The organism is Marinobacterium nitratireducens (assembly GCF_014645375.1).
Lineage (GTDB): Bacteria > Pseudomonadota > Gammaproteobacteria > Pseudomonadales > Balneatricaceae > Marinobacterium_A > Marinobacterium_A nitratireducens.
Window position 1 is genome coordinate 1 of sequence record NZ_BMLT01000004.1, and the last position, 57671, is coordinate 57671.

Here is a 57671-nt window from a genome sequence, read left to right on the forward strand (position 1 = left end):
TTCATCCAGCACCAGCGCATCCAGCGCAGCCTGGCCGTCCACGCGCGCATCGGGACCGTCGTCCTCGATGCTGAACACGCCGGCGCCGAGGTTGATCTCCGCACTGTCAGTGTCTTGATCCGCATCCCACACCGTCTGCACGAGCTTGAGCAGGTTGGCGCTGGACAATGTCAGCGTCGAAGTGTCGTCATCGCTGCCCGTGTTGGCGTGGAAGATGTTCTCCAGCTGTGTGAATGTCACCTGGCCGGCACTGTCGACGCTGATCGTAAAGTAATCGACACCATCTGCCGATCCGGTAATGACGTTGGTGCTATTCACCGGGCCCCCGATGGGGACAGTGCCGGTCTGGTTTAGCACGATCTCGGTGCCGGCCGCACCACCGACACCCAATGCAAACAGGCCAGACGCCACATTGGTGCCGGTCAGAACCAGGCTGTAGACGACCGGGTCTGGGCTGACGCTCGGTCCGTCCGTACCGTAGTCGATCGTGGTGACGAAATTATCCGAAAAGTCGGCGGTCACGGAATTGCGACCCACCGGATCGCTGTCGCCGTCGGTCTCTTCCCCGACCGGGCTTTCGTCCAGCACCAGCGCATCCAGTGCGGCGTCGGCATTCACGCGCGCATCGGGACCGTCGTCCTCGATGCTGAACACGCCGGCGCCCAGATTGACCTCCGCACTGTCAGTGTCGCCGTCCGCATCCGTGACCGTTTGCACGAGCTTGAGCAGGTTGGCGCTGGACAATGTCAGCGTCGCGGTGTCGTCATCGTTGCCGAAATCGGAGTGGTGGATGTTCTTCAGCTGCGTGAATGTTACCTCGCCCGTACCGCTGTCGACGCTGATGGTAAAGTAATCGGCGCCATCCGCCGAGCCGGTGATGACATTGCCGGACTGGTTCAGCACGATCTCGGTGCCGGCCCCACCAGCAATACCCAGCAATGTATACAGTCCAGTGCCCACATCGGTGCCCGTCAGGACCAGACTGTAGCTGACGCTGCCCGCGCCGTCCGTACCGTAGTCGATCGTGGTGACGAAGTTGTCCGAGAAGTCGGCGGTCACGGTATTGCGACCCACCGGATCGCTGTCGCCGTCGGTCTCTTCTCCGACCGGACTTTCATCCAGCACCAGCGCATCCAGCGCGGCGTCGGCATTCACGCGCGCATCGGGACCATCGTCCGAAATACTGAACACCCCGGCGCCCAGGTTGACGTCCGCGGTGTCGGTGTCGCCGTCGGCGTCGGTGATGGTGGCGCGGATCAGCAGATCCCCCGCCGAGCCGGTGGTCAGGGTCTCGACATCGTCAGCATCGGCGCTGTCGCTGTGCCAGATCGCTTCCAGCTGGTCGAAGCTGACCAGGCCGGTGTCCGGGTTCACCGTAATGGTGAAGTAGTCGGTACCGCCGGCGCTGCCGGTGATGACGTTGCCCGACTGGTTCAGCAGGATCTCGGCGCCCTGGCCATAGCCGTCGCCGTCCAGCGCATCGGTATCGGTGTTGTCGACCGCGTACAGACCCGAGCCGACGTCACTGCCGTTCAGCACCAGGCTGTAAACGAGACTACCGGCGCCGTCCGCGCCGTAGTCGATCGAGGCGGCGAAATTGCCGGCAAAGCTGGCGCTGTCATCGCTTGCCAGGTCGGTCTCGTCGACCTGCAGGAAGCCGCCCTCGTCATTCAGTTCTGCGGAAACCGACGGCACATCATCGCGAATATCGATGAAAATCGTACCGGTACCGGTATTGCCGTTGCTGTCCGTGACCTTGAAGCCGAAGCTGTCGGCATTCAGCTCGACATTGGTGCCATCATCGGCACTCGGCGTGCTGTTGACGGGCGCACTCAGGGTGTACTTATAGGTACCATCGGCATTGATCTGGATGGTGCCGTACGCGCCATTGGCGCTGCCGACCAGCTCGAAGGTGTAGGGCCCGGTACCGCCGGAGACGTTATCCGCCAGGTTGCCGCTGGTGTTGGTTTCTGCGGTGCTGTCCGGGTCGCTGCCGGTGACCGTACCTGCCACCAGGTCCGCGCCATCCTGGTTGAGATCCAGCGCGGCCTCGTCCACCAGCAGTTCGTCGTCGTTGTCGACCTGCAGACCGGTGTTGGCGACGTTGATGGTCAGGGTGGTGGTGGAAGTGTCGCCGTCGGCGTCGAGCAGGGTGTATACGAACACATCCTGGGCATCGGCGCTGATGACGTTCGGGTCCGACACATACGTATAGCTGCCGTCGGCTTTCAGCGTCAGGGTACCGTACTGACCGGCGATTGAGGCGCCGATACCACCGCTAACATCGGTGGTGGTATCGCCGTTGGCCGCACGCACGCCCTGAAGACTGGCGCCATCCGCACCATCGATATCGTTGGTCAGAACGCCGTCGGCTGCGACGTTGAGCGTGTCGCCCTCATCCACATTGCCACTGTCGGCGAGCGCCGTCGCAACATCATCGACAATGCGCACATCGAGGCTGGCGTCGTCGGTGCTGCCGTCCTCGTCGGTAACCTTCACCGCGAAGCTGTCGGTGTAGCCGCTGCCATTGGCACCGGCCTGGCTGTCGTTGTCGACGTTGTCCTTGAGCTCATAGCTGTAGCTCAGGGTGCCGCCGAACTTGTCACCGCTGTAACCGGTCAGGGTCAGGGTGCCGTAGGGGCTGTCGACGCTCTGCGGCGTGCTGCCCAGCGCCTGCAGCGCCGCCAGACTCAGGGTCAGGCCACCGACCTGCAGCGACGCGATGCCGTCATCGCCGCTGAAGCTGAAGGAGCCGGTCTGAGTCAGCGCCGCGGCGTTCGGGCTGCTGCCGTCGGCCAGGTCATTCTCGAACACCGTCTCTTCGGCACCCTCGCCGTCGAGCCCGTTGATGACGACACCGTCATTGGTGCCCCTGATGGTGATGGTCAGGGTCGCGGTATCAGTGTCGCCGTCCGCATCCTTCATGGTGTAAGTGAAGGTTTCGGTCAGCGTCTGGCCGACACTCAAATCCTTGACCGCGTCCAGGCTGCTGTTCAGCGTGTAGCTGTAGGTGCCGTTGCCGGTATCGGTGAAGGTGCCGTAGGTCGCCGCGGTGCTGTCCCAGGCCACGAAGCTGACCGGGGTATCGGCGCCGGTCGGCGCGTCGTTGGTCAGTACATTGCCGGTCACCGGCGCCGGTGCGTCTTCGTTGATGCTGGCGCTGTCGTCGACCGCATTGGTCACGTCATCGACGATGCGCACATCCAGGCTGGCGTTGTCGGTGCTGCCGTCCTCATCGGTGACCTTCACCGCGAAGCTGTCGGTGTAGCCGCTGCCATCGGCACCGGGCTGGCTGTCGTTGTCGACATTGTCCTTGAGCGTGTAGCTGTAGCTCAGGGTGCCGCCGAACTTGTCACCGCTGTAACCGGTCAGGGTCAGGGTGCCGTAGGGGCTGCTCACGCTCTGCGGCGTACCGGCCAGCGCCTGCAGCGCGGACAGGCTCAGCGTGAGGCCACCGACCTGAAGCGAAGCGATGCCGTCGTCGCCGCTGAAGCTGAAGGAACCGGTCTGGGTCAGCGCCGCGGCGTTCGGGCTGCTGCCGTCGGCCAGATCGTTTTCGAACACCCTCTCTTCGGCGCCTTCGCCGTCGAGTCCGGTGATCACGACACCGTCGTCGGTGCCCTCGATGGTGATGGTCAGGGTGGCGGTGTCGGTATCACCGTCCGCATCCTGCATGGTGTAGGTGAAGGTTTCAGTCAGGGTTTCGCCAACGCTCAGGTCCTTGACCGCATCCAGGCTGCTGTTCAGGGCGTAGCTGTAGCCGCCATTACCATTGTCGGTGAAGGTACCGTAGGTCGCCGCAGTGCTATCCCAGGCGACGAAGGACGCGGGCTGATCCGCGTTAGCATCGTCGTTCGTCAGAACGTTGCCGGTAACCGCGCTCGGGCTGTCTTCGGCAATCGGAACCGGGCCGTCGTCCTGCGCGGCCGGGTTGTCATCGATAATCCGTATGACCAGATTACCGCCGGCGCTGCTGCCGCCGATACCGTTGATGACGCCGGCAACGCTGTCATTGAAGAACTCGCCGGTACGGGTTTCGTTGGGGCCCGTCGGCTGGCTGTCGTTGTCGATCGTTTCCGACAGCGTGTAACTGTAGGTCACGACACCCTCGTACTGGTTGCCGGTATAACCGGTGAAGGTCAGAGTGCCTTCGCCGGTATCGATGCTCTGGGTGCCGTCGAATGCCTGCATTTCGGCAAAGGTGAAGGTGCGGCCACCGGCGACGATGTTCAGAATGCCATCGGTAGCGGATACGGCGAAGCCACCGGTGGCGGTTTCGCCATCACCCTCAGCCGCGCTGCCATCCGGAAGACCGGCTTCGAACACGGTTGCGCCGGAGCGCCCGCCCAGAATGGAGGCAGAGTCGCCGGTGCCGGTAATATTGATGGTCAGCGAACTGCTCTGCTCGCCGTTATAGCCATCGGTAATGTTGTAATCGAAAACTTCCGTCAGCGGCTCGCTGTCTTCGTTCAGCGACTGCACCGCCGCACTTCCGTTGGCGGTCAGCTCATAGCTGTAACTGCCGTCAGCATGGATGGTCAGGGTACCGTATTTGCCATCGATCTGGGTTTCACCGCCGGCTGCAACCGCCTTCTCGGTGCCACCGAAACCAATGGAGGTCACCGTCGGCACATCGCCATCGGCATCGGTATCCGCGCGGTCCCCGGACGAGGCACCCGCGCCGCCGATAACGTTACCGGAGGTGGTCAGCTGGACATCCTCCTGCACCGAATTGACATCGGGGTTTGGAACCGGCGTGGTGTCATCGTCGAAAATGGTAACGTTTGCGGTGGCGTTGCCGATGGTGGCGTTGTCGGCGCTGATCAGCACGATCTGGAAGGTTTCATTGCCCTCGTCCAGATGGTCCATGACGATAAACACCGGCACTTCGATAAACTGCTCGCCGGCCGGGATCACGACCGTATTGACCAGACCACCATCGAACCAGTCGGCCGGGTAGCTGGCGCTGCCGGGACGCAGTTCGTAAGTGACGGTGACGTCCTGAGTGGCAACCTCGTCCAGCGTCAGCAGGAACACCACGCTGCGGGCTTCGCCGCCATTGGTCCCCTCCAGCACGGACGCAGAATTGCCCTTGACGATGATGGGCTCCTCCCCGGTCGGCACATCCGGCGGCGGGGTATCGGGGTCGTCGTCCTTGACCGTGACGCTGACCACAGGCCCGCCACCCAGCAGCTGGTCCTCGGTTTGCGGCGTATTGAAGCTCCGGTTCAGGCCGGAGGTCGCATAACCGGCTTCGGGCGTGACTTCACCGCCGGTGCGGTCGATCTTGACGAAGGTCGAGCCGGAATCGCCCGGGCCGCCCGCCGGAGTCGCGGCCGGAGCCTGGCCGCCGGCTGCGGTGGCCTCGGCGACGGCGGTCGGGTCCTCACCGGCAAGAATGGCGGCCTGAATGGCATCGAGCTCGCCGCTCTGCCCCAGCGCCTGCTGCGCGCTGTCGGCGGAGGCGACGGACTCGGACGAGTCGAACTGACCCGCCTCCGTGTAAAATTCCGGCGTGATCAGCGCTTCCTGGCCGGACGCCAGGGTTACGGTGGAGCCCGATGCACTGGTGAGCACCAGGGACCCGCCAATAGCGACCCGGATGGTCTCGCCTTCGAAAACCTGATCGCCGACCGCCAGCACACGCTCGCTGCCGTCAGCGGCGACCGCCACCGCCTCGCCCGACAGGGACGTTACCGTGCCGGCAACCGGCTGAGCATCGCTGGGCAAATCGGAGGTGTCGGCTCCGGCGGTCATGGTCGCTTCCTGCCCGGATACCAGGGCCAGAACCTCGCCTTCGCCGTTGGCGATTTCAACCCGCCCGCCTTCGGCGACCCGAATTACGTCGCCTTCGTAGACAACGTCACCCAGCGCCAGCGTGCGCTCGGTGCCGTCGGGGCTGACTGCCACCACTGTACCAGTGACAAAACTGACGCTTCCTGCAACGTCCCCGATAGCCATGACTCACCTCCTGATGAATGGTCGAACCTTTTTTAGGTTGATTCCAACCATAGAAACAGTTGTCGATGAGCGCTACTGTACCGTGGTACAGGTGGCAAAATACTGTCCTTCGTCAATAGGCGGGATGTTGCCCGGAAGCCGCCCGGGCGCAGCAGCCGCAAGTGAAACTGTGATCAGGCCCGGCCCGGAAGACCGGCGGCCTTGCACTGCTGCAGCCGCCGGTATACGTCCAGCAGCTGCCGGTGCGGCCTCAGACCTTCGAGGTCTTCGCCCAGAGGCGGCAGGTCGGCGAATACATCCTGGCCGTCCAGCATGCCCTGCACCCGCCGCAACAGCGTTTCACCATGAATCTGCTTCAACAGATACTCGAAGTGGGCCGTGTGCCGGTCGGGATCGAGGCGGAACAAAAGCATCTGATTCAGGCAGCGGAACAGTCGCATCCAGGACTCGGAAGCGGAGGGGTTCTGCAGCACCCACTCGCTCCACTCCAGCGCCAGCTGCAGATCTCCGGCCTTCAGCGCCAGCAGGCAACGCAACTCGCCCACGCGCAACCGCCCCCAGGCCGACTCCGGATCGGCGCAGAAACCCGCAAGCTCCGCAACGCTGTAGCCATCGGTAACCCGGACCTCACCCAGCTGCCGCTGCAACTCGACCGCCCCCTCGGCCGTCATCGATCCCAGCGCCATCAGCGCCGGGCGCATCGCGATTGCACGATTGTTGTTGCGATGGATCAGGTAATCGACCGGATACAGATCCGCCATGCCAGGCACCACGATCTGACAGCAGTACAGGCCCAGGTACTCGTGATCCGCGATGTAGATATCCATGTCGACGCGGTGAATCAGATAGCACAGATGCTCGAACTCCGTCTGGCTGTCGCCTTCGATATTCCATTCGGTGAAGTCGTAATCGGGCTCGCGCGACAGCAGATCCCAGGACACCACGCCACTGGAATCGATGAAATGGGCTTCGATATTGGGTTGTTCGGCCACCTTTTTCAGGTCGAAACAGGGCTGCGGAAAGCCGGTCAGCCCATCGAGCTCTCGCTCCTGCAACACACCCGTCAGGGTACGCTGCAGCGCCAGTTCGAATTTCGGATGGGCACCGAAGGCCGCGCAACAGCCGCCGTCTACCGGGTTGATCAGGGTAATATTGACCAGCGGGAACTTGCCCCCGAGCGAGGCGTCCTGCACCACCACCACCAGACCTGCGCGCCGCAGCGCCGCAACCGATTCGCAAAAATTCGGGTAGCGCGCCAGCACCTCGTCGGGGATGAATGGCAGACTGATCCCGGCCGTCAGGATGGTGTTCTTGATATGACGTTCGAAGATCTCGGACAACGCCTGGGTTCTCGCCTCCCAGCGCGAGTTCCCCGCCGCCATGCCGTTGCTGGTATAGAGGTTGTTGAGGATATTGACCGGCAGCCAGACCTGCTCGTCGGTGCGCTGGCGGGTAAAGGGTATCGCGCAGATACCACGCTTGGGGTCACCCGCATTGGTGTCCACCAGCATGCCGGCACGCAACTGGCTGTGCAGATCGAAATGATCGCGGGTCGCCGCATCCATAAGGCCGTCCGGCAGCCCCTGGGGCGTGAGCGGAAACCAGCGCTCACAGGGGTAATGCACGAAGCTGCCCGCAGCGAGAGACTTGCCAAGATAATAGTTGGCGAAAAAGCGGTTGCAGGCGAGGCATTCGTAGAACTCCCCCAGCGCACTGGCAAGCGCGGCCTCGCGACTGAAACCGCGACCGCTGCTGCTGAGCGTGGCGCAGTGCCGATCCCTCAGACGAACCGACCAGACATTCGGCACAGGGTTGAACCAGCGCTCTTCCTCGAGCGAGAAGCCCAGTCGCTGCAGCCCTTCGCTCATTGCCCGGATACTGTCGCCCAGAGGTGCGTCCTTGCCCGTTACTGCGTTATAGCCCTCTGCCATGTGCCCTCTCTTCTTCCAACGCCATTACCCGAAGATCATGACCCCGATTATAACGATTTTCAGGCCCTTTACCTGCCACCGCAAAAAAACAAAAAAACTTTTCACACCAAGGGGTTGACGCACCCCCGACGGCTCACTAATATACGCCGCCACGGTTGAGGTGTTCCTCGATAGCTCAGTTGGTAGAGCAGTAGACTGTTAATCTATTGGTCGCTGGTTCGAGTCCAGCTCGAGGAGCCAACCGCTGGTAGCACTATAGATGTTCCCCGATAGCTCAGTTGGTAGAGCAGTAGACTGTTAATCTATTGGTCGCTGGTTCGAGTCCAGCTCGGGGAGCCACTACCGGCAACACCCAACCTCCTTTTTCGGAGCATAGCGCAGTCTGGTAGCGCATCTGGTTTGGGACCAGAGGGTCGGGGGTTCGAATCCCTCTGCTCCGACCATCGTAATTATCCCTACAATGCTTATATCCACCTGCAAAGATATTATGTACCGCATGGTCTCACGCAGAGGGATGAGAACACCCGCAGGGGGTTCGACCAAAACGCCGGGAGCGTTTTGGGACTGCCGCAGGCAGGGCCCGAAGGGCCGAGGGCAGGATAGCCCGAGCAATCACCACTGCTTCAGCCACTCCGAAAGCCCCACGATAAGCATTTACACCGCGATTTTCCGCCCCCTATCCCGGCAAACACCGCTATGAATCTGCTCGCCATCGGCTACGTCTGGCCGGAACCCGCTTCCAGCGCCGCGGGCTATCGTATGCTCGCCCTGCTCGACTGCTTTCGCCGGCACCACTGGAACGTAACCGTCACCAGCCCCGCCGAGAAAAGCATTCACCGCGCCGACCTTCCCGCTCGCGGCATCCGCGAACAGAGCATCGCGCTGAACTGCTCCAGTTTCGATTCCTTTGTCCGGGAGGCGCAGCCGGATGTCGTGCTGTTCGATCGCTTTATGATGGAGGAGCAGTTCGGTTGGCGGGTCGAGAAACACTGCCCGCTGGCGTTGCGGATTCTGGATACCGAAGACCTGTCCTGCCTGCGCCACGCACGCCATGCCGCAGCCAAACTGAGCGGCGAGGTCACCACCGACGTGGCGCCCGAGCGGCTGTTTTCGGATCACGCCAAGCGGGAAGTCGCCGCCATCCTGCGCAGCGACCTGACGCTGATGATCTCCCGGGCCGAGATCGAGCTGCTGACATCCACCTTCAAGGTCGATCCCAGTCTGCTACATTACACGCCCTTCATGCTGGAGCCGGTCGATACCGAACAGCAGACGCAACTGCCGCAACGGGATCAGCGCAACCACTTTATCGCCATCGGCAATTTCCGCCATGCGCCGAACTGGGACGCCGTCCTCTGGCTGCAGCAGGCCATCTGGCCACTGATACGACGCCAGCTTCCCGAGGCCGAGCTGCATATCTACGGCGCCTACCCGCCGCCCAAGGCAACCGCCATCGATACCCCCAGACAGGGTTTCCGGATCAAAGGCTGGGCCGAGAGTGCGAGCGAGGTAATGAAACAGGCACGGGTGAACCTGGCGCCGCTGCGTTTCGGGGCTGGCCTCAAGGGAAAACTGGTCGACGCCCTGGCCTGCGGCACCCCCTCCGTTACCACAAGCATTGGCGCAGAAGGCATGAACGACGAACACTGCACCTGGCCGGGACCGATAGCCGACACGCCCGAAGCCTTCGCGGACGCCGCCGCAGAGCTGTATCAGGACCCGGAGCTATGGCTGCAATGCCAGCAGCAGGGTTTTCGCCTGCACAACCGCCATTTTGCATTCGAGTCCCACGCCGACGCACTGACGGCGCGAGTGGCAACCCTCAGGCAAACGCTAAGTCAGCACCGCCTGAACAACTTCACCGGCGCCATGCTGCGTCACCACACGATGAAAAGCACGCAGTACATGGCCCAGTGGATCGAGGCGAAGAACAGGCATAAAAACGATTAAGCCGGAACGGGCCGAGCAAACCAGAAGCTACTCACGAATTTCTCAAGACTTGGAAAACGTCCATTCGGAGTAGATGCACTTGCTGCTAGGGAACCTATGAACAAGTCCCAGTTGTCCTCTGCGGGTCCTGAAGCGTGCAGCTGCTAGGCGCAGTACGCAGGCAATGGCCTTAGTCCTTGTCAAGCACTGCAACAACGCAGATGCATGCTTCAGGGCCCGCCCTGCGGGGCTTTCAGCGCGAACCGGACTCATTGTTGCAGCTTCTCGACAGGCCACCAGCATGCCTTCAAAGCTGCGCCTCGATTCCGGCTCGCGCTGAAAGCCAGAGACTCATTGGGACTTATTCATAGGTTCCCTAGCCTTTTCGCGACGAAAACCAAGCGGCCATCAGTGAAAAAGCCAGCGAAATACTCAGCGCCCAGACAGCGACAGACTGGAAATCTTTGTACCCTTGCGGAGTGATTGAACGGCCATCAAAAAAGATCGCAATCAGCAAACTGAGCACTGCGGTACCCAGCAGCTGCCCACACTGGCGCGCCAGATTCAGGGTAGCCGTCGCTATCCCCAACTTCGCCGCTGCAACTGTTCCGATTGCAGTCGAGTTGTTTGGTGTCGAGAACAGGCCGTGCCCCAAACCGATCGCCATCATCGATCCGGCGATGACTACCAGTGGCATCCTATCGTTAACCTGCACCAGTATTCCCAGACCTGTAGCGATAATCAGACAGCCGACAGTGGCAAGAACCCGACTTCCCCAGAGATCGGACAACCGGCCTGCAATCGGTGCACAGATTGTCATCATCACCGCCTGAAGCATCATAATCTGCCCAGCTTCGGTAGGTGTCATCCCCCGGTTGTACTGAAGATAGAGGACCATCAAAACAACGATTCCGTACTGGCTTGAATACATGAACAGCGCTGCCAGAATGGACCTCAAAAAGGTTTTGTTCTGCGTTATCATATCTATTCGGATCAACGGGTATGCCGCTTTCGAACAACGTCTCAAAAACAGATACATAACCCCCACACCAGTGACGGCTAGCAGAAGCCCCGACAATTCAATCAGATGAGTACTGCCAAAGAACAACGCCCCGAGAGCAACTGCCGATAACGATACTCCAATCCAGTCAACCAAATGTCTGTCTGCACTATTCCACTCGCCCCGAATTTTTGTCGATGCGCCTATTACTGCTAAAAGAGAAATTGGAACCGGCGCCCAGAAAACAGCTCGCCAGCCAAACTCATCTACCAGCCATCCCCCTACTAAAGGGCCAGCAGTCATTCCCATATAGATAGATGACGTCATCCACCCCAGAGCAGCACCACGTCCACCTCCCTGATAGATAGAAGACAGAATCGCCATTCCTGAACTGGTTCCAATTGCGCCCCCAATACCCTGTATAACTCGCGAAAAAAGAAGAAATTCGATATTGGGAGCGATAGCACCCAACACGCCGCCGAAAGCAAAAAGTGCAAAGCCAACGACAAAAATCCTTTTACGCCCGTAGAGGTCAGCCAATCTGCCACCCGGGAGCTGGGCTATGAGACTACTTAAAACAAAGGTTGCTGGTATCCAGCTAACCAACACCGCATTAGCGTTAAGTTCATCAGAAATCGCGGGCACGGCGATCAGGGAAGCCGAGATCGCCAAGGGAAGAAGAAAACAACCCAGACTGACAATCAGGAGTGAAATCAAGCGGGCGTTAGCATAACGCTGGTAATAACGAGTCAGGGACGCTTCTGTCAAAAAGGTATCCTCTAACGAAATGGGTGGCCGGGCCCAGGTGATCTTACCTGCGTCTGTGTGTCCGGGAAACTATAGCCACTTCAATTACAAGGCAAGGATAGTTCAGACTTCCAGGTCAAAGACCGCCAGCGCCACAGCCTCCACGAACCAGACATATATACACTCGACGGATAAAAGCCGCGACCTCACCGTACTGCTGCGCATGCTCTTCGGAGCACCGATGATCGGCCTCTGCGCCTTCGTCTTGGTCCTGACTGCCAAACCTGCAATTTAGTTGACACAGTCAATCTTTAGGCTTAAGGTTGACACTATCAACTTACAGACAGGCCACGCCATGCAAAACGACATCCCCATTGGCGAAGCCCTCCACCGGCTGCTGCATGCGTACCGGCGGGCAATGCGCCAGTCCTATCGGGCCGCCGGCATTGAGCTTGCCGTTTCGCATATCCGCTCCCTCAAGGTGATCCGTCACCACCAGCAGCGACTGCTGCAACCCTGCACCGCCCAGGCCATCGCCGCCGATATCGAACGCGACAAGGCCCAGATCGCACGGGTGGTCAGAGATCTGCTGGAAAAAGCGCTGATCGAAAAGCGCCCGAACCCCGAAGACGGGCGCAGCCAGATTCTGCAGCTGACGAGCGCTGGAGAGGCGATGCTCGAACGTATCGGCAACGCCGAGCACCAGGCGAGCCTGCGTATGGCACAGGGCCTGAGCCCGGATGAATTGACCGCTTTCATTCGACTGGCCAGCGCCATGACCGACAACCTCAGCCCCGCAACCTGACAACCCACGACTTTGAAGGAGACGCCATGTCCCGTCCAGCCCCACGCGAGCTGACGGTGCTGCGCAGGCACCAGCTCACCACCAACATGCTGCGACTGACGCTTGGCGGCCCGGGCATGGAAAGCTTTCCGGCCGACCAGGCCAGCGCCTACATCAAGCTCATGCTCCCGGCACAGGGGCAATCACGCCCTGTCGTGCGCACCTATACCGTACGCGCACAGCGAGACCAGGAGATCGACGTCGATTTCGTCACTCACGCAGATGCAGGTCCCGCCTCGTCCTGGGCAATGCAAGCCCGTGTCGGCGACCGCATTCTGGTAGGTGGACCGGGCCCGAAGAAGATGATCGATCACTCGGCCGACTGGTTTCTACTGGTCGGCGACATGACCGCCCTGCCCGCCATCAGCGCCAATCTGGAGCAGCTCCCCCAGGATGCCAGCGGGCATGCGATTATCGAGGTTATCGACCGGACCGACATCCAGGAACTGAGTGCCCCCGATAATCTCAAGATCCACTGGCTGCTCAACCCGCACCCGGGATGCGCACCCGAATTGCTGCTGAACCGGGTGCGGGAGCTGGACTGGCCGGGCCGACGCCCCGCGGTCTGGTGCGCCTGCGAATTCAGCGCCATGCGCAACCTGCGCGATCATTTTCGCAGCAGGCAGGATCTGGACAGAAGCAACCTGTACATTTCCAGCTACTGGAAGCTCGGCGCGATCGAAGAAGAGCACAAGGCACTGAAAGCCGCCGTTGCCTGAGCGGTCACCTTGGAGCGAGCGCACTCAAAACCCCGACGGGCGTGCCGCCACATCTCCCTGAGCTCCTCAGCGCTCACCCAGCAAATACGCCACCGCCTGAGCGACAAACTCCGAGATTTCGGGCCCGGACATCGCCGGGCTCAGCCCCAGTATTTGCTGGCGCTGCTGACCCACGATGATCAGGCGCAGCAACCGCACCAGCACCGCAGGATCTTTGCCCGGCGCCAGGCGACCGGCCAGTAATGCTCCCGCATGCTCATCGAAGGCGTCGGTGACGCGACGCGAGTTGCGATGATAGACCGCAGCCAGATCCGGGAAACGCCCCTGCTCGGCCAGCAGGATTTTCGCCGTTATGCAGGCCTCGTGACTCAACACCAGCTGCGCAAAAGCGCAGGCCAGCCTGCGCAGCTGGTGCTCGACGGATTCCGGGCCGGACGACCGCTGACCGAAGTCCGACACGATTGCGGCAATACGTCGCTCGACGGCCTCACGGAACAACTCTTCCTTTCCCGAGGCCAGCTTGTACAGCGTCCTGGTCGAAACCCCGGCCCGCCTGGCAATCCGTGCCATACTGGCCTGAGCGAAGCCGACCTCAGCGAACTCGCCGGCGGCGGCATCGATCAACAACTGCCGGGTCTCCTCCGGCGCCCGCTGGACCGGCCGCCCGACCGCGCGCTTCACCGGCACCGTCTCCTTTTGTGCCGGTTCCGGATGCCGGGCCGATGCCGGAAATTCGATTTCCATTTCTCTGCTCACCCGATTAATATTTAGGAAAATTTATATTTTACATATTAGCACAGACGCTACCACGCCCAGAACGGCAGAAGGTTTCCCAGCATGTCTACACGCACGCTTTTCGGCGCCCTGGTCATAACAGCGGCCGCCGCCGGTGGCTATGCCCTCTGGGCGATCTCCAACCCCGCATCGCTGGTTGTACAGGGCGAAGTCGAGGCGACCCGTATCGATCTGGCGGCGCGGGTCTCGGGACGCGTCACCGAGGTACCGGTGGATTTTGGCGACCGCGTAACGAAGGGGCAGCTCGTCGTCGTGCTGGAAAGCCCGCAGCTGGATGCCGGACTCGTAACGGCCCGTGCCGCGCTCGCCGTTGCCGAAGCCAATCGCGACCTGACCTTTGCCACGCGCCCGGAAACCATCGCTGCACGCCAGGCGGAACTGGAAAAAGCCCGGGCGGATGTCGTCCTGGCCCGCAAAATCCATGACCGCATCGCACGCCTGCGCGGAACGGCGATCACCTCGGCACAGAGCCTCGACGAGGCGTCCAATTCGCTCGACTCCGCACTGCGCGCCCAGGAGGCTGCCGAGGCCAACCTGCTGCTGGCCAGCAATGGCAGCAGCCCCGAGGAAAAATCCGTCGCCCAGGCACAGGTCGAGGAAGCCAGAGCCCAGGTCCTGCAAAAGGAAACCGATATCGCCGAACTGAAGGTACGGGCGCCCATTGACGGACAGGTGACCGCCCGCATGGCCGAACCCGGCAAAAATTTTTCGGAAGGATCGCCACTGCTCTCGCTGGTCGATATCGACAATGCCTGGTTTACCTTCCACCTGCGCGAAGACCTGTTAAGCGGACTGGGCATCGGCGACGAGCTGAGCATCCGGGTTCCCGCGCTGGACGACAAAACCGTCACGGCCAGGGTGACGGCAATCAATGCCCAGGGCAACTACGCCAATTGGCGGGCTACCAAGGCAACGGGGGACTTTGATCTGCGCACCTTTGCGATCCGCGCCACGCCGGTACAGCGCGACCCCCAGCTGCGCCCCGGCATGAGCGCGCTCATCGACTTCGGGCAGCGCTGACCGATGCCCGGACACCCGTCCGCCGGGGTTCGGCGCCTGTTTCGCCGTGAACTGCGCCGCATCCTGGCACGCCCGGCGCTGGCCCTGATGCTGGCATCCTATCCGCTGCTGCTGTTCGTGCTGATGAGCTCGATCTTCTACCGCAGTCTGCCGACCGGGCTGCCCGTCGCCCTGGTCGACCTGGACGGCAGCCCGGTTTCGCGGCAGATCGCCCGCATGGTGGACCAGACGCCGGAACTCGACATCAGCACCCGACTTCCAAGCCTGAACGAGGCCAAGCAGGCGCTGCTGACCGGCCATGTCTACGGCATTATTCTGATTCCCGAGAATAGCGAACGTGACCTGCTGTCCGGTGCCAGGCCCGAGATCGTCACCTTCTACAACAACCAGATGCTGACGGTCGGCAGCATCGTTGAGCGCGCCGCCGGCAGAGCCATCCGTACCTATTCGGCCGGCGTCTCGGTGAAAGTGCGGGAAAACCTGGGGCAACCGGCCGACCAGGCCCTGGCTGCCGTCAACCCGATTCCGATCCAGCAAAGCCCACTGTTCAACCCGGCGCTGGACTATACCCAGTTTCTGCTGGCTGCCGTCATGCCCGCCGTGCTGCAAATCTTTATCTGCGCCGGCGCGGTGATCGCCCTCTCGCGCGAACGCCACGGCAGTGCAAGCATCGCGCGCCTGGTCCGACTCGGCGGCTCGCCGCTTAGCACCCTGACCGGTAAGCTGGCGCCCTACGGTATCATCTGCCTGACGTCACTCTGGCTGGCGGACGCGATCATATTCGGCTATTTCGACGCCCCCTTTCGCGGCAACCCCACCCTGCACCTGGTGTACAGCGCGCTGTTCGTTCTCACCTGCCTCGCACTGGGGGCTTTCATTGCAATGACAGCCAGGGACACCGTTGCCGCTCTCGGCATCGCCGGCCTGCTGACCGCACCGGCATTCGGGTTCGCGGGCATCAGCTTTCCGCGCATGATGATGAACGATTTTTCGCTCGTCTGGGGGTCCATGCTGCCGCTGACGCCCTATCTCCAGCTGCGCAACGATCAGGCCGTGCGCGGCGCCGATATCGCCCTGTCGATGGCGCCCCTGGCCTGGCTGGCGCTGCTGCTGCTCATCTTCGCAGCGCTGGCGCTGCTGCAAACGAACCGGCAGGCACGGGCGGGCGGCAGAATGCAGGCGGAGGATGGCGCATGAGGGAGCTGTTCCGCGCCATGCAAGCGGCACTTGGCAGACTGTTCTCGGACCCCGCGTCCCGGGCGACAATGGTGATGTCCATCATCATCTACGCGATCATCTACCCCCAGCCCTACTCCGCCGAGGTCATTCGCGATGTACCGGTCGCCGTGGTGGATCAGGACGGTTCGAACGCCAGCCGCGAGCTTATCAGGCGTATCGACGCCGCGGAAGGCGCGCGCGTGCTGGCCACCGTCGACGGACTGCCACAGGCGGAATCGCTGTTCTACGCACGCAGGATCACCGGACTGGTCATCGTGCCGGCCAACTTCGAACGGGATCTGCTCAACGGCGACCCCGCACCGATTGCAGCCTACGGGGACGCGGGCTACTTCCTGATCTACAACGCCATGATGGGCGCGGTTAACAACGCCGCGCAAAGCCTCGGCCATGAAATTCGCTACGGCCGCCTGACCGGCGCCGGTATCGCCCCCGACACCGCACAGGCGCTGATCGCTCCTCTGAGCGTCACCTCGGTCGCGCTCTTCAACCCCCAGGGGGGATACGCCAGCTACGTGGTGCCGGCGGCGTTCGTGCTCATCGTACAGCAAACCCTGCTGATGGGGATCGGCATACTGCACGCCGGTCGAAAGCCGACGCAGGGAGTCAGGATGGCCGCCGCCCCGCTGGTCTACGTGCTGTTCTACTGCCTGTGGATCGCGGTCACCCAGCTGCTGCTGCCGGAGGTCTACGGCATTCCGCGACTGGGTACCTGGTGGCACCTTTACGTCGTCGCGATCCCGTTCCTGATGGCCGTTTGCGCCCTGGGCTTCGTGCTCGCGCAGCTGATCCGCTCGCGCGAGGGGGTCATCTTCGTGCTGGTCGTGATGGGTATTCCGCTGTTTTTCCTGTCGGGCGTATCCTGGCCCATCCAGAGCGTACCGGCGCCGATTCAAACCCTTGCCCTGCTGATCCCCTCCACCACCGCCCTCACGGCTTTCGTGCAGGTCGACCAGATGGGCGCAGACCTCGGCGCGGTGGCGGACAAGGTAATCTGGGAACTGACACTTGCCGCGGCCTACACGCTGATCGCGCTGCTGCTGAACTTCTACCATACAAGGCGCCAGCCCGCGGAACAGGCAAGGCCTCCCGCCTCCTGAGCGCCGCGACGCCGCCGCGACAGGACATCGCGCCGAACCCGGGCGTAGCATCACCCGACCGGGCACGGCGTGCGCCTACCCCAGCGACTCCAGCAGCCCCGCAATCTCGTTGCATACAAACTCCTCCGGCAGACAGTGCTCGACACGGGCGCAGGCGAACTGCAGGAAGCCGCGCGCCGCATGCGGCAGACGACGGTCACGGCGCACAATGAAGTGCCAGTGGCTGTCGATGGGAAATTCCCGCACCGGCAGCACCACCAGCCCGGAATGGACGGCCGGCAGCACGTGCTGCGACAGAACGGCCAGCCCCATCCCGGATGCCACACCCACGCGTATCGCTTCGTTGCTGGCCATCTGCAAGGCACCGGAGAGCTGCATGCCCTGCCCCTGCAGCCAGCTTTCGAACAGCATCCGGGTCGCCGATCCGGGTTCACGCAGCAGGAATCGTTCGGCGGACAGATCGGCGCTGCGAACCTCATCGAGTGACGCCAGCGCATGGGACTCGGGCGCGATCATTACCAGCGGGTTGCGCAAAAAGCGCGCCGCCAGCGCATGCTCCAAGGAAGGCGGGTGGCTGAAGACATAGATATCGTCCAGCTGGCGTTCGAAACGACTCAACAATTGCTGTCGGTTACCGATTTGTACCGTCACGTCGACGTCGGGAAAATCCCGGCTGTAGGGTCCGAGCAGACACGGCAGCACGTATTGAGCGGTATTCACCAGGGCGATGCTGAAGCGCCCGCGCTGACCGCCGCGCAGTTCCGCCAGATAGTCCTGAAAATCATCGAAGCGCCCGGTCACGTCCAGGGCGGCGCGGTAGAGTTCACTTCCGGCCTCGGTCGGCTCGAGGCCGGCTACCCCCGGCTGCAACAGCGGCTCCCCCACCGCCTCCGCCAGCCGCTTGAGCTGCTGCGACACCGTCGGCTGCGTCAGATGCAACTGACGCGCTGCCGCCGTGACCGATCCGGTACGAACCGTCGCCACAAAAACCTCGAGCAGACGAAAGGTGAGATGACGGAGGTTCATGGGCCTGCCTGCATAGATATTTATCTATGCATATAAGCCAAATAATTAATTAGATGCAATGCCAATTTGTCGGCAAAATCCGCGCCAACTCATCGAATGGAGACCGGATGATGCCGGATATTGTCGTTATGTTTTTCCTGCTCGGGCTGGTTGCGGGCCTGCTGAGATCGGACCTCAACATACCCAAGGCCGCCTATGACACCCTGAGTCTGCTGCTGATGCTGACGATCGGCCTCAAGGGCGGAATGGGACTTCACGGCCAGCTCAGCCTCGCACTGGTCCCCGAGTTGCTGACCATCACCTTGCTCGGCGCCCTGATACCGCTGCTGGTATTTCCGCTTCTGCGGACCATCGTCAGGCTGTCGCTGGCCGACAGCGCCAGCATCAGCGCGCATTACGGCTCGGTCAGCGCCGGTACCTTCGCGGTAGCCCTGGCCTACGTCGAAAGCCAGAATCTGGTCACGGGCCCGCAGGCAACGCTCTACCTGGTGCTGCTGGAGTTGCCCGCGATCATGGTGGGACTGGCCCTCTTTCGGCGCTTCAACAGCGACGATTCCGGCAAACACTCCAAAACCAGCCTGCTGCATGAAACCCTGACCAACCGGGGCGTGGTTTTGCTGACAGGCGGCGTACTGATCGGTTACCTCTACGGCCCGCTCGAGGGTGCCGCGGTCACCGATCTCTTTACCGGCGCCTTCAAGGCCGTGCTGGCGATATTTCTGCTGGAGATGGGACTCGTCGCCGCCGAAACGCTGCGCCCACTCCCGCTGGCCCGGTGGCGACTGCTGATCTTCGCGTTGGTGGCGCCGACCGCACTTTCGCTGTTCGGACTGGGCGCCGCACTGCTGCTGGCCCTGCCGGTCGGCACGGCGCTGATACTGGCCAGCCTCACTGCCAGCGCCTCCTATATCGCCGCCCCCGCAGCGATCCGCGCCGCCATCCCGAGCGCCGATATTGGCATGGCCATGCTGGCGTCGCTCGGGATCACCTTCCCGTTCAACGTCATCATCGGCATCCCGCTGTATCATCAGCTGATCACGCACCTCGCCTGAACGCGGGGTGCGACAGGCGACATTGGCGCAGAGCCGGCGAAGGCCAGCCGGCTATACGGCTGCGAGGCCACCAGCCAATCAATGAACTCAGCTTTACAAACCCACCCTGACACAAAAGCCGGCCAATTGCCGGCTCCACGCTGCATTACCACAGCTCACGGGCAATCCAGGGCATGGGTAATTAGTGAATATAATTCATCGAAACACTGAAAAAGCCTCGTTTGAACGGAGCCCTTGCAGCCGGTACTCTTGCGTCCAACTTAAAATGTATACAACCCAGGCGATCTGCGAAGACATGATCGCCGAGGAGGACACCATGGACTTCAATTACCTGCCATTCGATTTTGCTACCCGCACCAATCCGAACCGTCGCGAAACCGAGCGCGAATACTTCATGCGCCTGCTGCGCGAGCAGCAGGCCGAGCGCGCACTGGCCCGACGCCAGGAAAGAACCCGTAAAATCAAGTCCTTCGTGAGCAAGACCTTCGTCATGAAGCGTACCGAAACCCTCGAGACGCTGTTCAGCCGCTAAGCGCACGAGCGGCGGCGCAAGGGCTCCCCTCCGTCCCGAAGCGCCGCCCCTGCAGCCGGGGCCTGCTTGTCAGCCCCGGCGCTCCGACCCGACCGACCCTCCCCCGCCCTTCACCCAACGACTGGCGCCAGGCCCATACCGGCCTGCGGTGAAGCATGAAGCATCCCTGCTTCAGGCATCAACCCTCCTGATCCATCCCCAGCTCAGGCTCGGCGAAGAAGCGCTGCAACACCCGCGTCAGATCCCACGCATCCCGGGTACCGGCCATTTCCCTGATCGAATGCATGGCAAACTGGGGCACACCGATATCCAGCGTCCGCACCCCGATTTCCGCCGCGGTGATGGGGCCGATGGTGCTTCCGCACGCCATATCGCTGCGCACCACGAATGCCTGCACCGGAACCTCTTCCTGCGCCGCCAGATGCCGGTAGATGGCGCTGGTTTCGCTGCTCGTGGCGTAGCGCTGGTTGGCATTGATCTTGATAACCGGACCGCCATTGATGGAAGGTCCGTGGTTGGCGTCGTGGCGATCGGCAAAGTTCGGGTGCACGGCATGGGCGTTATCGGCCGAAATCAGCATCGACCGGGCGATCATCCGGTGACGCGCCTGCGGCTCGGGCAACAGCCGCTCAAGCAACTGCTGCAGCATGGGCCCCTGGGCGCCCACCGCGCTCATGCTGCCGACTTCCTCGTGGTCGTTGCAGACCAGCAGCGCCCCTTCGTCGGCCCCGGCACCGATCAGCGCCTGCAGGCCGATAAAGCAGCTGAGCAGGTTGTCGAGGCGCGCTGACAGCAGAAACTCCCCGTCAAGCCCGACCAGTGCCGGCGCCTGGGTATCGTAGAGCGACAGATCGAAGTCCAGCACTTCGGCAACGTTTGCCACCCCCTGCTGCGCCAGCTGCTGGCATAGCAGTTCACGAAAATCCCCCGTCTTGTCGGCCTGACCGATAATCGCCGGCAGAAAGGTCTGGGCATTGATGGCACGCCCGTTGTTCTGCTCGCGGTCCAGGTGGATGGCCAGATTCGGGATCACCGCGACCGGCCGCTCGAAATCGATCAGCGACTGCCCCAGGCTGCCGTCGTCACGCCTGTAGTTGACCCTTCCCGCTATCGACAGGTCGCGATCGAACCAGGGATTGAGCAGTACGCCGCCATATACCTCCAGCCCGAGCTGCAGATAGCCCTGACGGTGCAGCGAGGGATTGGGCTTGACCTTCAGGCACGGCGAGTCGGTGTGGGCGCCAACCATCCGCAACCCGGACTCGGCCAGCGAGCGCGCCGCCGGCATGCGCCAGGCGATGATCGACGAACCGTTACGGGTGGAGTAGTAACGCCCTCCCGGCTGCAGCGACCAGTCGTCGGCCTCGCGCAGTCGCTCGAAGCCCTGCGCCTCCAGACGGCGCGCCATTTCGGCTACGGCATGGTACGGCGTCGGCGACGCCGCGAGATATGCCATCAGCTCCTGATTGAATTGTTGCATCTTAAAGCTCCCGATTACTGCGTCATGACGTCCAGCAGTTCAACCTTGAAAACCAGAGTGGAGTTCGCCGGAATATCGGGCGATGGACTGGTGGCCCCGTATGCCAGCTCCGGCGGAACGTACAGCATCCATTCGCCGCCTTCCCGCATCAGCGACATCCCTTCCCGCCAGCCGGGAATCACCTGGCGCAGCGAAAGCTCGACGGGCTCGCCGTCGCTGTACGAACTCTCGAAAACGGTGCCGTCGACAAGGCGCCCCTCGTAGTGAACGCGCACCTTGCCGCCCGCTTCAGGGCTGCGGCCCACCCCTTCGCGCAAAACCCGGTATTGCAGGCCGGACGGCAGCGTTACCACACCCTCGACGGCGGCGTTCTGCGTCATGAAAGCGTCGCCGGCACGCCGGTTGTCGTCGTTGAGCGCCTTGTCTTTCAACGACTGCCGAAAGGCCGCCTCCTCGGGATCTTCACCGCAACCGGCCAGCACCGCAACCGACAGCGCAAGCGCCATCGCCAACCCGCCCGACTTCATCACATTCCTCCAAAACTCCGGCATAAACGCTTGATTTTACATCAGGTCGAGCGATGGCTACACTCAGAGACTGCTCTGGTTGAACTTGCCGGCTTTCTCGCCTGTCTCAAGTTTCACCCACCCTGGCCAAACTGGGACGCACCGAACTGATGCTCAACCGAATCCAATCCCTGCTCAGCCCCCTGATTCTGACCCTGTCGCTGCAGACCGCATTCGCCGCGAGCACCGCGCCTGCCGCACTGGAACCGGAGCCCATTCACCAGCAGACGATGACGGAAATCCTGGACTCGCTTGACCGCGAGCACTACAAGGACATCAGCATCGACGACCGCTTCTCGGGCTGGCTGCTCGACCAGTACCTCGAGGACCTGGACCCCAGCAGAAGCTACTTCTACGCCAGCGACATCGCCGAGTTCGAACCGCTGCGGACGACGCTCGACGACAGCCTCAGGAGCGGCGACCTGGAAGACGCCTACCGTATCTTCAATCGCTATCAGGAAAGAGTGTACGAGCGCCTGAACTTTATGATCGGGCAGCTCGAGGACGGCGTCGACGACCTGCGCTTCGACGTCGACGAAGCGCTGGACAGCGACCGCTCGGAAGCCCCCTGGATCAGCAGCCGCGAACAGATGGACCAGCTCTGGCTCAAGCGTCTGAAAAGCGCCGCACTGAGTCTGAAACTGGCCGACCAGACACCGGAACAGATCAGCGAAACCCTGCTCAAGCGCTATCGCTACCAGCTGCACCGCAGCGAACAGCTGAAAAGCGAGGACGTGTTCCAGACCTACGCCAACGCGCTGTCGAAGGGCTACGACCCGCACACCCAGTACTTTTCGCCGCGCAATTCGGAGAACTTCCAGATCAACATGAGCCTGTCGCTCGAAGGCATCGGGGCGGTGCTGCAGAACGACGACGAATACACCAAGATCGTGCGCCTGGTCCCCGCAGGCCCCGCCGAAAAGACCGGCCAGCTCAAGCCGGCCGACAAAATCGTTGCGGTCGCCCAGGGAGATGACGGCGAGATGGTCGACATCATCGGCTGGCGCCTCGACGACGTCGTCGACAAGATCCGCGGCCCGGCCGATACCGTGGTACGCCTTCAGGTGATTCCAGCCGACAGCAAGGACCGGCAGAAGCGCAAGGAAGTCCGCATCGTGCGCAGCAAGGTCAAGCTGGAAGAACAGGCCGCGCACAAGCGCGTACTGGATCTCGACTACAACGGCCAGAACTATCGCCTGGGCGTGATCCAGATTCCGGCCTTCTACATCGATTTCGCCGCACTGCAGAGCGGCGACCCCAATTACAAGAGCACCACCCGCGACGTGGAGCGTCTGATCCAGGAACTGCTCAAGGAAGACATCCAGGGACTGGTTATCGACCTTCGGGACAATGGGGGCGGTTCGCTGCGCGAAGCCAACGAGCTGATCGGCCTGTTTATCAGCCGCGGCCCCACCGTGCAGATTCGCGACCCCAACGGCCGCATCGACATTCTTGGCGACTTCGACGCCGACGTTGCCTACAGCGGCCCGCTCGCGGTGCTGGTCAACCGCCTGAGTGCGTCCGCCTCGGAGATCTTCGCCGGCGCCATCCAGGATTACCGTCGCGGCGTCGTCGTCGGCAGCCAGACCTTCGGCAAAGGCACCGTTCAGTCGCTGCACGGGCTGCGTCACGGCCAGCTGAAAATGACCCATGCCAAGTTCTACCGCATCTCCGGCGACAGCACCCAGAACAAGGGCGTGGTGCCGGACATTCTGCTGCCAAGCCTCTACAACGAGCTGGATATCGGCGAAAGCGCGCTTGAAGGCGCCCTGCCCTGGGACCAGGTGCGCGCAGTCCGCCACGGCAAGTTCCTGGGGGTCGAGAATTTCCTCGACAAGCTCACCGCACGACACCAGGCGCGGGTCGCGACGGACCCGGACTTCATGTTCATGCGCGAGCAGGTGGAGCACCTCAAGGAGGCCGGCGAGGACGCCCTCATTCCCCTCAACGAAGCGGCTCTGCGCAAGGAACGCGACGAGGCCGACCAGTGGCAGCTCGACGCCCAGAACCGCAGGCGCGCACTGAAACAGGAACCGCCCCTGTCGTCGCTGTCAGAGCTCGACGACGAACTGGAAAAGGACGAACTGGGACGCCCCATCAGCCCGGAATCCGAGGCGCAGCTGGCCGAAACAGGCCGCATCCTTCTCGACATGGTCGACCTGACCTTCAGCTTCTCCGCGACCGCCAAGCAGTAAGGGAGCCTCGATGCCCTCGAGCAAGAAAAACCTGAAACTGCTCGGCGCCGCGATTCTGGCCGCAGCCCTCGGCACCGGGGGCTACATCGCCTACAGCAGCATGCAGACGCAACACCGGGACAACCTCGAAGATCTCGAGCAGTTCGGCTTCGGCATGTCATCGCACTCCCCGTACAGCGAGTCGGTCGGAGAGCTGGGGGCGCTGCAACTGCCGGCGACCTTTGCCGATGACGAACTGACGCCGACGCAAAGGGTGATCTACGGCCTGATGCAGGACAAGGATCGGCTGATAGAAGAGAACCGCGCGCTGAAAGAGGATCTGGAAAAGCTGCGGCAACAGGTCGCCGAGCTCCAGGAGTACCGCCAGACCAACGAGCGCTTCGCACCGGAAACCTTCGACGAGGAAGTCCGGCGGGTCGAGACCGACCTCAGGACCTACCTCGGCCGCCTGCCCGAAGCCGAACGCTTTTCCAACCTGCGGATAGAGATCATGGCGGCCGCATCGGCGGAAGAATACCGTCGATTCGTGCGACAGCACCGACTGATGGTGGATAGCGTCGATCGCGACGTCATCGTCAACAGACAGCTACCCGGGTTCGCGTTCTGTGTCGGCGACGCAGCCGAAATCGCCACCAATTCGGCTAGCGAAGAGCGGATGGTTGCGCAATACCTGCGCGCGGGCGACAGCAGTCTGCTGACCGCACCACTGCGACGCGACCTTGAAACCGTACTGGAACCCTGCCAGCTGGCGCTGCGCAAGGCCCTGGAGTCAACGCTCTAGCATATCCGCCTGGCTGACGGCCGCGCACAGCGCCGTTCGGCCGGCCCTCAGCCGGGCTTTTTCGCAGCCAGACGCGCCAGCGCTTCGGCCTTCCTGGCTTCGGCACGGGCTTTCTTGGCAGCGGCCTTGGCTTCACGCTTGCGCGCCAGCTCGGCCTTCTGCTCTTCCTGGATACGGTTGATTTCTTCCTGACGCTGCTGTTCACGCTCCTGTTTCAGGCGTGCTTTCTCACGCAGATCAGATACGAATTCTTCGGACTTGCGGTCGCGTTCGGCTGCGAGTTCTTCGATTCGCTCACGCTTGCTGGCTTCGATATTGGCTTCAAGTTGCTGCAGCTTGGCTATCTGAGCCTCGAGATCGGTGTTGGTCATCTACTTCGGGTACACACTCTGCTTTGTTGATTCAGGTGCCAATTATAACGACATCTGACCTCGGAACGCTATCTTCACCTTGTCATTAGCTGTATAATACGCCTCCCTTATTGCGATGACCGGCCGCCCGTCAGCCATGGTTGCCAGCATCGCCAAAGTGTTAAACCTGACCCTATACAGCTGACGGTATAGAAAGCTCGAGCAGCCCCGATCAATGAAAGGGCCGCCGACTTACCATAGGACGATTTCATGAGCGAAAGCTTTGCTGAACTATTTGAAGAATCCCTGCAGAACGTAGACATGACCCCCGGCACCCTGGTCATGGGTGAAGTTGTCGACATCGACAGCGACTGGGTCACCGTGAATGCAGGCCTCAAATCCGAAGCCATCATCCCCCGCGCGCAGTTCCTGAACGACGCCAACGAACTGGAAATCCAGGTCGGCGATACCGTCAAGGTTGCCCTGGAAGCGGTCGAGGACGGTTTCGGCGAAACCCGCCTGTCCCGCGAAAAGGCCAAGCGCGCCGAAGCCTGGGAAGTACTGCAGACCAAATTCGAAGCCGAAGAGACCGTCAAGGGTTACATCAGCGGCAAGGTCAAGGGCGGCTTCACCGTCAGCATCAACAACATCCAGGGCTTCCTGCCGGGCTCCCTGGTTGACGTGCGCCCGGTTCGCGACGTCGACCACCTGGAAGGCAAGGAACTGGAATTCAAACTGATCAAGCTGGATCCGAAGCGCAACAACATCGTTGTGTCGCGCCGCGCGGTTCTGCAGGAAGCCAACAGCGCTCAGCGTGAAGAGCTGCTGGCTACTCTGGAAGAAGGCCAGGTCGCCAAGGGTTACGTCAAGAACCTGACCAACTACGGCGCCTTCATCGACCTGGGTGGCGTCGACGGCCTGCTGCACATCACCGACATGGCCTGGAAGCGCATCTCCCACCCGAGCGAAATGCTGACCCCGGGCGACGAGATCTCCGTCAAGATCATCAAGTTCGACAAGGAAACCGGCCGCATCTCCCTGGGCCTGAAGCAGCTGAGCGAAGATCCGTGGGAAGCGATCAAGTCCCGCTACCCGGCTGGCAGCAAGGTACCGGCTCGCGTCACCAACCTGACCGACTACGGCTGCTTCGCTTCCATCGAAGACGGTGTCGAAGGTCTGGTTCACGTGTCCGAAATGTCCTGGACCAACAAGAACATCCATCCGTCGAAGGTCGTTCAGATCGGCGACGAGATCGAAGTGATGATCCTGGACGTCGACGAAGAGCGTCGCCGCATCTCCCTGGGCATCAAGCAGTGCACCGAAAACCCGTGGATCTCCTTCGCTGAGCAGTACGCTGCTGGCGATCGCGTTTCCGGCACCATCAAGACCATCACCGATTTCGGTATCTTCGTGGGCCTGGACAACGATCTCGACGGCCTGGTGCACATGTCCGACATCACCTGGGAAGCCGACGCCGAAGGCGCTCTGCGTCAGTTCAAGAAGGGCGAGGAAGTCGACGCTGTCATCCTGTCCATCGACGCCGAGAAAGAACGCATCTCCCTGGGCATCAAGCAGCTCGAGAGCGATCCGTTCAGCGAGTACGTCCTGGCGAACGACAAGGGCACCATCGTTACCGGTACCGTCAAGTCCGTCGAGCCGAAAGCTGCCATCATCGAACTGGCTGAAGGCATCGAAGGCACTCTGAAGGCTTCCGAGCTGGCCGCCGAGCGCATCGACGACGCCACCACCTTCCTGAAGGTCGGTGAAACCGTCGAAGCCAAGATCACCAACGTTGATCGTCGCAACCGCAACATCAACCTGTCGATCCGCGCCAAAGATCAGGCTGAAGAGAAAGAAGCTCTGAAAGCCGTTCGCAACCAGGAAGTCGAGACCGCAGGTCCGACCACCATCGGCGAACTGATCAAGCAGCAGATGCTGAAAAACAACTAAGAACCCCTGCCTTCCGGGCAGAGACTCTTGGTCACAAAAAGGAGCGCTTCGGCGCTCCTTTTTTGTGCCGTCATTCCGGCGCAAGCGGGGAAGCAGTCGCTCCCGGGTGTATGGATTCCCGCGTTCGCGGGAATGACGGCGCTCAGGCGGGAATGACGGTGCTTACGTGGGAATGACGATGTGTTTGCGGGAATGACGATGAGTGTGCGGGAATGACGATGCGTTCGTGGGTATGCCGATGAATGATGGCAAGCAGACCGGCAATTCCCGGGTCACCACCAGCCTTTCGGCTCGCTGTAGGTTGGGGTCTAGCGCCGAAGGCGCGTAACCCAACACCGAGGGGGCCGGGAACGTACCTCGCCAACCGACGCCAATCGATCTCTACCGCGACCAACTTGACGGGTTACGCTCTTGTAGGTTGGGTCTAGCGCCGAAGGCGCGTAACCCAACACCGATCGATCTGTACTGCTATCGACTTGACGGGTTACGCGATGCCCACGAACAGCGCCAAAGGTTCAGACAGACGCCCTTGCACTGCCGGCGCCCATCCTCCGATCGCGGATCCGGTCAAGCACAGATAAAACCTAACGACTCAGGACTTACCCACTTCCCGGTCGTCCAGGATCACGTAATCGATCAGGTCTTCGTCGGTGATTTCGTTGTCACGGACCTCGTACCAGTCCTGCACCGACGCGTGCGCCTCGCGCACGCTTTCCGCACGACCACTGATCAGCGGATGCCACTCGGGCAGATCCTTGCCCTCATACACCAGACGGTAGGCGCAGGTGCGCGGCAGCCAGTGAAACTCGGCGACATCCTCGGGCCGCAGTTTGACGCAGGATGGCACCAGCGTGCAGCGGTTCTCGTACTCGGTGCAGCGGCAATTGTCGAGATCGAGCAGGTGACAGACCGCCGTGGTGTAGAACACCTCCGAGGTGTCTTCATCTTCCACCTTGTGCAGACAGCAGAGTGCACAGCCGTCGCAGAGCGACTCCCACTCCTGCGCCGACATTTCTTCCAGCGCCTTGCTGCGCCAGAACACCTCCTGCGCCACCTTCAACGCACCCCGGTTACGGGGCGATCCCGGAACAGGTCCAGCAGATACTCCTCCTTGGGGGGCGGCATCTGCAGGTAATACCCCTTCTCGTCGATCCCCGCCAGCACCTTTTCGACGTCGACACGCGCCAGCTTGCGCGAAGCGGTAACCGGCATATCCATCACATGCTCGGCACGGCCGAACATCTCGAGCAACGCCTCGGGCACCCGCTTCAGCTGATCGCGCTTGTCGACGTAAAGGTACATTTCATCCTTGCGCGAACTTTTGAAAATACTGCAAATCTTCATCGTTAATTACCGCTACTCACCCGCCCTGCGGGTGTCGTGACACGATGTCTTTCCATTGCCAAAGACCCGTGCCGGATTACCTGGCGTTAATGCATCCCATGCATCACACCCTAACAAACTCCTCAGGGCAGCGTAGGCACCCATGATGGGTTGCGCCGCGATACCATCACTGCACAACGGTAGCAGGTACCAGCGCGGCTCCACCCACCCTACTGTTCGAACTGACGCAACTGCGCCAGCAGGCGCTCAGCCACCACCTCGCGGCGCCAGCCCTGCAAACCCTCCGGCAGGTGGTAGTCGCCAGCTTCGTCCCGCGAACGCACCAGCGCCTCCAGGTCGCGCTTGCGCAGCAGCACTTCCGGCGCCATATCGAGCTGCTGCGCGCATTCGCGCGCAATCGCCTTGAGCCGCTTGAGGCGCTTGTTCCAGATCACGTGCAAGGGCTTCGGGATCGGTTCGACCGGCCGCTGCCCCTGCTCCAGCACGGCGCGCTGCAGCACTTCGAGAATGGCCTGACCGTCCTCGCGCACCACCCGCCGCTTGAGTTCGGGCACCCGGGTCAGCTCATCCAGATTGCGCGGCCAGCGATTGATGATCTCGAGCAACTGCTGGTTGCGCAACACCCGGTTGCGCGGCACATCCCGCTCCCGGCAGACCTGCTCACGCCAGGCTGCCAGGTCGCGCAGCGCCGCCATTTTGTGCGGCGGCACTGCGGCCATCTGACTGAAACGCAGATAATAGCGCCAGCCTTCCGGATCCCGGTCGACAGCGTTGTCGAGCAGCGCCTCCATCTCCTCGGCCAGCCAGGCGGTCATACCCCGGCGTTCCAGCTCCTGCCGCTGCTGCAGGCAGACCGCCGGAAGATAGGCCACATCCAGCGCCGCATAGCGCTCCTGCTCCTGCGTCAACGGTCGCTGCAACCAGTCGGAGGTCGTCTCCGCCTTGCCCATCTGCACCCCCAGCGCGTGCTCCAGCATGCGCTGCAGCCCCATGGTAAAGCCCCAGCCGACATAGGCTCCGGCCACCTGGGTGTCGAACAGCGGCCGCGGCAGTACACCAAGGCTGTGCAGAAAGAGCTCGAGGTCCTCGGAACTCGCATGCAGCACTTTCAACACCGACTCGTCGGTGAAAAGCGCCGCCAGCGGCGCGAAATCCCCGATCGAAAGCGGATCGATCAGGTAGCAGCGCTTGTCGTCCGCCAGCTGAATCAGCCCCGGAATCGGGTAGAAAGTATCGACCCGCTGAAACTCCGTATCCAGCGCCACCATCGGCAGCGTGCGCCAGTACTGGCAGAGCCGCGCCAGGTCGCCATCGGTATCGACCCGCACCGGTTGCTGTGCGGCCCGCTCCAGAAGCTGCCAGTCGTATCCATTCGTTTCGGTCATGCCTACCTCAGATCAGGCTGCGCCGTCCGGCCAGCGCGTGGGCCAGGGTACCGCCGTCGATAAACTCGAGCTCACCACCCACCGGCACGCCATGGGCAATCCGACTGACACGGATACCCATCTCCCGCACCTGCTCGGCGATATAGTGCGCCGTGGCCTCCCCTTCGACGGTGGGATTGGTCGCCAGGATCACCTCCTTGACCTCGCCGACGTCGAGACGGTCGAGCAGCCGGTCGATGCCCAGATCTTCCGGACCGACACCATCGATCGGCGAGAGATGCCCCTTGAGCACGAAGTAATAGCCGCCAAAGCCTCCGGTCTGCTCGATGGCCAGCATGTCGACAGGCGACTCCAGCACGCACAGCAGCGAAGGGTCGCGGCTTTTAGATGCACAGACGGCGCACAGCGGATCCTCCGACAGGGTGCGGCAGCGTTCGCATTCGCCGACTTTTTCGACCGCCTCGCGCAGCGCGCCGGCGAGCTCCAGCGCCGCCTCGCGATCGTGCTCCAGCAGATGCAGCGCCATGCGCTGCGCCGACTTGGGCCCGACACCGGGCAGACAGCGCAGCGCCTTGATCAACTGCTGAATCAGGGGACTGAAGGACATGGCGTCAGAACGGCATGTTGAAACCCGGCGGCAATTGCATGCCGGAGGTTACCTTGGCCATCTTTTCCTTGGTGCTGGTTTCGACCTTGCGCACCGCATCGTTGACGGCGGCTGCCACCAGGTCCTCGAGAATTTCCTTGTCCTCTCCCATCAGGCTGTCGTCGAGGGAGATGCGCTTGACGTCGTGACGACCGTTCATCACCACCTGCACGAGACCGGCGCCGGACTCGCCGGTCACTTCGGCACGCGCAATCTCTTCCTGCACCCGCTGCATATCTTCCTGCATTTTCTGGGCCTGCTTCATCAGGTTGCCCATGCCTTTCATCATTTCACTTTCCTCTCACTATTGATCTGCTTCGACCGGGATAACGCTTTCCAGGTCGATACTGGCGTCGAACTGAGACAGCACCGCCTGCACCAACGGGTCCTGCTCGATAGCGCGAACCGCCTGCGCCTGACGTTCCTGACGCTTGCGCAGCTGGTACTGGTGCGGCGTTTCGAAGCGCTGGACGCCAACCTCGAATTCTACCTCAACTGAGGGATCAAAATAATCGCGCAGCGCCTGACGGATACGATCCCGCTGCGTTTCGCTCAGCAGCGCTTCCTGCTGCGCCGTATAGTGGAAGCGCAACACCCCGCCCTGCACCGAGTCGAGCGAAAGGTTCGCCACCAGGCTTGCGGTCATGCCGCTAAGGCCCAGGCCGTGACATAGCGCGACCCAATCCTCGGCACGCAGCCGCTCCAGCACCAGCCGCTCCGACTGCGGCGCAGGATCAGGGGCGTCGACAGCAGGCCCCGCGGGCGCCGGCGCAGTCTCGACTTGCGCCGGTGGCGCTGCGGCGGCAGGCACCCCGGGCACCGCATCAGGCCGGCGCGCCTCGGTTACAGGCGCAGACGGAGGCGGTTCAGGCTTTTTTCCGCCAGCCACTCCCGGGGCTTCGCCCTCATCATAAGCCGGGATATCAGCTTCGTCATACTCAGGTGGCGCCGGCGGCAGATCAGGAACAGATTGCGCCCCTGGGCCGCTATCCAGCTCCCAGGGCGGCGGATCGGAATCCGGGATTGCGGGCGCCGGCACTTCAGGCGCCGCTTCAGCCCTGCCTTCGGACGCAGGCTGACGGGGCGGATGCATCGGTACAGGCTTCGATAGACCGACGTCCGGCGCAGGCTGCTGCGCCGCGGGCGCCGGCTTCGATAGACCGGCAGCGGGCGCAGACGCCTGCGCGACAGGGGCAGGCTTCGCCTCCGGCGTCACGGACGCCGACAGCGCAGGCGCGCCCCCGGGCTCTGCGTCCGCGGGACGAAACGCCAGCATGCGCAGCAGCACCATTTCCAGCCCCTCGCGACCATCCGGCACGAAAGGCAGATCACGCCGCCCCATCAGCGCGATCTGGTAATAAAGCTGCACATCCTCGGCCGTCAGCGACTGCGCCAGCGCCAGTACCTGCTCAAGATCCCCAAGGCTGTTGTCAGCCGCGTCGGGAAGCACCTGGGCAATGGCAATGCGGTGCAGCAGACTGATCAGATCGCCGAGCACGCTGGCGTAATCCGGTGAGAAGCGAGCCAGTTCCTCGACCGCCGCCAGCAGCGTCTTCGGGTCCTGGGCCGCCAGGCTTTCCACCAGCCGGTACACCAGCCGCTGATCGATGGTACCCAGCATCGCCTGAACATCGGCGGCGGTGACCTGCCCTGCGCCGAACGCGATCGCCTGATCGGTCAGGCTCATGGCGTCGCGCATCGAACCGTCCGCCGAGCGCGCCAGCTGCCACAGCGCCGGCTCCTCGTAGGCAATATTCTCCTGCCCGAGGACAAACTGCAGATGCTCGACGATCCGCTCGGGAATAAGGTTCTTGAGGTTGAACTGCAGACAGCGGGACAGGATCGTCACCGGCAGCTTCTGCGGGTCGGTGGTCGCCAACAGGAACTTGACGTGCGGCGGCGGCTCCTCCAGCGTCTTCAGCAGCGCATTGAAGGAATGCGTGGACAGCATGTGCACCTCGTCTATCAGGTACACCTTGTAGCGGCCATGGGTCGGCGCGTACTGGACATTTTCCAGCAGCTCCCGCGTATCCTCCACCTTGGTGCGGGATGCGGCGTCCACCTCGATCAGATCGACGAAGCGCCCCTCGGCAATTTCACGGCAGGCGCTACACTGGCCGCAGGGGTCTGACGACACGCCGGTTTCGCAGTTGAGCGATTTGGCGAACAGCCGGGCAATGGACGTCTTGCCCACGCCACGCGTGCCGGTAAAGAGATAGGCATGATGCAGGCGGTCGTCGTCCAGCGCGTTCACCAGCGCCTTCAGCACGTGCTCCTGCCCCACCATCTCCTGGAATCGTTTCGGGCGCCATTTCCGCGCCAGAACCTGATAGCTCATCGTAGCCCTGATACCGACTTCTGTAGATTGGCGCCTATGCTACCGGCTGGGACGCCGCCATGCCAGCGAATAACGGCGCCGCAGGCGCGTATAGCCCGCCGCGGGGTTGAGATTTAGCAAGCCAAACATATAATAAGCATAGCTTACTAAATTTCACGGACCCGACATGCCTCCAAAGAACCCGGCCAGCAGCAACCTGGGCTTCCTGCTTGCCGACACCACCCGACTTATGCGCCGGCGTTTTCAGGAATGCGACAGCAAGAGCGGGCTGACCTATGCCCAGGCCCGGGCGCTGGTTTACATCGCCCGTTTCGAGGGGCGTCGCCAGGTCGAGCTGGCGGAAGGCCTGGAGATCCAGCCCATGACACTGGCCCGGCTGGTCGATCAGCTGCAGGCGCAGTCTCTGGTCGAACGCCGGCCCGACCCCCAGGACAGACGCGCCCACCGCCTCTATATCACAGAGGCGGCGCAGGAACCTTTGAGAGAAATACGCAAGCTAGGACAGCAGGTCTACGACCGGATGCTGGCGGGGCTGGACCAGGCGCAGCAGGACGCACTGCTATCGGCGCTGGAGCTGATGCGCAGCAACCTTATCAACGACTGAAACGACAGACACGAACAGGGAGCCGATCCCGTGAGCGATATCCAAGAATCAATCCCCACCTCCGACCCGGAAGCCGTGGACCGCAAACGGTTTCGCGGTCGCATCGCGCTGATGCTGGCGATTCCGCTGTTGGTAGTGAGTGTGGCAGTGGCGTTCTACCTGTCAGGCGGGCGCTTCGTCGAGACCGACAACGCCTACCTGAAAGCCAACAAGGCGCCGATCAGCAGTGAAGTCAGCGGCCGCGTCCAGGAAGTGCTGGTCAGGGACAACGACAGTGTCGAGCGCGGCGATGTGCTGTTTCGCATCGACCCCGCCGCTTTCGAAACCGCCCTGCAGCGCGCCGATGCCCGTCTTGCCGGCGTGCGCACGGAACTCGAGGCGCTGCAGGAAAGCTATCGCCAGAAACAGGCCGAGATCGGCGAGGCCGATACCGACCTCGGTTTCTGGCAGCGCGAAGCCGGACGCCAGGAGCAGCTGGCGCGCAAGGGCGCGGTATCCCAGTCGCAGCTGGATGAATCCCGCCACAATGCCGATATGGCGCGACAGAAGAAGGCCACGCTGGAACTCGAACTCAGACGCCTGGCCGCAGAACTCGCCGGCGGCCCGGGCCGGCCGCTGGAGCAGCACCCGGATTACCGTGTTGCCAGCGCCGAACTGGAGCAGGCACGCCTGGACCTTGCGCGTACCGAAGTGCGGGCGCCGTTCAGCGGCCATGTCAGCCAGCTGCCCGAGCCCGGCGAGTACATCACCCAGGGCAAAGCCGCCGCGGTCCTGATCGGTGACGACATCTGGGTCGAAGCGAACTTCATCGAAGCCGACCTCACCCACGTCAGCGAAGGCCAGCCGGTCAACATTCGCCTGGACATCTTTCCCGACCATCACTGGGCCGGAACCGTCGAGAGTCTGAGCCCGGCCACCGGCGCCGAATTCGCGGTAATCCCAGCCCAGAACGCCACCGGCAACTGGGTCAAGATTCCGCAGCGCGTCACGGTGCGCATCCGCCTGGACAAGGAGTCGGCCGGACCACAGCTGCGCGCCGGTCTCAGCGCGCTGGTCGAAGTCGACACCGGCGCACGCTGCCGGCTGCCCAGCCTGTGCTCGTGATGACGGAGCGTAAACGCCTGCTGATCACCGTCACGGTGATGCTCTCCACCATCATGCAGGCGCTGGATACCACCATCGCCAACGTCGCCCTGCCCAACATGCAGGGCAGCCTGTCGGCCACTCAGGACCAGATCTCCTGGGTGCTGACCTCCTATATCGTCGGCGCGGCCATCTTCATGCCGCTGACCGGTTTCCTCGCCGCCCGCTTCGGCCGCAAGCGCCTGTTCCTGGTTTCGGTCATCGGCTTTACCGTCACGTCGATGCTCTGCGGCGCCGCCCAGTCACTGGAGCAGATGGTGCTGTTTCGCCTGCTGCAGGGCGTGTTCGGCGCCGCACTGGTGCCGCTGTCCCAGGCCGTGCTGCTGGACAGCAATCCGCCGGAAAAGCACGGCTCGGCGATGGCGCTCTGGGGCGTCGGCGTGATGGTCGGCCCCATTCTGGGCCCGACGCTCGGCGGCTACCTGACGGAATACTACAATTGGCGCTGGGTCTTCTATATCAATCTGCCGTTCGGCATTCTCGCCTGGCTCGGGCTCTGGCTGTTCGTCGACGAAACGCCCATCGACCGCGAACGCCGCTTCGACCTGCTCGGCTTCGGCTTCCTGGCACTGGCGATCGGCTCGCTGCAGATGGCGCTGGACCGCGGCGAACTGCTGGGCTGGCTGGACTCGACCGAGGTCATCGTGGAGCTGTCTCTGGCAGCGCTGTGCGCCTATCTTTTCCTGGCGCACAGCCTCACGCACAAGCACCCTTTCATCAATCCGGCCATTTTTCGCGATCGCAACTTCAGCCTCGGGCTGGTAACGATTTTCGCCGTCGGCATCATACTGCTGGCGACCATGGCCCTGATGCCGCCCTACCTGCAGCACCTGGCCAACTATCCGGTGATGGCCACCGGCCTGGTGCTCGCCCCGCGCGGCATCGGCACCATGGTGGCCATGATGATCGCCGGGCGCCTGGGGCAGCGGGTCGACAGCCGCTACATCATCGGCACGGGCCTGCTAATGGTGGCGTTTTCGCTGTGGGAAATGACCTTTTTCACGCCGGATGTGAGCCAGGCGGCGCTGGTGCGCACGGGCCTGGTGCAGGGATTCGGCCTGGGACTGGTGTTCGTGCCGCTGAGCACCCTGGCGTTCGTCACCCTGGCAAGGGAGTATCGCAACGAGGGCACCGCGCTGTTCAGCCTGATGCGCAATATCGGCAGCAGCATCGGCATCGCCTGGATGATATCGCTGCTGTCGCACAACACCCAGGCCAACCATGCTGCATTCGCAACCTACATCACCGACTTCAGCCTGCCGCTTCGCCAGGCCGTCGAAGCCGGCGTCTGGGACCTGGGAAGCGCCGCAGGCCTGACGGCACTGAACGAGGAAGTCACGCGCCAGGCACAGTCGCTGGCCTATCTGCAGGATTTTCGCCTGATGATCTGGGTGACGCTCTCGGGCCTCCTGCTACTGCCGCTGATGCAGTCGCAGAAGCGCGCTGTGCGTGAGGCGTGAAGCGTGAAGCGTTTGTAGGGTGCCGGTGAGCGAAGCGAACCGCACCATCAGGGTGATGGCGCGATAAGCGTAGAAAGGTGCTTAGCCATCGCCAAGCAGCGCGCGCAGACGCTCCAGGTCTTCCGGCGTGTCGACGCCGGGCGGCGGCAGCTCCAGCGCCTCGGCGACGTGGATGCGGGCCCCGTTCCAGAGCGCACGCAGCTGTTCCAGACACTCGGTGGACTCGATCGCTGCCGGCGGCCACTGCACGAAATCATTCAGCAGCTGCACACGGTAGCCGTAGATGCCGATATGACGCTGCCAGGCGAAGCCTTCCGGCAGCTGATCGCGCGCCTGACCCGCGGCAAAGGCGTCCCGCGGCCAGGGGATGGTCGCGCGACTGAAATACAGCGCCATGCCGAAGCGGTCCGTCACCACCTTGACGATATTCGGGTTCAGCATGCCCTCCACGTCCTCGATCGGCTCCGACAGCGTGGCGATACCGGCCTGAGGATTGGCGGCGAGGTTGGCCGCCACCTGATTGATGATCGACGGCGGTACCAGCGGCTCGTCGCCCTGTACGTTGACGACGATCTCATCGCTGGCAAATCCCAGCCGGCTCACCACTTCCTGCAGACGGTCGGTGCCGGACGGATGATCGGCCGAGGTCATGCACACCTCGGCGCCGAAGCCGCGCGCAGCCTCCGCGATACGGTCGTCGTCGGTCGCCACCAGCACCCGGCCGGCATCGCTCTGGCAGGCACGCTCGTAGACGTGCTGCACCATGGGTTTGCCGGCGATCTCCGCCAGCGGCTTGCCGGGAAAACGGCTGGACCCGTAACGGGCCGGAATAATGACGCTGAAACTCATTTTCGGGCCTGCTTTCTCAGGTATTCACGCTCGTCTTCGGTCAGCTTGCGCGCCTCGGTCTCCAGCATCACCGGGATATCGTCCCGGATCGGATAGGCAAGACCGCTGGCGCTGCAGAACAGCTCGTTCGTTTCCCGGTGATAGTGCAGCGGCGCCTTGGACACCGGGCACACCAGTATATCGAGCAGTTTCTTGTCCATGTTCAACTCTCAGTTGGTACAAATATCAGTATTTAACTTCGATGCCAGCGCCGATTCAAATTCCGGCGTCAGCTTCGCTTCGACCGGCAGGTACCAGCTGTCCGGCGGCGCCAGGTGACGACACTTCACCGCGTCCTTCTCGGTCATGATCAGCGGCAGCCGCTCGTCGAACACCAGATCCTGCTCGCCGAAGGCGTGGTGATCGGCAAAGCTGTGCGGCACCGGATCGAATCCCAGTTGACGCAGGGTTTCGAAAAAACGTTGCGGATTGCCGATTCCGGCCACGGCGTGCACGCGACGCCCGCCCGTCCAGTCGACAGCCGCGCAGCGCTTGCCGTCCCGCAGCGAGACCAGTTCCGATGGCGTCAGCTGCATCCGGTGCGCGCCGTCGGGGCAGAATTCGCCACCGCCGTTCACCACCACCAGATCGACCTCGCCGATGCGCTGCGGCGGCTCCCGCAACGGCCCCTCCGGCAGGCAGCGGCCATTGCCCAGCCCTCTCTCGCTGTCGAGCACCAGGATCTCGACGTCGCGGCCAAGCGCGTAGTGCTGCAGGCCGTCGTCGCTTATGATCAGATCGCAGTCGAAATGCTCGAGCAGAAAGCGCGCCGCCGCGGCACGGTCCGGATCGATCACCAGCGGACAGTTGCTGCGTCCGGCAATCAGCAGCGGCTCATCGCCGCACTCGCCGGCATCGCCGTCCGGGCGCACGACAAAGGGACGGGTCGGCGGCCTCGCGCCGTAACCGCGACTGACCACGCCGGGCCGCAGGCCGCGGCGCCTTGCCCAGTCGACGAGATACAGCACCAGTGGCGTTTTGCCGGTACCGCCAACGGTGATATTGCCGACCACGATCAGCGGCACCGGCGGCTGCCAGACGCGCTCCGGATGCTGTTCGAAGCCGCGGCGCCGGCGCCTGGCAAGCGCACGAAACAGCCACTCCAGCGGCCTCAGCAGGCGCAGCCAGGCGCTGCCCCGGTACCAGGCCCTGACCAGCACTAGTCGGCCGGCTCCTGGGTTGTGATGCTGAGATGAACGAAGCCCAGCTGACCGGCCACATCCATGACGGTGACCACCGACTGGTGCGGCGTGGCGCCATCGGCGGTGATCAGCAGCGGCTGATCGCGATCGCTGCCGGCCTCCTGCTGCAGCGCCTTGCGCAGCGTATCCGGTTCGCTGTTGACCAGCGGCTTGCCGTTGATGCTGTACTGCCCCTGCGCATTCACCAGCACCTCGAGCAGATCACGCGATGCCTCGCCGGGCTCGGCACTGGCCTCCGGCAGATCGACCTCGAGATGGGTCTCGCGGGTGAAGGTGGTCGAGACCATGAAGAAGATCAGCAGCAGGAATACGACGTCGATCAGCGGCGTCAGATTGACGCTGACCTCTTCCTGTCGGCGGCGTTCGAACTTCACAGCACGAGGCCTGCAGCGTAATCAGACATAATCGACCTCGCGCTCGCCGTGAACGACCTCGACCAGCTTGACCGCCTCCTGCTCCATTTCCTTGACCAGCGAATCGACATGACGCTGGAAGTAACGATGGAAGATCAGCGTCGGGATAGCCACGGCAAGACCCGCGGCGGTGGTCAGCAGCGCCTCGGAGATACCACCGGCCAGCACCGATGCATTGCCGGTACCCTGCGCCATGATCTCGGTGAACACCTTGATCATGCCGATAACGGTACCCAGCAGCCCCAGCAGCGGCGTGATCGCGGCAATGGTGCCCAGGGCATTGAGAAAACGCTCGAGCTCGTGGATCACCTGGCTGGCGGCCTCGAGAATGCTTTCCTTCATCACCTCGCGACCGTGACGGGCATTGTTGAGCCCCGCCACCATGATGCGCCCAAGCGGGCTCTGATCGCGGATCTCGCGCATTTCCGCTGCGGTGAGCGCCTTGCCCTGCATGCGCGACCAGATGTCGGCCAGCAGCCCGCGGGGCGCAACGCGCGAGGTGCGCAGCACCCAGAAGCGTTCAAGGCAGATCGCCAGTGACAGTACAGAGCAGGCTGCAATGGGGACCATCAGCCAGCCGCCGGCTTTGAGAAGTTCGAACACCCTAAATCCTCTTCAACTTGACCGACAATGGCGCATGCCCGGTCATCCCTGGTGCCGGGTACTCTACCACAGGGAAGCCGGGAGACTGAATATGGGCGTGAGGCGCGACCATTTCATGCTGGGCACAGCTCCCACACAGCGGACGTAGGAGCCCACTCTGTGGGCGAACAGCCTTGCAGCATGCTGCCAATCTTCGGTTCGCTCGCGGAGCGAGCTCCTACATGTCTGTCGGACGACGCCCCTTACGCCTAACGCCTCACCACTAACCACTAACCACTCACCATCCTGACCAATACCGCTTCCTCGCCTGCCTCCAGGTCCGCGCGCGACACTCGCCGTCTTCAACGGTCAGCTCGATGGCGCCGGTGTGTGCGGTTGTCAGTAGCCGGCTGCCCTCCCGTTCGAAGCGCCTGACCACCTCCGGCGCCGGATGGCCGTAGGGATTGAGATAGCCGGCGCTGAACAGCACCGCCTCTGGCCGGGTTGCCGCCACGAAGGTCTCGGTCGACGAGCTGCGGCTGCCGTGATGGGAGGCGAGCAGCCAGGTGACGGTCGGCAGGCCCGCCGCCACCAGGCCCCGCTCGACGCCGGCGCCGATATCGCCGGTCAGCAGCAGGCGGCAGCCTTCGGACTCGATCAGCAGCACGCAGGAGCTGTCGTTTTCATCGCCGCCACCGCCACCGTGCAGATAGTGAAACTGCGTATCGCCCCAGCGCCAGCGCTCCCCTGCCCGGCAGGCGTCATAGCCTTCCCGGGCCTGCAGTCTGGCGCTGCCGGACTGGCGCCGAACCACATTCAGCCGACGCAACAGGTACCGGCGCCCGCCGGCATGATCGTTGTCGGCATGGCTGACCACCAGCCGCTCCAGGCGGCGCACGCCGTCGCGGCGCAGCAGCGGGAGCACCGAGCGCTCGAGCGCGGTGGACCCACTGAGATAACCGGGCCCGGTGTCGTATAGCAGCCGACGGCCATCACTTTCCACCAGCACCGCGGTCCCCTGACCGACGTCGAACACCCATGCCCGCAGACCGCCCCGCTCGCCCTTAACCGGCGGCACCGCAAACAGCGCCAGCCCCCAGATCGAAAGCGTCAGCAGCCTGACCGGATAGGACAACGGCAGCGTCAGAACGGCCGCCGCCAGCAGCGCCAGCGCCAGCAGCAGCCCGTGCGGCATCGCCAGCGACAGCGCCGCACCCGGCCATGAGGCCAGCGCCCCGAGCCCACTCCAGAGCCAGCCCACCAGCCACTCGTATCCGATCACCGGCCAGGCGATGCCCGCCCATAAAGCCAGCAGCAGCGGCCCCAACGCCAGAATCAGCAGCGGCAACAGCGGAATCGCCACCAGATTGATGACAGGCCCGATCAGCGACAGCTCACCGAAAACCCCCAGCAGCAGCGGCGCCATCAGGCAGAAGATCGCCAGCTGGGCGCGCAGCAGTCGACGCCAGAGCGGCTGTCTGCCACGCTCCCCTGCCAGCAGCAACAGCACCGCCACCGCACCGAAAGACAGCCAGAGACCGGCGTCGAGCACCGCCAGCGGCTGCAGCGTCAGCACCAGGGCAAGCGCCAGCCACCAGCGCCTCCAGGCCGACAGCGGCCACAACCAGAACGCCGATAGCAACAGCGCAGCCGCCATGATCCAGGCTCGCTGCGTCGCCAGCCCCGCGCCGGCCAGCAGCACGTAGCCGCCGCTGAACAGCAATGCCAGCACCACCGGCAACAGGCGCGAACCCAGGCCGCCGAGCCAGCGGTTGGGACAAAGCCAGCAAAGCCCACGTCCGAGCAGCCAGCCGACGCCCAGGATGATGCCGATATGCAGGCCGCTGACCACCAGCAGGTGGACGGTGCCGGTGCGCCGCAGCCGGCGCCAGTCCGGCTCTTCGAGTCCGCGCCGGTCGCCCAGCAACAGCGCCCGCGCAAGCGCCGCGACTGCGGCGTCGGCGAACCCGGCGTCGAGTCTCGCGGCAAGCGCAGCACGCAGGCGGTCGACGCCTGGCGCGGCGTTCAGACGCACCAACTCGCCGCGAACGTAACCGGTGGCGTCGATGCCCCGCGCCAGCGCCCAGCGCTCGTAGTCGAACGCCGCCGGATTCCAGAGCCCCCGGGGCGGCTTGAGACGCGCCCTAAGCCGCACCCGGTCGCCCGGGCGCAGCCTGTCGGTACCGTCATACCAGCCCAGGCGCACGCGACGTACGCGGCTGCCACCGGCATCCAGCACCTTCAGCTCGAAACGCTGCACGCCACCGGTCTCGGTCGGCAGCCCCGAGACGATACCGGTCAGGTGATGATCGCGTCCCTGGGTTTGCGGATCGAGCCGGTGCCAAAGCTGCCAGTGACCGTAACTGATGGCCAGCAGCAACCCGAGCCAGAATGCGGTGCCCTGGCGATGCCAGGGCCCGAAGAGAAGCAGCGGCGCAGCCGCGAGCCAGAGCCAGCCCTGCGGCAGCTCGGGCAAAAAGGCGCCGGCCAGAATGCCGGCGGTGTAGAAGATCATCCCTGACCTCCTGTGATTCCATTCCGGGAGATCCCGACAGCGGCGAGAGCCAATCCCGGCTCCGACGGGCCTGCCACGCTGCCAGAGCGCCGCTCAGCAAAACGCATCCGCTCCCGGATGCGCGGCAAAGCACCGCCACGGGGAGGGGCAATCGCAGGTTCCCTTCATCGCTGCCTCTGGCATAATATAGCGCGTCTAGCGCGTCGAGCTCCGGCTCCCTGCGCGTCACTCCAGTCCAGCAAGCCGAATTCATGCCCCGAAAGCTGATCAAGAAGTACATGCCAGACGCGCACCGGGTGCGTTCACATCGGCACCTGAGCTGGCTCGGTGATCATCTCCACGACCCCAATCTGTTTCACCTCACCCGTAAATCGGTTTCCCGGGCGGCCCTGGTCGGCATCTTCTGCGCCTTCCTGCCGATACCGCTGCAGATGCTGGTAGCCGCGATCATCGCGGTCGCGGCGCGCTCGAACCTGCCGATTTCGGTCGGCCTGGTGTGGCTGACCAATCCGCTGACCATGCCACCGATCTTCTACTTCACCTATTCCCTGGGCACCTTCCTGCTCGGCGCACCCGTCGAGCACGTCGAGTTCGAGCTCTCGCTGTCGACAGTCGGCGCGGAAATCGCCGCGGTCTGGTGGCCGCTGCTGCTGGGTTCGGTCATCTGCGGGATCTTTTTCGCGGCGCTCGGCTACGCCACGGTGCAGCTGTTCTGGATCTGGCACGTCAACCGCAGCTGGAAACGGCGCGCGGAAGCCAGGAAGAAGAAAGACGAAAGGTAGTTAACAGCCGCGTAGGGTGCTGCTGAGCGAAGCGATGCGCACCGATCGATACCGGCCGATACCGACTTAATGGTGCGGTGCGCTCCGCTTACCGACACCCTACGCGGTGATGGGAAAGAGCTTGCCGTCGCGCAGTTCGAGCTGGCGATCCATCCGCGCCGCAAGGTCGGTATCGTGGGTGACGACGATAAAGGACACGCCGGTGCGTGTATTGAGATCGTCCATCAGCGCCTGCACTTCTGCGGCGGTGTGCCGATCGAGATTACCGGTGGGTTCATCCATCAGCACGCAGGCAGGCTCCGTCACCAGCGCACGCGCAATCGCCACACGCTGACGCTCACCACCGCTGAGCTGCGGCGGCTTGTGCCTGATGCGCGCGCCAAGCCCAACCGCCTCGAGCATACCGGCCGCCAGGGCCCGCGCCTCGGCGACCCGGGTGCCACGTATCAGCAGCGGCATGGCAACGTTCTCCAGCGCGGTGAACTCCGGTAGCAGATGGTGAAACTGATACACGAAGCCGAGCACCCGGTTGCGAATCTCGCAGCGCTTGCGCTCGGAAACGGCATACAGGTCTTCGCCGCCGACCTTAACCTGCCCGGTGGAAGGCTTGTCCAGCCCGCCCAGGATGTTCATCAGGGTGCTCTTGCCGGAGCCGGAACTGCCGATAATCGCCACCCGCTCGCCGGGCGCCACCTCGAACCGGACCTGATCGAGCACCTGCAGCTGACTGCCGCCCTCGCGATAGACCTTGTCGACGCCCTGCGCCAGCATTACGAGATCACTCATATCGCAGCGCCTCCGCCGGCTGGGTACGCGACGCCCGCCACGCCGGATACAGGGTTGCAAGGAAACTGATCGACAGCGCCGCACCGCAGATAAGATAGACATCCGGCCACTGCAGCTGCGACGGCAGATAACTGATGAAATAGACGTCCGCCGACAGGAACTGAATTCCCAGCGCCCGCTCGAGCCAGGCCACGGCATCGGTTACCGTCAGCGCCAGCAACACCCCGAGACCGGTACCGAGCAGCGTGCCGACGACGCCGATCAGCGAGCCCTGAACCATGAAGACGCGCATGATGCGTCCCGGCGTCGCGCCAAGGGTACGCAGAATGGCGATGTCGGCCTTCTTGTCCGTCACCACCATCACCAGCGTCGACACGATATTGAAGGCCGCGACGAAAACGATCAGGAACAGCAGCAGACCGATCATCCGCTTCTCCATCTGGATCGCCTGGAACAGGTTGCCATGACTGCGCGTCCAGTCGTTCACCAGGTAGCTGCCGCCAAGATCGGCGGCGATGTGCCGGACTTCCCCCGGGGCCTCGAACAGGTCGGCAAAGCGCAGCCGGATACCGTCCACGGCGTCGCCCTGGCGCTTGATCACGGCGGCGTCGTGAATATTGATATAGGCGAGTCCCGCATCGAGTTCGGCACCCACCTCGAACACGCCGACGACGCTGAAGCGCTTGAGCCGCGGCACCACGCCGGCGACGCTCACCGAGGCCTCCGGCAGCACCAGTGTCACCTTGTCGCCGACAGAAACGCCCAGCGAGCGTGCCAGCAAAGCGCCAAGGACGATGCCGAAGCGCTCCTCACCGAGCGCAGCCAGGCTGCCCTGGCGCATATGCTGGCCGATAATCGAGACGTTGGGCTCGCGCGCCGGGTCGATACCGTAGACCAGCACGCCGTGCACCCGCCCGCCCTGGGTCAGCATCGCCTGGGCCTGAATGTACGGCGCAGTTCCCAGCACCTTGGGGTTCTTGCCGATGCGAAACGCCAGCTCGTGCCAGTTCTGCAGCGGTTCGCCGTAACCGGAAATGGTGGCGTGCGGGACCATGCCCAGGATGCGTTCCTTGAGCTCGCGATCGAAGCCGTTCATCACCGACAGCACGACGATCAGCGCCGCCACGCCGAGCATAAGCCCGAGCATCGACACCAGGGAGATGAACGAGATGAAGTGGTTGCTGCGCTTGGCACCGGTGTAGCGCAACCCCACGTACAGGGAAAGTGGTCTGAACATTCGCCGGATTAAACCACAGGCGCCGGGATAACTCTAACGAAATCAGGCAAATAATTCGTTATACTCAGCAGGAATCGGGCCCCTTCGAGAGCATGCAGATGAGCCAGGACCGTCGTCAGTTCTACCGAATCGATCACAAGGTCGCGCTGGAGTATCGGGTGGTACCCGAATCCGACGTCATGACCAGCGCACGCCCCTATCACTTCGACGTTTCGCCCCACTTCCTGCTGCTTGGCGAGCTGCAGGCGCTGGACAGCGAAACCAGCCACCTGCTGCGCAAGATCGGCGAGTCTCAGCCGGACATCGCCGGCTACCTCAAGCTGATCAACACCAAGATCGACATGATCGCCAACAGCCTGGTGTCGCAGGAGCTGACCGACACCTCGGGCCTGCGCCTCAAGTCCATCAACCTCAGTGAGGGCGGACTGTCGTTCGACAGCAACCAGGCGCTGCGCCAGGGCGACTATCTGGCGCTGAAACTGGTGTTCCCGGAAAGCCACCTCGGCATGCTGCTGTACGCCCGCGTTCAGCGCTGCGCCCCGATCCAGGACGGCTTCCATATCGCCATCGAGTTCTTCAAGCTCACCGAAAGCTGCCGCACCCTGATCGCGCGCTACATTCTCGAAGCCCAGGCGCGGGAGCGACAGCGCCAGCTCGGCCGGCATGACCGATAACCACCCGGCGCTCGCCAGCGAACTGCTGGAGGCCTTCGATGCCCTGAGCCAGGCACTCGCCCGCTTCAGCGCCCTGCTGCGCGACAGCGACCGGCCCCTGTGGCTGCCGCTGCACGACAGCGAAGCCGGCCTGGGCGAAAAAGCCACGGCCATTTCGCTGATTGCCGACATCTGGTATCGCGATGGCCAGGACGGGCGACGCACCCGCAGCCGCCACGGCCTGATCGGCGCCGGCCCCGAGCTGCTCGAGGCCACCCTGGCGCTGAACGCCCGCAAGGCCGATTTCCAGCAGGCCGCCACCAGCCTCAACGCCGACCATCTGCGCCAGCTACCGGAACGTCTGGCACATCGCGCAGGACAGCTGGCCGAACTGCTGAACCTGCACGGCCTTGGCCGCATCCATCTTAAACAGTGCTACCGCCAGGTACCCGTACTGGACCGGACACCGACCCGGGTCGGTTTCAACTGGTACAGCAGCGGGCGCAGCATTCGCCGCCTCAGCGCCGCCGAAGCCCTGAAGATGCTGCTGCGGCTCGACCAGAGCCAGCCCCACGTGCAGGTGCAACTGGCGAAGCTCTCGCCGCTGCCGGAACACACGCCGCTGGCCCAACTGCAGACTCAGGTGCCGGTGATGCGCGCCAATATCGGCTGGAAAACCGACGCCGGATGGGAGCGCCAGGCGCGCAACTGTCCGCTGCCGCTGGTATTTCCGCTGGCCCAGGGCCAGGCCCTTCCGGAGCACAACAGGCCCGAGCTGATACCGCCAACCGGACGCCAGCGCGCCGAGCGCTCCGACGCCCGTATCGACCCCGAACCCTTTTTGCCGAGCCTTCGCATCCACCGATATATGAACTGATGACAAACACCAAACTGCTGCACCATATCGCCACCGCCGTCGGGCTGCTCTTTCTCGGCGCCTGGTTTCTGCTGTTCAAAACGCTTGGCGTGCTGGACTGGATTACCGCGCTGGTGCCCGAAAGCCATGCCGGCGCCGGCCTGATGCTCGCCATTGCCCTGGTGATGCTGCCGGCGTTCTTTATCTGGAAACTCTACAACCGCTGGGTCGAGCGCCGCCTCGATATCCGCGGCATCTACTACGAAGATCACTACTACGGCAGGGATGGCACTACCGAGGACGGCAAGAAGGACGACCGCGACGCGCCGTAGGTTGGGTGGAGGCCGGAACGGCCGTAACCCAACAGCCGCCCTGCCACCTGAGACCAATCGATCTGCACTACGATCGATATGACGGGTTACGGCGCTGTTTTGATCCGCGGCAAGCGGAAAGACTTGCCGCGGATCGCGCCTTCACCCATCCTCCGATCCGCGCCTTCGATCCAGCTCCTGTCCCGCCTTACCTGAACAGCTTTTTGAACGGCCCCAGCTCGAGGAAGGAGGTCTCGCCGGACCAGTCGTCGACACCGTCGTTGTCGGTAACGACGAATGCCTTGCCGTTTTCGGTGATGGCGACGCCCTCCGGCTTGTCACTGATCCAGCCGCGGCTTTCCTGCATCGCCGGCAGCAGATTGTAGACCTGCTTTTCGTCCGCCGTGACGATACCGTCCTCCAGCGCCGAAGGCTCCACCCGTACCAGCGTCTTCAGCTGCGCAAAGTCGCCGGTGCGGTTGTCACGCTCGATCACCACCAGCGAGCCGTCCGGCGCGCGGGTGACTTCCGACAGCCCGACCCAGGATGCGTTCTCCGGCAGCGCGGCCAGTTCCCAGGCGATATGTCCCCAGTCGCCGGACTGCGGGTCATAGGTCCACAGGCGGGTACGGTTCGGCTGACCGTTCGCGTTCAGGCCACCGGCGTCATCGTCCAGAGCATCGCATGCGGCAGTGGTGTAGTCCCAGCCGCGCTGCTGCGCCACCAGCAGGCTGTAGTCACCGTCGTTGCCGGGTACCACGGCGACGCCCTCGAAGCCCGAGCCCAGGGTACCGGTTTCGCCGGAGGCGGCGCGGCAGTCCAGAATCTCCTGCGGCAGACCGATCTCGCTCAGCACCGCGCCATTTTCATCCAGGTGCAGCAGGCGGTTCGGGCGCGAATCGCTGGCATTGCCTTCGCTTGCGACCCAGCGGCTGCCGTCGGGCGCGATGGCGATGCCTTCGGGATCATAATTGCCGGTGCCGCCACTGATCGTGGTTGCGCCGGTGATCAGCGCCGGCTGCGCCGAGGTATCGATGCTGAAGATCCGGCTCTCGGAGTAGTAGGAATCCCAGACCGCCAGCAGGCTGTTCTTCTCGCCCGGCACCGCGGTCATGCCGGACAGCGCCGACCAGCCGATCGGCTTGCCGTCGACATCGGCGGAAACAATCTGCGAATAGGCCGGCGCGCCCTTTTTCAGCTCGTAAACCATGATGCTCGAGCGCACGCCGAAGCTGGGATCGTCTTCCTCGCCCGAGGCGATCAGCAGATTGCGCTGCGGAATGGCCAGCACGCCCTCCGGTCCGAACGGTGCCGGCAGCAGTTGTGAAAACTCGGGCTCGCCAGCCTCCATCCGGTAAACGGCGACGAAGCTGCCGCGCTCGGATCCGACGAAGAGGTAGTCATCGTCGCCGAAGGTGCCCTGCTCGATGGCTTCGGGTTCCGAGCCCTTGTTCTCGGAACGGCTTTCCGGGTAGTGGCCGTGACGAACCGCGATTTCCTCGAAGCTGCTGCCACTGTCGAACAGCAGGTCACCATTCTGGGTGAAGATCGAGAAGCCGCGGCTGCCGCCGAACAGATCCCCCTCGTTGGCGGTGGCGATCACCCACTCGCCCTGCTTGCCCTTCAGCCAGGCGATGGCGTCGGGCTCGCGGGGAACGGCTGCGAGGTCGTCGCCAAGGGAGATGATGTCATCCTCATGGGCGTCGACGCCCTCGAGATCCACCGTTCCCAGGTCGAAGTGACTGCGCACCTCGCCGCTTTTCAGGTCGACGATCGCCAGATGGTTGTTCTCCTGCAGCGATACGGCGGCCAGGTTGTCGCGGTTGACGTCGACGAATTCCGGCTCCGGATCGTCGCCACCGTAGGCCGCGAGGCCGCTCAGATCCACGTCCCGGCGGCTCCAGTCAGCCGGAGAGTCGCCGACGATATCGACGATCGCGAGATACCCGGCCGGAAACTGCGGCAGTCCGCCTTCGATATCGTTGACCTCGATATCCTCGTCACGCTCGTTTTCGATGGCAATGGCGACGTAACGGCCATCGGGGCTGACCTTGATGGAGTCGGGCTGACCGCCCAGATCCAGCGTCGCGGCCACCGCCTGGCTGGCGATGTCGACAACCACCAGTTCGCCGCTGACGTTGACGTAGTCGGCGCTGGTATTGACGGCCACCAGGGCATACTCCTTCTTATCGCGGCCCTGACCCACGGTGACCACGTCCACCGAGGTGGGCTCGCCATTGAGCGCCAGGGTCCCGGCCGGTTGCGGCATGGCAGGATCGGTGATATCGACGAAGCCGATCTGCTCGAGCGGGCTGTCGGTATAAACCACTGTCATGCCGTCGCGGGTTGCCGCGACGATTTCCGACACCGTCTCCTGATCGATCGCCTCGCCGTTGTTGAGGTAATTCGCCAGCGTCGAGACGCGCTGGAAGCTCATGTCGCCGTGGTCCTTGGCCACCGCAAGCCCCGCGCCCCCGGCACCGGTTGTCAGCAGCAGTCCGGCAATGATCGTGCTTAGCTTGTTTCTGGTCATGCGCAACTCTCCAGATCCTTTTTCAGACAGCGCAACCGGCAACTCGCACTGCGTGCGACCGGCGACGAATCAATGGCGGCGACTGCTTTCCCTCGAACCGCTTCGGGACATCCGCCGAGCCGGAAAATTCTAGAAGCCCTTGATGAAGCTCCGATGACGGCGCTGTGTCAGGCGGTCTTTCCTGCGTGGAACCGGCTGCGCCGCGCGTCCCTCGCACGGCCTGCTAAACTTTTCGGGTGCAGTTTTCCGGGCTGGAGTGTTTCTCAGTTCGCCAGGGAGCTCAGGGATGAAGAACAAGGTACCGATATTCGAGCGACGCGGCAGCTCCCGGGAGCTGGTGGTACTGCTCCATGCCTATACCCAGTCGAGGCAGCACCTGCGCACGCTACGGGACCGGGTCGCGGCGGCGAAACCCAATGCCGACATCCTGGTTCCCGACCTGCCGCTCGGGCTCTTCTCCTTCGCCGACTGCAACGACGTCGTCGCCGACCTGCTGCGCCGGATCGACCATTGCTGGGCCGAGCAGGGCCCCTACAGCTCCGTGGTGCTAATCGGCCACAGCATGGGCGCGCTGCTGGCGCGCAAGCTTTACGTCTGCGCCTGCGGGGAGAACCCCGAGGCACCGTTCGACCCGCGCCTCGGCGCCGGCGAACCCAGGGCCTGGGCCGGCCACGTCAAACGCGTCATCCTGCTGGCGGGCATGAACCGGGGCTGGGCGATCAACCATCACCTGTCGCTGCTCAACGCCGTGCTATGGACCCTCGGTATCCTGATCGGACGCGCGCTGTCGCTGTTCCGACCCGGTCGCCAGCCGATCATCCTGTCGATTCAGCGCGGAGCGGTGTTCATCGCCGAGCTGCGCCTGCAATGGCTGCTGATGCGACAGCGCGCCAACGATCAGCCCCCCGACCAAGAGCGCCCCGGCGATGCGCTCACCATCCAGCTGCTCGGCTCGATCGACGACATGGTGTCACCGGGCGACAATATCGACCTTATTTCCGGCCGCGATTTCGTCTACCTCGACGTCCCCCACTCCGGCCACGCCAACGTCATCGAAATGGACGACTCCGCCAAAGGACGCGAGCGCGCTGCCGTTTTCACCAGGGCCCTGACGGCGCCGCGCGAAACCCTGGAAGCGGAGCAGACGCTGCCGGCGGACAGCGCCTTCGGCGAGCCGCGTCCCGAGGTCACCGACGTCATTTTCGTGATACACGGCATCCGCGACGCCGGCTACTGGACCCACAAGGTAGCGCGACGGGTGCGGGAAAAAGGCAAGCGGCTGGGCCGTATCGTCGCCACCGAAACCTCCAGCTACGGCTATTTTCCGATGCTGCGATTTATCCTGCCGGGCGAGCGCCGGACCAAGACGCAGTGGTTTATGGACCAGTATGTCGAGGCCTGCGCGCTTTATCCCAGGGCGCGCTTCTCGTTCATCGGCCACAGCAACGGCACCTACCTGCTGGCCAGCGCGCTGCGCGACTACCGCTGCTGCCGCTTCGACCGCGTGGTGTTCGCCGGCAGCGTGGTACGCCGCCAGTACGACTGGGACCGCTACATCGCCAGCGGCCAGGTCCGTCGCGTCGCCAACTACGTCGCCAGCGCCGACTGGGTGGTGGCCTTCTTCCCCAAGGCCATGCAGACGCTGCGGTGGCAGGATCTCGGCAGCGCCGGCCACGACGGCTTTGTCTCGCCGTCCGTAAGCCAGGTGACCTACGTGCGCGGCGCCCACAGCGCCGCGCTCAACGAGGACAACTGGAACGCCATCGCCGACTTCATCCTGGGCGAGGAAGGCAACGAGGCCCACGCCAGCCCGCAGCTGATCCGCAGGCACCGCAACCTGCTGGTCTGGCTGCCGGGGTTGCTGGCCCCGCTGATCTGGGTCCTGATCGCCACGCTGCTGATCGCCATCGGCTACGCCATCCTCCGAACCCACACCAACCTTGGCTGGGCGCAGTGGCAGACGACCGTGCTTATGGTGGGCTACGTGATGGCGGTCTGGACGGTTTTGACGAAGCTGTAAAAGGAGACATCGATGAAGTCGATCACCCGGCAAAATCCGTCAGCCGTTTGGCTGATGCTGTTGCTATTCGCAGTCACGGGTTGTTCCACGCTTATAGGCAGCTACGACAAAACGGCTTATCAAAACGCCACTTCCATCAAAGTGGATTCACTGGCGCTGATGGACAAGGCAACCAGCCCTTACGCCGATCACCGGGAGGCGGCCGAACAGCTCAGGATAGAACTCGACAAGGCCTATGAGTACGCCCATGGCCGCCCGAAAAACGAGATCGTCACGAAGCAGTGGGCAATCATGAAGGATCCCTCCAGGCACCTTCTGGGTGGCTTCCTGGTCCGCTGGAAAGAAAAAGGCTTCTTAACGCAGGTTTTTGTGACCGAAGCGAAGAAAAACGTAGCCATGGGGTTTGACCAGATAATCGGGCTTGAAAGCGGAAAAATAAAACCGCGGGACATTCAGTAAAGGGTCATTTCTATGGCAAATTTCGATGATTTCACGCAAGCGGTTGAAGACGGCGTCAAAGAGCTGGCGAAGCGAACGCTAAAAGGCTTCAGAGACGAAGCGCTCAAGGACGCCGACAGCTTTTTGCAAACCTCCCGAGACGACCTGCAACGCTGGACCCGGCTGCTCGCCGGCGGCGAACTGTCACAGGACGACTTCGAATGGCTGGTGATGGGGAAAAAAGATGTCGCAGAACTGCATTCTTTGAAGCAGTCGGGGCTTGCCCTTATCAGGCTGGATCGCTTCAGGAACGCTTTGATCGACCTGGTTATCGATACGGCGTTCGACGTCTTTCTATAACACACAGAGCGGACCCTGTACCCAGCTCCGGAATATGGCCCCCACCGGGGTTCGCCCGTGGGAGTGGCGCCTCGCCGCGAATGGCGGGAACGGCATACCGGACTGCGAGAGCTCCCTGAATAACGGCGCGCTTCGCTCAGCAGCCCCCAGGTCCTCGTTTCTGACTCAATGGCTTGGGTCCAGTGCCGCAAGGGACCGGCTCTGGCATACTGGGTTTTCCCGAGAACTGAACGGATCGACTGGGCGTGGCCACGACCGAATTCCAACTGGTACTGCCGCTGTTCCAGCAGATGAGCGTCTATCTGCTGATCGCCTATCTGTTTTCGAAGACCCCGCTGTTTCGCCCCCTCGCCAACCTGTCGAGCTGGCCCGCCCACAAACTGATGGTGTACGCGATTTTTTCCGGCTTCTGCATCATGGGCACCTATTTCGGCCAGCAGACGCAGGATGCGATCGCCAACACCCGCGCCATCGGCGCCATCCTCGGCGGCCTGCTCGGCGGGCCCCTGGTCGGTACCGCGGTGGGCCTGACCGGCGGCCTGCACCGCTATTCGCTGGGCGGCTTCACCGATGTCGCCTGCGCCATCTCCACCACCTGGGAGGGTCTGATGGCGGGCCTGGTGCACGCCTTCTGGCAGCGCCGCGGCCAGACCGAACGCATTTTCAACCCGCTGCAGGCGCTGCTGCTCGGCATCCTTGCCGAAGGCTTCCAGATGGCGATCATCCTGATGGTGGCGCGCCCGTTCGAGCAGGCGGTAACCCTGGTGCAGGCCATTGCCCTGCCGATGATGCTGGCCAACGCCTTCGGCGCGGCGCTGTTCATGGGCTTTATCCGCGACGCCAAGTTTCGCGCCGACGAGCTGTCCGCGCGCATTTCCGACCGCGCGCTGCGCATCGCCCGCCGCTGCGTCGGGCTGCTGGACGACGGCTTCAATACCCGCTCGGCGCAGGCCATCGCCGACGTGGTGAAGGATGAAACCGGGGTCGCCGCCGTTGCCATCACCGATCGCGACTGCATCCTGGGGTTCACGGGCATGGGCGCCGACCATCATCAGGTCGGGCGCCCCATTTCCTCCGCCATTACCCTGGAAGCGATACGCGACAACCGCGTGGTGTTCGCCGACGGCCTGACCACGCCCTATCAGTGTTCGATCGCCCCCAACTGCGGTCTCGGCTCCTCCCTGGTAGTGCCGCTGATGGGCGAAAAGGAAGTCATCGGCACCATCAAACTGTACGAACCCAAGCACAAGCTGTTCCGCAACCTCAACCGCAGCCTGGGCGTCGGTATCGCGGGCGTCCTGTCCAACCAGCTCCTGCACAGCCAGCTGCAGGCCAGCCGCGCACTGCTGGCCGAAGCGGAGCTGCGGGCACTGGAAGCCAAGGTCAATCCACACTTTCTGTTCAACAGCCTCAACACCGTTGCCGCGGTGCTGCGCCGCTCTCCGCAGGATGCGCGGGCGCTGATCGTGCATCTGGCCACCTTCCTGCGCGGCAACCTCGGCCGTACCAGCGTCACGGTATCGCTGGCGCAGGAGTTCGCCCATGTCGGCCACTACCTGGCGATCGAAAAGGCGCGTTTCGGCGAACGTCTGTGCTTCGCCGAAGAGCTGGACGAGGCGCTGAGGGACGAAAAGGTCCCGGCACTGGCGATCCAGACACTGGTCGAGAACGCCGTCAAGCACGGTATCAGCCGTGCCGAGGCCGGCGGCGCGGTGCGCCTTCACGCCTGGGCCGATGGCGACAGTGTCCGCATTCGGGTCGAGGACAGCGCCGCCCAGGCGCCGCAGCAGACCGACGGTCTGGGTCTTACGCTTGTGCGCGAGCGCTTTGCCGCCCTTGGCGTCTGCTGTACACTCGAGCTCCACCATCAGCCCGGACAGTACACCCGGGCCGAACTGAGCTGGCCCCGAGGCACCCTGCCATGATCCGCGCCCTGATCGTCGACGACGAACCCCTCGCCCGCGAAGAGCTGGCGGCGCTGCTGGACGAAGCCGGCACTGTCGAGGTGGTCGGCGAAGCCGGCAACGGCAAGGAAGCGCTGCTGCAGGCCCGCGACCTGCGGCCCGACGTGATCTTTCTCGATATCGACATGCCGGGACTCTCCGGTGTCGATGTCAGCAGCCTGCTGCCCGAGCCGCGCCCGCTGCTGGTGTTCGTGACCGCACACCAGCAATACGCGCTGGACGCCTTCGACGAGGCCGCGCTGGATTACCTGCTAAAACCGGTCGACCCCGAACGCCTGGCCCGCACCCTGTCGCGTATCGAGGCCCTTAGCCCCGGCGAGGCGGAGCCGCCCCTGGAACGCCTGGCCTGCTACCAGGGTAACCGGGTACGGCTGGTATCCCCGGCGGATATCGACTGCGCCTATGTCGACCTGACCGGCACCCAGGTACGAGCGCTCGGCGAAGAGCTGCACTGCCAGTTTCCGCTCAAGACACTGGAAGCGCGTCTGCCATTGTTGCGTGTGCACCGCCAGTATCTGGTCAATCCCGACGCCATCAAGGCCATTTCCCCGAAAGACGGCGGCGCCGAGATCGAAACCCGCCATGGCGCCCTCGTGCCGGTGTCCCGCCGGTATCTCAAGCAACTGCGCGAACGCTACCAGCTGCCGTTCTGAGATGATCGGAGTTTCATCGCGCAAAAGCAGGAAAAAGGATCGATTCGCAGGATGGGTGAAACGGCGCATACTCGCGTGAGATCAGCCCCTCAGAGAATCTGGGCGTCGTGTATCCCATCATTGAGATCCTCGGATGGGTGAAGCCGCAATGGCATTCTGTTGTTAATTCCCAGACCTGTAGGATGGGTCTAGCCGCCATCGACAGGATACCAATGTTTTGCACAGTCCCTGACGGCGGCGTAACCCATCGGTGCCTTTGGGTTCTCCGGCGCTTAACTGTTACTCATCGATGGGTTACACGACGCCCTACCCGCCTAAGTGGCGGATAACGCCTGGCCATGCGTCGCTCCACCCATCCTACTGAACGCGCTGTGCCGATTTTGTCCTGCCGCTTCCTGCAGGCTCGCTGACCGCTCAGCCATCGAATACGACCGCTCAGGCATTTAGCGGATGCCGCTCAGCGGCCGCACCCCTATGCTCGCCCCCGTACCAACCACTAAAAACACAACAAGGGGGTAAGCGATGCTGTGGTTCCTGCTCGGAGTGACGCTGCTGATCGGCGGCTACTTCATCTACGGCAAGCTCATCGAACGCATCTTCGGCATCCGGCCGGAGCGCCAGACACCTGCCATTGCCAACAACGACGGCGTTGACTACGTGCCCATGTCCACCAAGAAGGTGTACCTGGTGCAGCTGCTCAACATCGCCGGCCTCGGCCCCATCTTCGGCCCGATTCTCGGCGCCCTGTACGGCCCCACCGCCCTGCTCTGGATCGTCTTCGGCTCGATCTTCGCCGGCGCCGTGCACGACTACTTCTCCGGCATGCTGTCGGTTCGCGCAGGTGGCGCGTCGGTGCCGACCGTGGTCGGCCGCGAGCTCGGCGGCATCGCCAAGCAGTTCATGAACGGCTTTGCCGTGCTGCTGCTGCTGCTGGTCGGCGTGGTCTTCACCCTGGGCCCGGCCAAGCTGCTGGGCAACCTCTCCGGCACCTCGGTTCCGGTCTGGGTGGCGATCATCTTCGGCTACTACATGGTCGCCACCATCGTACCGATCGACAAGATCATCGGCCGCTTCTATCCGTTCTTCGGCGCGCTGCTGGTCTTCATGTCCGTCGGCCTGCTGATCGGCCTGGCCTTCAGCGACAAGCCGTTCTACGCCGCCGGCGTCACCCTGGACAACCTGCACCCGCAGGATCTGCCGCTGTGGCCGCTGCTGTTCATCACCATCGCCTGCGGTGCCCTGTCCGGCTTCCATGCCACCCAGTCACCGTTGATGGCGCGCTGCATGGAAAACGAGCGCAACGGCCGCTTCGTGTTCTACGGCGCCATGATCGGCGAAGGCGTGATCGCGCTGATCTGGGCCACCCTGGGCATGTCCTTCTACGACAGCCCGGAAGCCCTCAACGCCACCCTGGCGCAGGGCGGACCGGCCGCCGTGGTCAACGATGTCGCGACTTCGCTGCTCGGCGCCGTCGGCGGACTGCTGGCGATCCTCGGCGTGGTGGTGCTGCCGATCACCTCCGGCGACACCTCCTTCCGCGCCGCGCGACTGATTCTGTCGGACTTCCTCAGGTTCGACCAGAAGCCGGTCGCCAAGCGACTGATGGTGGCACTGCCGCTGTTCGCCGTCGGCTTCCTGATCAGCCAGATGGACTTCAACGTGATCTAGCGCTACTTCGGCTGGGCCAACCAGATGACCGCGGTGATCATGCTCTGGGCCGCCGCCGCCTGGCTCAAGCGCCACGACAAGTTCCACTGGGTCTGCACCGTGCCGGCGACCTTTATGACCGGTGTCGTCAACGCCTACCTGCTGTCGGCGGAAATCGGCTTCGGCCTGTCGCTCGATATCGCGGGCCCGGTCGGCATTGCCTCCTCCGTCCTCGTACTGGGCTGGCTGCTGCTGCGTGGCCGCCGCGAGCAGGACCAGGACGACGCCTCGTCGGCACTGGCCATCGAGCGGACCTGACCTGAGCGGGCACCGAAAGGGCCCGCCGGACAAAGCACCGGTACGCCGCCTGGAACCCAGTTCCAGGCGGCGTTTTTTTGGGTTCATCGCAGATAAGCGGGAAAGTGATGAGTGACTGGCCGGTCTGCTTGCCACCATTCGATGACTACATTACCTCAGTGCCACCGCCCTTCCCGCGAACTCACCGTCATTCCCGCGAACTCAACGTCATTCCCGCGAACGCGGGAATCCATAAACTCCGGGAACTGCTGGCTCCCCGCTTACGCGGGAATGACGGCCCCAAGAAAGATTTTGCCGGCACCTGGGCCTGCAATTCGAGCCAATAGCACCGATAATGGAGCAGCCTTTACAGAGCCAGGGAGATTGGGCGTGAGATTTAAGGTATGCCGGACAGAAGCCACCGCCTGCAACGGAGTGGCAGCCGCATGAAACCGATCAAGATCGCCTTTGCCGCGACGCTGTTGCTCGTCACCGCCCTATGGCTGCTGGCGGACGGCCCCCTGCCCGAGCAACTGAACTATTTTTCCTTCCGTCATCTCTATGTCCAGTTCACCGGTATTCTCGCCATTGCCCTGATGAGCGTCGCCATGCTGCTGGCGCTGCGCCTGCCACGGCTCGAGCAGGCACTGAAGGGGCTCGACAAGGTTTACCGCCTGCATAAGTGGCTCGGTATCGCGGCGCTGGGGCTGGCCGTGGTGCACTGGTGGCTGGCGCAGGGCACCAAATGGATGGTCGGCTGGGGCTGGCTGAGCCGGCCGCAGAGGGGCGGCGGGCATCAGGGTCCCGAGCTTTCCGGCGTCGAACAATGGATTCGCGGACAGCGGGGGCTCGCGGAGTCGCTAGGCGAATGGGCCTTTTACGCAACGGCAATTTTGATCACGCTGGCGCTGGTCAAGGCCTTTCCGTACCGCTGGTTTCGCAAGACCCATACCTGGCTGGCGCCGGCCTACCTGGTGCTGGTCTACCACAGCCTGATATTGACCGAAACCGACTACTGGTCGCAGCCGGTCGGATGGCTGCTGGCCGCGTTGCTGCTCGGCGGGACCCTAGCGGGCCTGCTGGTACTGAGCGGGCGTGTCGGGCGCCGGCGCCAGGTGGCGGGCGCCATGCGCTCGGTCAAATGGTATCCGGGTGTGCGGGTCGTGGAGGGCTGTATCGATCTGGAGCCCGGCTGGCCAGGTCACAGGCCAGGCCAGTTCGCCTTCGTCACCTCGAAAAGCTCCGAGGGCGCGCACCCCTATACCATCGCCTCTGCCTGGAACGACGAGGACCCGAGCCTGACCTTTATCGTCAAGTCCCTGGGCGACTGGACCGGCCAGCTCAACGACTGGCTCAAGCCCGGCCTGCCGGTCACCGTCGAGGGCCCCTATGGCAGCTTC

General features: G+C 63.2%; 49 protein-coding genes and 3 tRNA genes (1 of these 52 running past the window's edge). 29 read left to right on the forward strand and 23 right to left on the reverse strand.

Features of this window, described 5'->3' with window-relative positions:
- A partial coding sequence (locus IEX85_RS08265) for a retention module-containing protein (protein WP_188860123.1) occupies window positions 1-5961 on the reverse strand: 5961 nt, incomplete at its 3' end.
- A gap of 173 nt (window positions 5962-6134) precedes the next feature.
- Window positions 6135-7892, reverse strand: a complete 1758-nt coding sequence (gene ycaO, locus IEX85_RS08270) for a 30S ribosomal protein S12 methylthiotransferase accessory factor YcaO (RefSeq protein WP_188860124.1) — start codon at window positions 7890-7892, stop codon at window positions 6135-6137.
- Window positions 7893-8056: 164 nt separating this feature from the next.
- Between ycaO and IEX85_RS08275 the strand changes: the two genes are divergently transcribed.
- From IEX85_RS08275 to IEX85_RS08290, 4 genes are all read left to right on the forward strand, one after another.
- Window positions 8057-8132, forward strand: a tRNA-Asn gene (locus IEX85_RS08275).
- A gap of 23 nt (window positions 8133-8155) precedes the next feature.
- Window positions 8156-8231: transfer RNA gene (locus IEX85_RS08280), tRNA-Asn, on the forward strand.
- Window positions 8232-8258: 27 nt separating this feature from the next.
- Window positions 8259-8335, forward strand: a tRNA-Pro gene (locus IEX85_RS08285).
- A gap of 253 nt (window positions 8336-8588) precedes the next feature.
- The gene (locus tag IEX85_RS08290; protein WP_188860125.1) at window positions 8589-9842 is read left to right on the forward strand and encodes a glycosyltransferase; all 1254 of its coding nucleotides are present in this window, start codon (window positions 8589-8591) and stop codon (window positions 9840-9842) included.
- A 355-nt stretch (window positions 9843-10197) separates the two neighbouring features.
- Here IEX85_RS08290 and IEX85_RS08295 read toward each other — a convergent pair whose 3' ends face one another.
- Window positions 10198-11589, reverse strand: a complete 1392-nt coding sequence (locus tag IEX85_RS08295; RefSeq protein WP_188860126.1) for an MFS transporter — start codon at window positions 11587-11589, stop codon at window positions 10198-10200.
- A 334-nt stretch (window positions 11590-11923) separates the two neighbouring features.
- Here IEX85_RS08295 and IEX85_RS08300 point away from each other — a divergent pair, with 334 nt between their 5' ends.
- The gene (locus IEX85_RS08300) at window positions 11924-12373 is read left to right on the forward strand and encodes a MarR family winged helix-turn-helix transcriptional regulator (protein WP_188860127.1); all 450 of its coding nucleotides are present in this window, start codon (window positions 11924-11926) and stop codon (window positions 12371-12373) included.
- Window positions 12374-12399: 26 nt separating this feature from the next.
- The gene (locus tag IEX85_RS08305) at window positions 12400-13131 is read left to right on the forward strand and encodes a siderophore-interacting protein (protein WP_188860128.1); all 732 of its coding nucleotides are present in this window, start codon (window positions 12400-12402) and stop codon (window positions 13129-13131) included.
- 66 nt (window positions 13132-13197) lie between these two features.
- On the opposite strand, the gene IEX85_RS08310 is transcribed toward IEX85_RS08305, so the two are convergent.
- Window positions 13198-13875, reverse strand: coding sequence for a TetR/AcrR family transcriptional regulator (locus IEX85_RS08310; RefSeq protein WP_188860129.1), 678 nt, complete (start codon window positions 13873-13875; stop codon window positions 13198-13200).
- Between the two features lie 93 nt (window positions 13876-13968).
- Between IEX85_RS08310 and IEX85_RS08315 the strand changes: the two genes are divergently transcribed.
- From IEX85_RS08315 to IEX85_RS08325, 3 genes are read left to right on the forward strand one after another with little or no spacing between them, the layout of a single operon-like run.
- A complete protein-coding gene (locus tag IEX85_RS08315; protein ID WP_188860130.1) occupies window positions 13969-14946 on the forward strand; it encodes an HlyD family secretion protein in 978 nt (325 codons plus the stop codon).
- 3 nt (window positions 14947-14949) lie between these two features.
- Entirely contained in the window at window positions 14950-16143 is a 1194-nt protein-coding gene (locus IEX85_RS08320; protein WP_188860131.1) for an ABC transporter permease, read from the forward strand.
- Entirely contained in the window at window positions 16140-17282 is a 1143-nt protein-coding gene (locus IEX85_RS08325; RefSeq protein ID WP_188860132.1) for an ABC transporter permease, read from the forward strand. Before IEX85_RS08320 ends, IEX85_RS08325 begins: the two co-directional genes overlap by 4 nt.
- A 75-nt stretch (window positions 17283-17357) precedes the next feature.
- Here IEX85_RS08325 and IEX85_RS08330 read toward each other — a convergent pair whose 3' ends face one another.
- Window positions 17358-18308, reverse strand: coding sequence for a LysR family transcriptional regulator (locus tag IEX85_RS08330; protein WP_188860133.1), 951 nt, complete (start codon window positions 18306-18308; stop codon window positions 17358-17360).
- A 110-nt stretch (window positions 18309-18418) separates the two neighbouring features.
- Between IEX85_RS08330 and IEX85_RS08335 the strand changes: the two genes are divergently transcribed.
- Window positions 18419-19360 carry a sodium-dependent bicarbonate transport family permease gene (locus tag IEX85_RS08335; RefSeq protein ID WP_188860521.1) on the forward strand — a complete coding sequence of 314 codons (942 nt, stop codon included), beginning with the start codon at window positions 18419-18421 and terminating at the stop codon, window positions 19358-19360.
- A gap of 265 nt (window positions 19361-19625) precedes the next feature.
- On the forward strand, window positions 19626-19892 hold the full coding sequence (locus tag IEX85_RS08340; RefSeq protein ID WP_188860134.1) for a hypothetical protein: 267 nt from the start codon (window positions 19626-19628) through the stop codon (window positions 19890-19892).
- A 178-nt stretch (window positions 19893-20070) separates the two neighbouring features.
- Here the strand turns inward: IEX85_RS08340 and IEX85_RS08345 are convergent, their stop codons facing one another.
- Both IEX85_RS08345 and IEX85_RS08350 read right to left on the reverse strand, forming a co-directional pair.
- The gene (locus IEX85_RS08345) at window positions 20071-21372 is read right to left on the reverse strand and encodes a M18 family aminopeptidase (protein WP_188860135.1); all 1302 of its coding nucleotides are present in this window, start codon (window positions 21370-21372) and stop codon (window positions 20071-20073) included.
- Window positions 21373-21386: 14 nt separating this feature from the next.
- On the reverse strand, window positions 21387-21899 hold the full coding sequence (locus IEX85_RS08350; RefSeq protein ID WP_229721844.1) for an FKBP-type peptidyl-prolyl cis-trans isomerase: 513 nt from the start codon (window positions 21897-21899) through the stop codon (window positions 21387-21389).
- 149 nt (window positions 21900-22048) lie between these two features.
- On the opposite strand from IEX85_RS08350, the gene IEX85_RS08355 reads away from it, so the two are divergent.
- Together IEX85_RS08355 and IEX85_RS08360 are read left to right on the forward strand one after the other, a co-directional pair.
- Complete coding sequence (locus IEX85_RS08355) at window positions 22049-24133, forward strand: carboxy terminal-processing peptidase (RefSeq protein WP_188860136.1); 2085 nt, start codon at window positions 22049-22051, stop codon at window positions 24131-24133.
- A 10-nt stretch (window positions 24134-24143) separates the two neighbouring features.
- Window positions 24144-24914 carry a hypothetical protein gene (locus IEX85_RS08360; RefSeq protein WP_188860137.1) on the forward strand — a complete coding sequence of 257 codons (771 nt, stop codon included), beginning with the start codon at window positions 24144-24146 and terminating at the stop codon, window positions 24912-24914.
- A gap of 47 nt (window positions 24915-24961) precedes the next feature.
- On the opposite strand, the gene IEX85_RS08365 is transcribed toward IEX85_RS08360, so the two are convergent.
- Entirely contained in the window at window positions 24962-25285 is a 324-nt protein-coding gene (locus tag IEX85_RS08365) for a hypothetical protein (protein WP_188860138.1), read from the reverse strand.
- 249 nt (window positions 25286-25534) lie between these two features.
- On the opposite strand from IEX85_RS08365, the gene rpsA reads away from it, so the two are divergent.
- The gene (rpsA, locus tag IEX85_RS08370) at window positions 25535-27214 is read left to right on the forward strand and encodes a 30S ribosomal protein S1 (RefSeq protein WP_188860139.1); all 1680 of its coding nucleotides are present in this window, start codon (window positions 25535-25537) and stop codon (window positions 27212-27214) included.
- Between the two features lie 592 nt (window positions 27215-27806).
- Here the strand turns inward: rpsA and IEX85_RS08375 are convergent.
- The 6 genes from IEX85_RS08375 to dnaX form a co-directional block, all read right to left on the reverse strand.
- On the reverse strand, window positions 27807-28268 hold the full coding sequence (locus IEX85_RS08375) for a YcgN family cysteine cluster protein (RefSeq protein ID WP_188860140.1): 462 nt from the start codon (window positions 28266-28268) through the stop codon (window positions 27807-27809).
- 2 nt (window positions 28269-28270) lie between these two features.
- Window positions 28271-28558: a YcgL domain-containing protein gene (locus tag IEX85_RS08380; RefSeq protein WP_188860141.1), complete on the reverse strand. Its 288-nt coding sequence runs from the start codon at window positions 28556-28558 to the stop codon at window positions 28271-28273.
- A gap of 209 nt (window positions 28559-28767) precedes the next feature.
- Window positions 28768-29943, reverse strand: a complete 1176-nt coding sequence (gene rnd / locus IEX85_RS08385; RefSeq protein WP_188860142.1) for a ribonuclease D — start codon at window positions 29941-29943, stop codon at window positions 28768-28770.
- Between the two features lie 7 nt (window positions 29944-29950).
- Window positions 29951-30550, reverse strand: coding sequence for a recombination mediator RecR (recR, locus tag IEX85_RS08390; protein WP_188860143.1), 600 nt, complete (start codon window positions 30548-30550; stop codon window positions 29951-29953).
- A 4-nt stretch (window positions 30551-30554) separates the two neighbouring features.
- Window positions 30555-30878 carry a YbaB/EbfC family nucleoid-associated protein gene (locus IEX85_RS08395; protein ID WP_188860144.1) on the reverse strand — a complete coding sequence of 108 codons (324 nt, stop codon included), beginning with the start codon at window positions 30876-30878 and terminating at the stop codon, window positions 30555-30557.
- 15 nt (window positions 30879-30893) lie between these two features.
- Window positions 30894-32927, reverse strand: a complete 2034-nt coding sequence (dnaX, locus tag IEX85_RS08400) for a DNA polymerase III subunit gamma/tau (RefSeq protein ID WP_188860145.1) — start codon at window positions 32925-32927, stop codon at window positions 30894-30896.
- Window positions 32928-33093: 166 nt separating this feature from the next.
- Between dnaX and IEX85_RS08405 the strand changes: the two genes are divergently transcribed.
- Genes IEX85_RS08405 through IEX85_RS08415 form a run of 3 tightly spaced genes read left to right on the forward strand, consistent with a single transcriptional unit; the run spans window position 33094 to window position 36134 of the window.
- Entirely contained in the window at window positions 33094-33531 is a 438-nt protein-coding gene (locus IEX85_RS08405; RefSeq protein WP_188860146.1) for a MarR family winged helix-turn-helix transcriptional regulator, read from the forward strand.
- A gap of 30 nt (window positions 33532-33561) precedes the next feature.
- Window positions 33562-34635: an HlyD family secretion protein gene (locus IEX85_RS08410; RefSeq protein ID WP_229721845.1), complete on the forward strand. Its 1074-nt coding sequence runs from the start codon at window positions 33562-33564 to the stop codon at window positions 34633-34635.
- Window positions 34635-36134, forward strand: coding sequence for a DHA2 family efflux MFS transporter permease subunit (locus tag IEX85_RS08415; protein ID WP_188860147.1), 1500 nt, complete (start codon window positions 34635-34637; stop codon window positions 36132-36134). The genes IEX85_RS08410 and IEX85_RS08415 overlap by 1 nt, the downstream gene beginning before the upstream one ends.
- Window positions 36135-36215: 81 nt before the next feature.
- Here the strand turns inward: IEX85_RS08415 and kdsB are convergent, their stop codons facing one another.
- From kdsB to IEX85_RS08445, 6 genes are all read right to left on the reverse strand, one after another.
- Entirely contained in the window at window positions 36216-36983 is a 768-nt protein-coding gene (gene kdsB, locus IEX85_RS08420; RefSeq protein WP_188860148.1) for a 3-deoxy-manno-octulosonate cytidylyltransferase, read from the reverse strand.
- On the reverse strand, window positions 36980-37183 hold the full coding sequence (locus IEX85_RS08425) for a Trm112 family protein (RefSeq protein WP_188860149.1): 204 nt from the start codon (window positions 37181-37183) through the stop codon (window positions 36980-36982). The genes kdsB and IEX85_RS08425 overlap by 4 nt, the downstream gene beginning before the upstream one ends.
- A 9-nt stretch (window positions 37184-37192) precedes the next feature.
- On the reverse strand, window positions 37193-38182 hold the full coding sequence (gene lpxK / locus IEX85_RS08430) for a tetraacyldisaccharide 4'-kinase (protein WP_188860150.1): 990 nt from the start codon (window positions 38180-38182) through the stop codon (window positions 37193-37195).
- The gene (locus tag IEX85_RS08435) at window positions 38182-38598 is read right to left on the reverse strand and encodes an ExbD/TolR family protein (RefSeq protein ID WP_188860151.1); all 417 of its coding nucleotides are present in this window, start codon (window positions 38596-38598) and stop codon (window positions 38182-38184) included. Before IEX85_RS08435 ends, lpxK begins: the two co-directional genes overlap by 1 nt.
- Before the next feature lie 21 nt (window positions 38599-38619).
- Complete coding sequence (locus IEX85_RS08440; protein ID WP_188860152.1) at window positions 38620-39240, reverse strand: MotA/TolQ/ExbB proton channel family protein; 621 nt, start codon at window positions 39238-39240, stop codon at window positions 38620-38622.
- Between the two features lie 277 nt (window positions 39241-39517).
- Window positions 39518-41734 carry a DNA internalization-related competence protein ComEC/Rec2 gene (locus tag IEX85_RS08445; protein ID WP_188860153.1) on the reverse strand — a complete coding sequence of 739 codons (2217 nt, stop codon included), beginning with the start codon at window positions 41732-41734 and terminating at the stop codon, window positions 39518-39520.
- A 251-nt stretch (window positions 41735-41985) separates the two neighbouring features.
- On the opposite strand from IEX85_RS08445, the gene IEX85_RS08450 reads away from it, so the two are divergent.
- A complete protein-coding gene (locus IEX85_RS08450; RefSeq protein ID WP_188860154.1) occupies window positions 41986-42516 on the forward strand; it encodes a DUF2062 domain-containing protein in 531 nt (176 codons plus the stop codon).
- Between the two features lie 99 nt (window positions 42517-42615).
- On the opposite strand, the gene lolD is transcribed toward IEX85_RS08450, so the two are convergent.
- Window positions 42616-43302, reverse strand: coding sequence for a lipoprotein-releasing ABC transporter ATP-binding protein LolD (gene lolD, locus IEX85_RS08455; RefSeq protein WP_188860155.1), 687 nt, complete (start codon window positions 43300-43302; stop codon window positions 42616-42618).
- Window positions 43295-44539 carry a lipoprotein-releasing ABC transporter permease subunit gene (locus IEX85_RS08460; protein ID WP_188860156.1) on the reverse strand — a complete coding sequence of 415 codons (1245 nt, stop codon included), beginning with the start codon at window positions 44537-44539 and terminating at the stop codon, window positions 43295-43297. Before IEX85_RS08460 ends, lolD begins: the two co-directional genes overlap by 8 nt.
- 98 nt (window positions 44540-44637) lie before the next feature.
- On the opposite strand from IEX85_RS08460, the gene IEX85_RS08465 reads away from it, so the two are divergent.
- The 3 genes from IEX85_RS08465 to IEX85_RS08475 are packed head-to-tail and all read left to right on the forward strand — an operon-like array spanning window position 44638 to window position 46380.
- Window positions 44638-45213: a PilZ domain-containing protein gene (locus tag IEX85_RS08465; RefSeq protein ID WP_188860157.1), complete on the forward strand. Its 576-nt coding sequence runs from the start codon at window positions 44638-44640 to the stop codon at window positions 45211-45213.
- Entirely contained in the window at window positions 45203-46069 is an 867-nt protein-coding gene (locus IEX85_RS08470) for a DNA replication terminus site-binding protein (protein ID WP_188860158.1), read from the forward strand. Before IEX85_RS08465 ends, IEX85_RS08470 begins: the two co-directional genes overlap by 11 nt.
- Window positions 46069-46380, forward strand: a complete 312-nt coding sequence (locus IEX85_RS08475; protein WP_188860543.1) for a hypothetical protein — start codon at window positions 46069-46071, stop codon at window positions 46378-46380. The genes IEX85_RS08470 and IEX85_RS08475 overlap by 1 nt, the downstream gene beginning before the upstream one ends.
- Window positions 46381-46567: 187 nt before the next feature.
- On the opposite strand, the gene IEX85_RS08480 is transcribed toward IEX85_RS08475, so the two are convergent.
- Window positions 46568-48892 (reverse strand): esterase-like activity of phytase family protein, encoded by a 2325-nt coding sequence (locus tag IEX85_RS08480; protein ID WP_188860159.1) that lies wholly within the window; start codon window positions 48890-48892, stop codon window positions 46568-46570.
- 286 nt (window positions 48893-49178) lie between these two features.
- On the opposite strand from IEX85_RS08480, the gene IEX85_RS08485 reads away from it, so the two are divergent.
- From IEX85_RS08485 to IEX85_RS08515, 8 genes are all read left to right on the forward strand, one after another.
- The gene (locus tag IEX85_RS08485; RefSeq protein WP_188860160.1) at window positions 49179-50912 is read left to right on the forward strand and encodes an alpha/beta fold hydrolase; all 1734 of its coding nucleotides are present in this window, start codon (window positions 49179-49181) and stop codon (window positions 50910-50912) included.
- Window positions 50913-50924: 12 nt separating this feature from the next.
- Window positions 50925-51371 (forward strand): hypothetical protein, encoded by a 447-nt coding sequence (locus IEX85_RS08490; RefSeq protein ID WP_229721846.1) that lies wholly within the window; start codon window positions 50925-50927, stop codon window positions 51369-51371.
- Window positions 51372-51383: 12 nt separating this feature from the next.
- On the forward strand, window positions 51384-51710 hold the full coding sequence (locus tag IEX85_RS08495; protein WP_188860161.1) for a hypothetical protein: 327 nt from the start codon (window positions 51384-51386) through the stop codon (window positions 51708-51710).
- Between the two features lie 245 nt (window positions 51711-51955).
- On the forward strand, window positions 51956-53635 hold the full coding sequence (locus tag IEX85_RS08500) for a sensor histidine kinase (RefSeq protein WP_229721847.1): 1680 nt from the start codon (window positions 51956-51958) through the stop codon (window positions 53633-53635).
- The gene (gene btsR / locus IEX85_RS08505; RefSeq protein WP_188860162.1) at window positions 53632-54327 is read left to right on the forward strand and encodes a two-component system response regulator BtsR; all 696 of its coding nucleotides are present in this window, start codon (window positions 53632-53634) and stop codon (window positions 54325-54327) included. The genes IEX85_RS08500 and btsR overlap by 4 nt, the downstream gene beginning before the upstream one ends.
- Before the next feature lie 522 nt (window positions 54328-54849).
- Window positions 54850-55995 (forward strand): carbon starvation CstA family protein, encoded by a 1146-nt coding sequence (locus IEX85_RS08510; RefSeq protein WP_229721848.1) that lies wholly within the window; start codon window positions 54850-54852, stop codon window positions 55993-55995.
- A 24-nt stretch (window positions 55996-56019) separates the two neighbouring features.
- On the forward strand, window positions 56020-56292 hold the full coding sequence (locus IEX85_RS24000) for a hypothetical protein (protein ID WP_229721849.1): 273 nt from the start codon (window positions 56020-56022) through the stop codon (window positions 56290-56292).
- A 425-nt stretch (window positions 56293-56717) separates the two neighbouring features.
- Window positions 56718-57671: the 5' portion of a ferredoxin reductase family protein gene (locus IEX85_RS08515; RefSeq protein WP_188860163.1), read on the forward strand. 384 nt of this gene lie beyond the right edge of the window; the window shows 954 of its 1338 coding nt (coding positions 1-954); the start codon lies at window positions 56718-56720; its stop codon lies off the right edge, out of view.

Excerpts from the sequence above, each read along its gene's own strand:
- ycaO (WP_188860124.1), bottom strand. The coding sequence starts at position 7,892 with ATGGCAGAGGGCTATAACGCAGTAACGGGCAAGGACGCACCTCTGGGC.
- IEX85_RS08290 (WP_188860125.1), top strand. The coding sequence starts at position 8,589 with ATGAATCTGCTCGCCATCGGCTACGTCTGGCCGGAACCCGCTTCCAGC.
- IEX85_RS08300 (WP_188860127.1), top strand. The coding sequence starts at position 11,924 with ATGCAAAACGACATCCCCATTGGCGAAGCCCTCCACCGGCTGCTGCAT.
- IEX85_RS08305 (WP_188860128.1), top strand. The coding sequence starts at position 12,400 with ATGTCCCGTCCAGCCCCACGCGAGCTGACGGTGCTGCGCAGGCACCAG.
- IEX85_RS08310 (WP_188860129.1), bottom strand. The coding sequence starts at position 13,875 with ATGGAAATCGAATTTCCGGCATCGGCCCGGCATCCGGAACCGGCACAA.
- IEX85_RS08315 (WP_188860130.1), top strand. The coding sequence starts at position 13,969 with ATGTCTACACGCACGCTTTTCGGCGCCCTGGTCATAACAGCGGCCGCC.
- IEX85_RS08320 (WP_188860131.1), top strand. The coding sequence starts at position 14,950 with ATGCCCGGACACCCGTCCGCCGGGGTTCGGCGCCTGTTTCGCCGTGAA.
- IEX85_RS08325 (WP_188860132.1), top strand. The coding sequence starts at position 16,140 with ATGAGGGAGCTGTTCCGCGCCATGCAAGCGGCACTTGGCAGACTGTTC.
- IEX85_RS08330 (WP_188860133.1), bottom strand. The coding sequence starts at position 18,308 with ATGAACCTCCGTCATCTCACCTTTCGTCTGCTCGAGGTTTTTGTGGCG.
- IEX85_RS08335 (WP_188860521.1), top strand. The coding sequence starts at position 18,419 with ATGCCGGATATTGTCGTTATGTTTTTCCTGCTCGGGCTGGTTGCGGGC.
- IEX85_RS08340 (WP_188860134.1), top strand. The coding sequence starts at position 19,626 with ATGTATACAACCCAGGCGATCTGCGAAGACATGATCGCCGAGGAGGAC.
- IEX85_RS08345 (WP_188860135.1), bottom strand. The coding sequence starts at position 21,372 with ATGCAACAATTCAATCAGGAGCTGATGGCATATCTCGCGGCGTCGCCG.
- IEX85_RS08350 (WP_229721844.1), bottom strand. The coding sequence starts at position 21,899 with ATGAAGTCGGGCGGGTTGGCGATGGCGCTTGCGCTGTCGGTTGCGGTG.
- IEX85_RS08355 (WP_188860136.1), top strand. The coding sequence starts at position 22,049 with ATGCTCAACCGAATCCAATCCCTGCTCAGCCCCCTGATTCTGACCCTG.
- IEX85_RS08360 (WP_188860137.1), top strand. The coding sequence starts at position 24,144 with ATGCCCTCGAGCAAGAAAAACCTGAAACTGCTCGGCGCCGCGATTCTG.
- IEX85_RS08365 (WP_188860138.1), bottom strand. The coding sequence starts at position 25,285 with ATGACCAACACCGATCTCGAGGCTCAGATAGCCAAGCTGCAGCAACTT.
- rpsA (WP_188860139.1), top strand. The coding sequence starts at position 25,535 with ATGAGCGAAAGCTTTGCTGAACTATTTGAAGAATCCCTGCAGAACGTA.
- IEX85_RS08380 (WP_188860141.1), bottom strand. The coding sequence starts at position 28,558 with ATGAAGATTTGCAGTATTTTCAAAAGTTCGCGCAAGGATGAAATGTAC.
- rnd (WP_188860142.1), bottom strand. The coding sequence starts at position 29,943 with ATGACCGAAACGAATGGATACGACTGGCAGCTTCTGGAGCGGGCCGCA.
- recR (WP_188860143.1), bottom strand. The coding sequence starts at position 30,550 with ATGTCCTTCAGTCCCCTGATTCAGCAGTTGATCAAGGCGCTGCGCTGT.
- IEX85_RS08395 (WP_188860144.1), bottom strand. The coding sequence starts at position 30,878 with ATGATGAAAGGCATGGGCAACCTGATGAAGCAGGCCCAGAAAATGCAG.
- dnaX (WP_188860145.1), bottom strand. The coding sequence starts at position 32,927 with ATGAGCTATCAGGTTCTGGCGCGGAAATGGCGCCCGAAACGATTCCAG.
- IEX85_RS08405 (WP_188860146.1), top strand. The coding sequence starts at position 33,094 with ATGCCTCCAAAGAACCCGGCCAGCAGCAACCTGGGCTTCCTGCTTGCC.
- IEX85_RS08415 (WP_188860147.1), top strand. The coding sequence starts at position 34,635 with ATGACGGAGCGTAAACGCCTGCTGATCACCGTCACGGTGATGCTCTCC.
- kdsB (WP_188860148.1), bottom strand. The coding sequence starts at position 36,983 with ATGAGTTTCAGCGTCATTATTCCGGCCCGTTACGGGTCCAGCCGTTTT.
- IEX85_RS08425 (WP_188860149.1), bottom strand. The coding sequence starts at position 37,183 with ATGGACAAGAAACTGCTCGATATACTGGTGTGCCCGGTGTCCAAGGCG.
- IEX85_RS08445 (WP_188860153.1), bottom strand. The coding sequence starts at position 41,734 with ATGATCTTCTACACCGCCGGCATTCTGGCCGGCGCCTTTTTGCCCGAG.
- IEX85_RS08450 (WP_188860154.1), top strand. The coding sequence starts at position 41,986 with ATGCCCCGAAAGCTGATCAAGAAGTACATGCCAGACGCGCACCGGGTG.
- lolD (WP_188860155.1), bottom strand. The coding sequence starts at position 43,302 with ATGAGTGATCTCGTAATGCTGGCGCAGGGCGTCGACAAGGTCTATCGC.
- IEX85_RS08460 (WP_188860156.1), bottom strand. The coding sequence starts at position 44,539 with ATGTTCAGACCACTTTCCCTGTACGTGGGGTTGCGCTACACCGGTGCC.
- IEX85_RS08465 (WP_188860157.1), top strand. The coding sequence starts at position 44,638 with ATGAGCCAGGACCGTCGTCAGTTCTACCGAATCGATCACAAGGTCGCG.
- IEX85_RS08470 (WP_188860158.1), top strand. The coding sequence starts at position 45,203 with ATGACCGATAACCACCCGGCGCTCGCCAGCGAACTGCTGGAGGCCTTC.
- IEX85_RS08475 (WP_188860543.1), top strand. The coding sequence starts at position 46,069 with ATGACAAACACCAAACTGCTGCACCATATCGCCACCGCCGTCGGGCTG.
- IEX85_RS08480 (WP_188860159.1), bottom strand. The coding sequence starts at position 48,892 with ATGACCAGAAACAAGCTAAGCACGATCATTGCCGGACTGCTGCTGACA.
- IEX85_RS08485 (WP_188860160.1), top strand. The coding sequence starts at position 49,179 with ATGAAGAACAAGGTACCGATATTCGAGCGACGCGGCAGCTCCCGGGAG.
- IEX85_RS08490 (WP_229721846.1), top strand. The coding sequence starts at position 50,925 with ATGAAGTCGATCACCCGGCAAAATCCGTCAGCCGTTTGGCTGATGCTG.
- IEX85_RS08495 (WP_188860161.1), top strand. The coding sequence starts at position 51,384 with ATGGCAAATTTCGATGATTTCACGCAAGCGGTTGAAGACGGCGTCAAA.
- btsR (WP_188860162.1), top strand. The coding sequence starts at position 53,632 with ATGATCCGCGCCCTGATCGTCGACGACGAACCCCTCGCCCGCGAAGAG.
- IEX85_RS08510 (WP_229721848.1), top strand. The coding sequence starts at position 54,850 with ATGCTGTGGTTCCTGCTCGGAGTGACGCTGCTGATCGGCGGCTACTTC.
- IEX85_RS24000 (WP_229721849.1), top strand. The coding sequence starts at position 56,020 with ATGACCGCGGTGATCATGCTCTGGGCCGCCGCCGCCTGGCTCAAGCGC.